This window comes from Streptomyces sp. NPDC101152 (assembly GCF_044768275.1).
GTDB lineage: Bacteria > Actinomycetota > Actinomycetes > Streptomycetales > Streptomycetaceae > Streptomyces.
In genome coordinates this window covers 1-53,112 of the sequence record NZ_JBIWPO010000046.1, presented here as the reverse complement: position 1 = coordinate 53,112, position 53,112 = coordinate 1, and the positions used below count along the sequence as shown (strand labels likewise).

At 68.2% G+C, this 53,112-nt stretch carries 46 protein-coding genes and 7 pseudogenes; 26 read left to right on the top strand and 27 right to left on the bottom strand.

Annotated elements, in window-relative coordinates:
- Positions 1-108: 108 nt before the first annotated feature.
- Positions 109-354, top strand: a pseudogene (locus tag ACIRVK_RS36465) (transposase); the annotation flags it as partial.
- Positions 355-598: 244 nt separating this feature from the next.
- Positions 599-853, top strand: a complete 255-nt coding sequence (locus ACIRVK_RS36460) for a transposase (protein ID WP_404254861.1) — start codon at positions 599-601, stop codon at positions 851-853.
- Between the two features lie 650 nt (positions 854-1,503).
- Here the strand turns inward: ACIRVK_RS36460 and ACIRVK_RS36455 are convergent.
- The 7 genes from ACIRVK_RS36455 to ACIRVK_RS36425 form a co-directional block, all read right to left on the bottom strand.
- A complete protein-coding gene (locus tag ACIRVK_RS36455; RefSeq protein WP_404254859.1) occupies positions 1,504-3,648 on the bottom strand; it encodes a discoidin domain-containing protein in 2,145 nt (714 codons plus the stop codon).
- Positions 3,649-3,723: 75 nt separating this feature from the next.
- Positions 3,724-5,310: an alpha-amylase family glycosyl hydrolase gene (locus ACIRVK_RS36450; RefSeq protein WP_404254857.1), complete on the bottom strand. Its 1,587-nt coding sequence runs from the start codon at positions 5,308-5,310 to the stop codon at positions 3,724-3,726.
- Positions 5,311-5,340: 30 nt separating this feature from the next.
- Positions 5,341-6,201: a carbohydrate ABC transporter permease gene (locus tag ACIRVK_RS36445; protein ID WP_404254855.1), complete on the bottom strand. Its 861-nt coding sequence runs from the start codon at positions 6,199-6,201 to the stop codon at positions 5,341-5,343.
- On the bottom strand, positions 6,198-7,154 hold the full coding sequence (locus ACIRVK_RS36440; protein WP_404254853.1) for a carbohydrate ABC transporter permease: 957 nt from the start codon (positions 7,152-7,154) through the stop codon (positions 6,198-6,200). Before ACIRVK_RS36440 ends, ACIRVK_RS36445 begins: the two co-directional genes overlap by 4 nt.
- 5 nt (positions 7,155-7,159) lie before the next feature.
- The gene (locus tag ACIRVK_RS36435; protein WP_404254851.1) at positions 7,160-8,512 is read right to left on the bottom strand and encodes an ABC transporter substrate-binding protein; all 1,353 of its coding nucleotides are present in this window, start codon (positions 8,510-8,512) and stop codon (positions 7,160-7,162) included.
- Between the two features lie 110 nt (positions 8,513-8,622).
- A complete protein-coding gene (locus ACIRVK_RS36430) occupies positions 8,623-9,618 on the bottom strand; it encodes a LacI family DNA-binding transcriptional regulator (protein ID WP_404254849.1) in 996 nt (331 codons plus the stop codon).
- A 79-nt stretch (positions 9,619-9,697) separates the two neighbouring features.
- Entirely contained in the window at positions 9,698-9,958 is a 261-nt protein-coding gene (locus ACIRVK_RS36425; RefSeq protein WP_404254847.1) for a hypothetical protein, read from the bottom strand.
- A gap of 16 nt (positions 9,959-9,974) precedes the next feature.
- Between ACIRVK_RS36425 and ACIRVK_RS36420 the strand changes: the two genes are divergently transcribed.
- Positions 9,975-10,271, top strand: coding sequence for a hypothetical protein (locus ACIRVK_RS36420; RefSeq protein ID WP_404254845.1), 297 nt, complete (start codon positions 9,975-9,977; stop codon positions 10,269-10,271).
- Here ACIRVK_RS36420 and ACIRVK_RS36415 read toward each other — a convergent pair.
- Positions 10,199-11,437: pseudogene (locus ACIRVK_RS36415) on the bottom strand (transposase). The gene ACIRVK_RS36420 and the pseudogene ACIRVK_RS36415 overlap by 73 nt on opposite strands.
- Positions 11,438-12,249: 812 nt before the next feature.
- On the opposite strand from ACIRVK_RS36415, the gene ACIRVK_RS36410 reads away from it, so the two are divergent.
- Both ACIRVK_RS36410 and ACIRVK_RS36405 read left to right on the top strand, forming a co-directional pair.
- On the top strand, positions 12,250-12,747 hold the full coding sequence (locus ACIRVK_RS36410; protein WP_404254843.1) for a peptidase inhibitor family I36 protein: 498 nt from the start codon (positions 12,250-12,252) through the stop codon (positions 12,745-12,747).
- A 33-nt stretch (positions 12,748-12,780) separates the two neighbouring features.
- Positions 12,781-13,719, top strand: coding sequence for a hypothetical protein (locus tag ACIRVK_RS36405; RefSeq protein ID WP_404254841.1), 939 nt, complete (start codon positions 12,781-12,783; stop codon positions 13,717-13,719).
- On the opposite strand, the gene ACIRVK_RS36400 is transcribed toward ACIRVK_RS36405, so the two are convergent.
- A complete protein-coding gene (locus ACIRVK_RS36400) occupies positions 13,698-14,498 on the bottom strand; it encodes a DUF2690 domain-containing protein (protein WP_404254839.1) in 801 nt (266 codons plus the stop codon). The two genes, ACIRVK_RS36405 and ACIRVK_RS36400, sit on opposite strands and share 22 nt — an antisense overlap.
- The gene (locus tag ACIRVK_RS36395; RefSeq protein ID WP_404254837.1) at positions 14,495-15,256 is read right to left on the bottom strand and encodes a peptidoglycan-binding protein; all 762 of its coding nucleotides are present in this window, start codon (positions 15,254-15,256) and stop codon (positions 14,495-14,497) included. Before ACIRVK_RS36395 ends, ACIRVK_RS36400 begins: the two co-directional genes overlap by 4 nt.
- Positions 15,257-15,575: 319 nt before the next feature.
- Here ACIRVK_RS36395 and ACIRVK_RS36390 point away from each other — a divergent pair.
- The 4 genes and pseudogenes from ACIRVK_RS36390 to ACIRVK_RS36375 form a co-directional block, all read left to right on the top strand.
- Positions 15,576-15,707 (top strand): annotated as a pseudogene (locus ACIRVK_RS36390) (IS5/IS1182 family transposase); the annotation flags it as partial.
- Positions 15,705-15,902: pseudogene (locus tag ACIRVK_RS36385) on the top strand (winged helix-turn-helix domain-containing protein); the annotation flags it as partial. The pseudogenes ACIRVK_RS36390 and ACIRVK_RS36385, both read left to right, overlap by 3 nt.
- 499 nt (positions 15,903-16,401) lie before the next feature.
- Positions 16,402-16,986, top strand: a pseudogene (locus ACIRVK_RS36380) (transposase); the annotation flags it as partial.
- A gap of 316 nt (positions 16,987-17,302) precedes the next feature.
- The gene (locus ACIRVK_RS36375; protein ID WP_404254835.1) at positions 17,303-17,584 is read left to right on the top strand and encodes a hypothetical protein; all 282 of its coding nucleotides are present in this window, start codon (positions 17,303-17,305) and stop codon (positions 17,582-17,584) included.
- 102 nt (positions 17,585-17,686) lie between these two features.
- Here the strand turns inward: ACIRVK_RS36375 and ACIRVK_RS36370 are convergent, their stop codons facing one another.
- On the bottom strand, positions 17,687-18,568 hold the full coding sequence (locus ACIRVK_RS36370) for an SDR family oxidoreductase (protein WP_404254833.1): 882 nt from the start codon (positions 18,566-18,568) through the stop codon (positions 17,687-17,689).
- A gap of 89 nt (positions 18,569-18,657) precedes the next feature.
- Here ACIRVK_RS36370 and ACIRVK_RS36365 point away from each other — a divergent pair, with 89 nt between their 5' ends.
- A complete protein-coding gene (locus tag ACIRVK_RS36365; protein ID WP_404254831.1) occupies positions 18,658-19,236 on the top strand; it encodes a TetR/AcrR family transcriptional regulator in 579 nt (192 codons plus the stop codon).
- A gap of 230 nt (positions 19,237-19,466) precedes the next feature.
- Here ACIRVK_RS36365 and ACIRVK_RS36360 read toward each other — a convergent pair whose 3' ends face one another.
- Positions 19,467-19,733: a hypothetical protein gene (locus ACIRVK_RS36360; protein WP_404254829.1), complete on the bottom strand. Its 267-nt coding sequence runs from the start codon at positions 19,731-19,733 to the stop codon at positions 19,467-19,469.
- A 38-nt stretch (positions 19,734-19,771) separates the two neighbouring features.
- Between ACIRVK_RS36360 and ACIRVK_RS36355 the strand changes: the two genes are divergently transcribed.
- Both ACIRVK_RS36355 and ACIRVK_RS36350 read left to right on the top strand, forming a co-directional pair.
- Positions 19,772-20,044: an aldehyde dehydrogenase family protein gene (locus tag ACIRVK_RS36355; protein WP_404254827.1), complete on the top strand. Its 273-nt coding sequence runs from the start codon at positions 19,772-19,774 to the stop codon at positions 20,042-20,044.
- A gap of 12 nt (positions 20,045-20,056) precedes the next feature.
- A complete protein-coding gene (locus ACIRVK_RS36350) occupies positions 20,057-20,461 on the top strand; it encodes a hypothetical protein (protein ID WP_404254825.1) in 405 nt (134 codons plus the stop codon).
- A 198-nt stretch (positions 20,462-20,659) separates the two neighbouring features.
- Here ACIRVK_RS36350 and ACIRVK_RS36345 read toward each other — a convergent pair whose 3' ends face one another.
- Positions 20,660-21,019 (bottom strand): DoxX family protein, encoded by a 360-nt coding sequence (locus tag ACIRVK_RS36345; RefSeq protein WP_404254823.1) that lies wholly within the window; start codon positions 21,017-21,019, stop codon positions 20,660-20,662.
- Between the two features lie 157 nt (positions 21,020-21,176).
- Entirely contained in the window at positions 21,177-21,671 is a 495-nt protein-coding gene (locus tag ACIRVK_RS36340; protein WP_404254821.1) for a cupin domain-containing protein, read from the bottom strand.
- An 81-nt stretch (positions 21,672-21,752) separates the two neighbouring features.
- Here ACIRVK_RS36340 and ACIRVK_RS36335 point away from each other — a divergent pair, with 81 nt between their 5' ends.
- Positions 21,753-22,604 (top strand): LysR substrate-binding domain-containing protein, encoded by an 852-nt coding sequence (locus ACIRVK_RS36335; RefSeq protein WP_404254819.1) that lies wholly within the window; start codon positions 21,753-21,755, stop codon positions 22,602-22,604.
- A gap of 141 nt (positions 22,605-22,745) precedes the next feature.
- Here ACIRVK_RS36335 and ACIRVK_RS36330 read toward each other — a convergent pair whose 3' ends face one another.
- Positions 22,746-22,874 (bottom strand): hypothetical protein, encoded by a 129-nt coding sequence (locus ACIRVK_RS36330; RefSeq protein WP_404254817.1) that lies wholly within the window; start codon positions 22,872-22,874, stop codon positions 22,746-22,748.
- A gap of 236 nt (positions 22,875-23,110) precedes the next feature.
- A complete protein-coding gene (locus ACIRVK_RS36325) occupies positions 23,111-23,662 on the bottom strand; it encodes a TetR/AcrR family transcriptional regulator (protein WP_404254883.1) in 552 nt (183 codons plus the stop codon).
- Between the two features lie 650 nt (positions 23,663-24,312).
- Between ACIRVK_RS36325 and ACIRVK_RS36320 the strand changes: the two genes are divergently transcribed.
- Together ACIRVK_RS36320 and ACIRVK_RS36315 are read left to right on the top strand one after the other, a co-directional pair.
- The gene (locus ACIRVK_RS36320) at positions 24,313-24,801 is read left to right on the top strand and encodes a hypothetical protein (RefSeq protein ID WP_404254815.1); all 489 of its coding nucleotides are present in this window, start codon (positions 24,313-24,315) and stop codon (positions 24,799-24,801) included.
- Positions 24,798-25,691, top strand: coding sequence for a reverse transcriptase domain-containing protein (locus tag ACIRVK_RS36315; protein WP_404254813.1), 894 nt, complete (start codon positions 24,798-24,800; stop codon positions 25,689-25,691). Before ACIRVK_RS36320 ends, ACIRVK_RS36315 begins: the two co-directional genes overlap by 4 nt.
- Before the next feature lie 252 nt (positions 25,692-25,943).
- On the opposite strand, the gene ACIRVK_RS36310 is transcribed toward ACIRVK_RS36315, so the two are convergent.
- The gene (locus ACIRVK_RS36310) at positions 25,944-27,320 is read right to left on the bottom strand and encodes an IS1380 family transposase (RefSeq protein WP_404254811.1); all 1,377 of its coding nucleotides are present in this window, start codon (positions 27,318-27,320) and stop codon (positions 25,944-25,946) included.
- 207 nt (positions 27,321-27,527) lie between these two features.
- Here ACIRVK_RS36310 and ACIRVK_RS36305 point away from each other — a divergent pair, with 207 nt between their 5' ends.
- Complete coding sequence (locus ACIRVK_RS36305; protein ID WP_404254809.1) at positions 27,528-27,881, top strand: transposase; 354 nt, start codon at positions 27,528-27,530, stop codon at positions 27,879-27,881.
- Here the strand turns inward: ACIRVK_RS36305 and ACIRVK_RS36300 are convergent.
- Complete coding sequence (locus ACIRVK_RS36300; RefSeq protein ID WP_404254881.1) at positions 27,775-27,996, bottom strand: type II toxin-antitoxin system VapB family antitoxin; 222 nt, start codon at positions 27,994-27,996, stop codon at positions 27,775-27,777. The genes ACIRVK_RS36305 and ACIRVK_RS36300 overlap by 107 nt on opposite strands.
- Before the next feature lie 373 nt (positions 27,997-28,369).
- On the opposite strand from ACIRVK_RS36300, the gene ACIRVK_RS36295 reads away from it, so the two are divergent.
- From ACIRVK_RS36295 to ACIRVK_RS36260, 8 genes are all read left to right on the top strand, one after another.
- Positions 28,370-28,828 (top strand): nitroreductase family deazaflavin-dependent oxidoreductase, encoded by a 459-nt coding sequence (locus ACIRVK_RS36295; RefSeq protein ID WP_404254807.1) that lies wholly within the window; start codon positions 28,370-28,372, stop codon positions 28,826-28,828.
- Positions 28,829-28,830: 2 nt separating this feature from the next.
- Positions 28,831-29,292, top strand: a complete 462-nt coding sequence (locus ACIRVK_RS36290; RefSeq protein WP_365835980.1) for a cupin domain-containing protein — start codon at positions 28,831-28,833, stop codon at positions 29,290-29,292.
- 55 nt (positions 29,293-29,347) lie between these two features.
- Entirely contained in the window at positions 29,348-30,301 is a 954-nt protein-coding gene (locus ACIRVK_RS36285; protein WP_404254805.1) for an alpha/beta hydrolase, read from the top strand.
- A 46-nt stretch (positions 30,302-30,347) separates the two neighbouring features.
- Complete coding sequence (locus tag ACIRVK_RS36280; RefSeq protein ID WP_404254803.1) at positions 30,348-31,976, top strand: CocE/NonD family hydrolase; 1,629 nt, start codon at positions 30,348-30,350, stop codon at positions 31,974-31,976.
- A gap of 105 nt (positions 31,977-32,081) precedes the next feature.
- A complete protein-coding gene (locus tag ACIRVK_RS36275; protein WP_404254801.1) occupies positions 32,082-32,927 on the top strand; it encodes a helix-turn-helix domain-containing protein in 846 nt (281 codons plus the stop codon).
- A gap of 612 nt (positions 32,928-33,539) precedes the next feature.
- Positions 33,540-34,523 (top strand): IS701 family transposase, encoded by a 984-nt coding sequence (locus ACIRVK_RS36270; RefSeq protein ID WP_404254799.1) that lies wholly within the window; start codon positions 33,540-33,542, stop codon positions 34,521-34,523.
- Complete coding sequence (locus tag ACIRVK_RS36265) at positions 34,436-35,131, top strand: Mu transposase domain-containing protein (RefSeq protein ID WP_404254797.1); 696 nt, start codon at positions 34,436-34,438, stop codon at positions 35,129-35,131. Before ACIRVK_RS36270 ends, ACIRVK_RS36265 begins: the two co-directional genes overlap by 88 nt.
- A gap of 124 nt (positions 35,132-35,255) precedes the next feature.
- Complete coding sequence (locus ACIRVK_RS36260) at positions 35,256-35,966, top strand: N-acyl homoserine lactonase family protein (protein WP_404254795.1); 711 nt, start codon at positions 35,256-35,258, stop codon at positions 35,964-35,966.
- A 183-nt stretch (positions 35,967-36,149) separates the two neighbouring features.
- On the opposite strand, the gene ACIRVK_RS36255 is transcribed toward ACIRVK_RS36260, so the two are convergent.
- The 4 genes and pseudogenes from ACIRVK_RS36255 to ACIRVK_RS36240 all read right to left on the bottom strand — a co-directional run.
- Positions 36,150-36,770: a dihydrofolate reductase family protein gene (locus ACIRVK_RS36255; RefSeq protein ID WP_404254793.1), complete on the bottom strand. Its 621-nt coding sequence runs from the start codon at positions 36,768-36,770 to the stop codon at positions 36,150-36,152.
- The gene (locus ACIRVK_RS36250) at positions 36,770-37,276 is read right to left on the bottom strand and encodes an SRPBCC family protein (RefSeq protein ID WP_404254791.1); all 507 of its coding nucleotides are present in this window, start codon (positions 37,274-37,276) and stop codon (positions 36,770-36,772) included. Before ACIRVK_RS36250 ends, ACIRVK_RS36255 begins: the two co-directional genes overlap by 1 nt.
- A gap of 3 nt (positions 37,277-37,279) precedes the next feature.
- Complete coding sequence (locus ACIRVK_RS36245; RefSeq protein WP_404254789.1) at positions 37,280-37,621, bottom strand: ArsR/SmtB family transcription factor; 342 nt, start codon at positions 37,619-37,621, stop codon at positions 37,280-37,282.
- 46 nt (positions 37,622-37,667) lie between these two features.
- Positions 37,668-38,543: pseudogene (locus ACIRVK_RS36240) on the bottom strand (IS256 family transposase); the annotation flags it as partial.
- Positions 38,544-38,972: 429 nt separating this feature from the next.
- Here ACIRVK_RS36240 and ccrA point away from each other — a divergent pair.
- Positions 38,973-40,295 (top strand): crotonyl-CoA carboxylase/reductase, encoded by a 1,323-nt coding sequence (gene ccrA, locus ACIRVK_RS36235; RefSeq protein ID WP_404254879.1) that lies wholly within the window; start codon positions 38,973-38,975, stop codon positions 40,293-40,295.
- Here the strand turns inward: ccrA and ACIRVK_RS36230 are convergent, their stop codons facing one another.
- The 3 genes and pseudogenes from ACIRVK_RS36230 to ACIRVK_RS36220 form a co-directional block, all read right to left on the bottom strand.
- Complete coding sequence (locus ACIRVK_RS36230; RefSeq protein WP_404254877.1) at positions 40,296-46,625, bottom strand: SDR family NAD(P)-dependent oxidoreductase; 6,330 nt, start codon at positions 46,623-46,625, stop codon at positions 40,296-40,298.
- Between the two features lie 156 nt (positions 46,626-46,781).
- Positions 46,782-47,036, bottom strand: a pseudogene (locus ACIRVK_RS36225) (acyl carrier protein); the annotation flags it as partial.
- Positions 47,037-47,081: 45 nt separating this feature from the next.
- On the bottom strand, positions 47,082-48,809 hold the full coding sequence (locus tag ACIRVK_RS36220) for a fatty acyl-AMP ligase (protein WP_404254875.1): 1,728 nt from the start codon (positions 48,807-48,809) through the stop codon (positions 47,082-47,084).
- Between the two features lie 272 nt (positions 48,810-49,081).
- Here ACIRVK_RS36220 and ACIRVK_RS36215 point away from each other — a divergent pair, with 272 nt between their 5' ends.
- The gene (locus ACIRVK_RS36215; RefSeq protein ID WP_404254787.1) at positions 49,082-50,509 is read left to right on the top strand and encodes an MFS transporter; all 1,428 of its coding nucleotides are present in this window, start codon (positions 49,082-49,084) and stop codon (positions 50,507-50,509) included.
- Positions 50,510-50,526: 17 nt separating this feature from the next.
- Here ACIRVK_RS36215 and ACIRVK_RS36210 read toward each other — a convergent pair whose 3' ends face one another.
- Positions 50,527-51,774: a glycosyltransferase gene (locus ACIRVK_RS36210; RefSeq protein ID WP_404254785.1), complete on the bottom strand. Its 1,248-nt coding sequence runs from the start codon at positions 51,772-51,774 to the stop codon at positions 50,527-50,529.
- A 45-nt stretch (positions 51,775-51,819) separates the two neighbouring features.
- Positions 51,820-52,839, bottom strand: coding sequence for an alpha/beta hydrolase (locus ACIRVK_RS36205; protein ID WP_404254783.1), 1,020 nt, complete (start codon positions 52,837-52,839; stop codon positions 51,820-51,822).
- Positions 52,840-53,112 lie beyond the last annotated feature (273 nt).

The following is a 53,112-nucleotide window of genomic DNA, read 5'->3' as shown; positions in this document are numbered from 1 at the left end:
CCCGCCCCCCCGGCCGACCCCAGGGGGCGCCCCCGGGGCGCCGCCGGGGGGCCGACCACGAGCGACGGATACCGCGCCCTGCTGGCCTGGCTGCTCTTCTTCGGGACCGTGCTCGCCGTCGGCGTCGAGGGCACCGGATCCTATGGCACCCAGCTCGCACGCGTCTTGTCCGCTTCCGGCCTGCAAGTGTTCGACATCAACCGGCCTGACCGGCGCATGCGCCGCCAGCTGGGCAAGTCCGATCCCATCGACGCCTACGCCGCCGCCGAGGCAGTCGTCTCCGGACGCGCAGGCGTCATCCCCAAGACCCACACCGGTGCCGCCGAGGGGGTGCGCCTCCTGCACAACGCCCGCACCTCGGCCATGAAGGCCCGCACGCAAGCCATCAACCAGATCCGCAGCCTCCTGGTCACCGTGCCCGACACCCTGCGCGGCCAACTGTGCGGTCTGGCAGCAGCAGACCTCATCAGTGTGTGCGCCAGGCTCCGGTCGACGCCGGACCTGGCCGACCCCACCGCCGCAGCCAAGTTCACCCTGCGTCGCCTTGCCCGCCGATACCAGGACCTCGGGCGTGGAAATCGGCGAGTAGGACGCCGAGTTGACCGCACTGGCGGCTCGTGCCGCGCTGGTGCTACTGGCCGTGAACGGCGTCGGGCCAGAGACCGCTGCCCGCCTCCTGGCGGCAGTCGGCGACAATCCCGAGCGCCTGCGCTCCGAGGCAGCCTTCGCCCACCTGTGCGGCGCCGCACCTCTGCCGGCTTGCTCCGGCCGCCGGGACCGCCACCGGCTGAATCGGGAAGGCAACCGGTCCGCCAACGCGGCCCTTTACCACATCACGGTCGTCCGCATGTAGCACGACCTCCGCACCCGCGAGTACGTGGCCCGACGCACTGCACAGGGACTGCAGAAGAAGGACATCATCCGCTGCCTCAAGCGCTACATAGCCCGCGAGGTCTTCAGAGCCTCGACCTGCACAAACATAGCGAAGGCCGACCTTGCACAGGCCACTTGACAGGAGATAGGAGCTTCTCCGGTTGGGCAGGGCGGCTTGGTAGGTCACCCGCTCCAACCGGAGCTTAGTTACGTACGAGACGGGACGGCCAGCAGGCGTCACACCACCGTGACCTGCAACTTTCCGCTACCACTGCGACTTTGAAATAGCCCTGGTGGCCGAGGTGTGCTTGACCCTCTGGGTGGTCGTCGTGCATGTCCTGACCATGTGCGGCCGGAGGGCGATCTCGGTCAGACGGGTGACATGGCGGATGTCGTCGCGGAGGCCCGAGACGGACTGTTGTGGTGAGAGCCGGTGACGCCGCAGGCGCTCACACTCGCGATCACGATGAGCGGCACTCCAGCCACAGCGTCCGCTGCTTGTTGATCACCGACCCTCTTTCCCCTTGCCTGTTTGCAGATCGAACCGTAAGACGGCTGTCCTGTGGACAGATTCCGCGAAGCATTGCGTCTCTTAAGACTTTACAAAGCGCGGGGGTGCGAGCGACGTGCTCACGACGTCAGATATGCCTCCACCTCACTGAACTGCCCTGCGGGCCAGCCGGTGTTGGCGCTCACCGACAGCCTGAGATAGCGCAGGTTCGTACCGGTCGGCAGGGCGACGGTCGCCGTGTTGCCGGTCACCGGGTCGAAGCGGTAGCCGGTGGCGCCGAGGACGGTCGAGTAGGCCGAACCGTCGGTGCTGCCGAGCACGGTGATGGTCTGGGTGCGGGCGCCCCAGGCGGAGGAGGGCGGCAGCCTCAGCACCAGCCGGCGGACCGCGTAGGTGGAGCCCAGGTCGACCGTCCAGGACTGCGGGAAGGCGTTGTTGGTCGACTCCCAGTAGCTGTTCGCGTCGCCGTCGACGGCCTTGCCGGGGGTGTAGCCGTCCTGTGAGCCGGTCGCGGTGGCCGGACGTCCCTTGGCGAGGTTGCGGTTCGGGTCGGGGTCGGGGTTGCCCTGACCGGGCTGCGGCCAGGTCGAGCAGTCCGCCCAGGTGCTGCTCCAGCCGGAGTTGCCGCCGCTGTCGGTGAGGACGAAGGTGCCGGAGTTCGCCGGATAGGGGCAGTTGTAGATTCCCGCGGCGCCGACACCCGTCGCCGTGACGTTGCGGAAGGTGGCTGCGCCCTGGGCCTCCGCCTGGACGGCGACGGTCCCGGTGCCCCGCACGGTCGCGCCGTCCACGGTGACGTTCCTGACCGGGTAGCCCTGTCCGCCGCCCGACACGAACTCGAAGGCGCTGTACGGGCTGTCGGTGACGGTGGTGTTGGTGATGTTCACCTTGGCGTTGACGGCGCTGTCGTAGGAGTCGACGCGCAACGCGCCCATGGGATGGTTCCAGTTGGGGTTCATGGCGCCGGTGCGGACGAGGGTGTTGCCGTCGACCGTGATCGTGCTGGCGAGCGGGGAGAAGGGGTCGAGGAACTTCTGGTTGGAGATCGCGATGCCGCTGCCGAGGGCGTTGGTGTCGGAGACCAGGTTGTTCCTGACGGCGATGTCGGTGCCGCCGTAGATCGCGATGCCGTTGGCGAGGTTCGGCTGCGAGACGGTGTTGTTCTCGAAGCTGGAGTCGGTGTCGGGCGAGTACAGCGACCACATGGCGAGCGCGTCGTCACCCTGGTTGCGCAGGAAGTTGTTCCGGACGCGGACGCTCTTAGCGGTGCCGTTGAGGTTGATGCCGTCGGCGGTGGTGTCGAGGATGCGGCTGTTCTCGATGACGAGGTTGTCGTTGTTCCCCGTCAGCCACAGGCCGACCTTCATGTGCTGGATCCACATCCCGGAGACCGAACTGTTCGGCCCCAGGGAGCCGTTGACGAAGTTGTCCGGGTTGGAGTCGACGCGCTCTGTGACCTCGCCGATGACGGCGAAGTCCTTGATACGAACGTTGCCGGAGGAGCTGGACTGGTCGATGAAGCGGGAGGTGTGGACCACGGAGTACCAGCTGCCGGCGCCCTGCAGGGTGACGTTCTGGACGCCGCTGAGCGAGGACGTCAGCCTGTAGTCGCCGGGCGGGATCCAGACCACTCCCCCCTGGGCGGCGGTGATCGCGTCCCGGAAGGCCTGGGTGGAGTCGCCGTTGCCGCTGGGGTCGGCACCCTTGGAGGTGACCGAGACGGAGCCCGCGGGCTGGGTGGCAGCGGCGCCGACCTGCTCGAAGTCGGCCACGTCCACGGTGACTTGTGTACCGGTCGACTGGAAGGCGACCTTGTCACCCGGCTGGAGGTTCTGGCCGAGCAGCAGTCGGGCGTTGTCGAAGAAGTGGTGCGTCTTGGCGCCCGGGATCCAACCCGTGTCGATGTACGAGTACTTGGAGGTCACCGGGAGGGTCTTGGCGAGCTTGGTGCCGTTGACGTACACGTCGAGCGAGCCGGACTGGCCGTCGGGGACGCTGTAGGCGAGGTTCACGGCGTTGGCCGCGCGCGGCACGGTGAACTCGACGCGCTGACCGGAGGTGAGCCGTACGGCCTGGCGCCCCGATGCCTCGGAGGCGAGGGTGCCCTGGGTGTAGTCGGGGCCGATCTTCGACCCCGTGGTCGTCGCGGACTCGGCCTCGACGGAGGTGAAGGGCAGGGTGGCGCCGGCGGCCGCGTGGGCGGCCGGAGTAAGGGTGACGAGCGTGCCGGCCGCGAGGGCGACGACCGCGCCGATCGCTGGCATGCGCCTGACAGATCTGGACCTGGACATGTGCCGATCCCTTCGGGGTGGGGGTGCGGGGGACAGCGGGGTGCGGTCTCAGCCGCGCAGCCAGACCGCCGTGTCCGTGGGCAGTCGGCCGTCCGCGTCCAACGGGCCGCTGCTCAACAGGAGTTCGGTGTGGGGCGGGAGGCCGGCGCTCTCGTCGGAGAGGTTCACGACGCACAGGGCGCCCTCCGCGCGGGCGAAGGCGAGAACGTCCTCGGGCGCGGGCAGCCAGGTAAGCGGACCGTCGCCGAACGCCGGCCGGAGCCCGATCGCGGCCCGGTACAGGTTCAGTATCGAGGCGGGGTCGGCGGCCTGGCGGTCGGCCGCGTACTCGGGCCAGTCGGCGGGCTGCGGCAGCCAGGGTTCCCCGCCGAATCCGGCGTACGGCGCCTCGGCTGCCCACGGCAGCGGCACCCGGCACCCGTCGCGCCCCGGGTCCGTGCCGCCGGAGCGGAAGTACATCGGGTCCTCGACGCGGTCGCGGGGGATGTCGGCCTCGGGCAGGCCCAGTTCCTCTCCCTGATAGAAGTAGACGGAGCCGGGGAGGGCGAGCGAGAGCAGGGCCGCGGCGCGGGCGCGCCGGGTGCCGAGGGCGAGGTCGGTCGGGGTGCCGAAGGCCTTCGTGGCGAAGTCGAAGCCGGTGTCCGCGCGGCCGTAGCGGGTGACCGTGCGGGTGACGTCGTGGTTGCAGAGCACCCAGGTGGCGGGGGCGCCGACGGGGGCGTGCTCGGCGAGGGTCGTGTCGATGGCCGTGCGCAGGCGGCCGGCGTGCCAAGGGCAGGACAGGAAGGAGAAGTTGAAGGCAGTGTGCAGTTCGTCGGGGCGGAGATAGCGGGCGAAGCGTTCGGGATCGGGGAGCCACACCTCGCCGACGAACATGCCGTCGTACTCGTCCGCGACCGCCCGCCAGGAGCGGTAGATGTCATGGAGTTCGTCGCGGTCGACGAAGGGGTGCGGCTCGGGGGCGTCGGCGAGGTCGGGGTCCTTGGCGAGCAGGGCGGCGGAGTCGATGCGGACGCCCGCGACACCTCGCTCGAACCAGAAGCGCAGGATGTCCTCATGCTCCTGGCGGACGGCCGGATGGGCCCAGTTGAGGTCGGGCTGCTCGGGTGTGAACAGGTGCAGGTACCAGTCGCCGTCGGGCAGCCGCCTCCACACCGGCTCGGTGGAGCCGACGAACTGCGACGGCCAGTCGTTGGGCGGCAGTTCGCCGTGCTCGCCGCGTCCGCGCCGGAAGTGGAACAGCTCGCGTTCGGGGCTGCCGGGTCCGGCGGCGAGCGCGGCTCGGAACCACGGGTGCTGGTCGGAGACATGGTTGGGCACGATGTCGACGATGGTGCGGATGCCGAGTTCCCGGGCCTCGGCGATCAGCTTCTCGGCCTCGGCGAGGGTGCCGAAGGCCGGGTCGACGGCGCGGTAGTCGGCGACGTCGTAGCCCCCGTCCTTCATCGGCGACTGATACCAGGGGTTGAACCACAGGGCGTCCACGCCGAGTTCGGTGAGGTAGGGCAGTCTGGCGCGGACGCCCGCGAGGTCGCCGGTGCCGTCGCCGTCGCCGTCGGCGAAGCTGCGGACGTAGACCTGGTAGATGACGGCGGAGCGCCACCACTCCTTGCGGGCATGGCGGGACGGTCCCACGGTGCGTGCCTTTCTGTCGGAGGGAGGGCGTCAGCCCTTGGTGCCGCCCGCGCTGATCCCGGCGATGATGTGCCGCTGGAAGACCAAGAAGAGCGCGACCATCGGGATGCTGGCGATGACCATCGCGGCGATGAGCACGGTGAGCTGGATGTTCTGCGACAGCTGGACGAGGGCCACGCTGATGGGCTGCTTGTCGGTGTCGGAGAAGACCATCAGCGGCCAGAGGAAGTCCTGCCAGACGGCGACGAGGGCGAAGATCGAGACCACCCCCAGCACCGGCCGCGACATGGGCAGCACGATCGACCAGAGCGTGCGCAGTTTTCCGGCGCCGTCTATCTCGGCGGCCTCCAGCACATCGCGCGGTAGCTGGTCGAAGAACCGCTTGAGCAGATAGAGGTTGAAGGCGTTGGCGACGGCCGGCAGCCAGATGGCGAGGGGTTTGTTGAGCAGTCCCAGGTCCGCCACGGTGAGGTACTTCGGTACGACCAGGGCCTGCGCCGGGACCATGAGGGTGGCGAGGATACCGCCGAGGATCAGCCTGCCGAAGGCGGGCCGGAGCCGGGAGAGGGCGTAGGCGGCCGCGGTGCAGAACACCAGCTGGCAGGCCCAGGCGCCGGCCGCCTGGACGACCGTGTTCCAAAGGTGCCGCGGGAGCTGCATCAGGTCCCAGGCGTCGGTGTAGCCGCCGAGGTGCCAGTGGTCGGGGACGAGGGTCGGTGGGGTCCGCGCGATCTCGTCCGGCGATTTCATCGCGCCGGTCACCATCCAGTACACGGGGAAAAGGAAGGCGAGGGCGAAGAGCAGGACGACGGCGGTGAAGACCGTCCAGTAGAGGGCCTTGCCGCGGGGGCGGGCCAGGGTTGCCGGGGAGATCAGGGTCCGGGTGCTCACGCGTCCTCCTCCCCGGAGCGGGTCAGGCGCAGATACACGGCGGAGAAGGCGCCGAGCAGCGCCAGGAGCATGACGCTGAGGGCGCAGGCACCGCCGAAGTCGTTGTAGAGGAAGGCGTACTTGTAGATCAGGTAGAGCACGGTGACGGTGGCGTTCTCGGGGCCGCCACCGGTGATCACGAACGGTTCGGTGAAGACCTGCATGGTGGCGATGACCTGAAGGAGCATCAGCATCAGGATCACGAAGCGCGTCTGAGGGATCGTCACGTGCCGTACGCGCTGCAGCAGGTTGGCGCCGTCCAGCTCGGCGGCCTCGTACAGCTCGCCGGGGACGGACTGCAGGGCGGCGAGGTAGATCAGCACCGTGCCGCCCATGTTGGCCCAGGTGGCGACGAGGACCAGGGAGACCAGCGCGGTGTCGGCGCCGTTGGACCAGTTCGAGGTGGGCAGGTGCAGGAAGCGCAGAGCCTCGTTGGCGAGGCCCGCCCCGGGGTCGTAGAACCACTTCCACAGCAGGGCGCTGACCACGGGCGGGATCATCACCGGCAGATAGACCACGATCCTGAAGAACGCCCTCGCGTGCCGGAGTTCGTTGAGGACGAGGGCCATCACGAAGGGGATCGCGAAGCCGATCAGCAGGGCGAGGACCGTGAAGGTCAGGGTGTTGCGCCAGGCCGCGGAGAACTCGGGGTCGTGCCAGACGCGGGTGAAGTTGGCGGTGCCGACCCACTGCGGCGAAGAGCCCGGTGTGTACTTCTGGAAGGCGATCACGACGGCACGGATTGCCGGGTACCAGGAGAACAGGGCGAAGCAGATCAGGCCGCCGAGGAGGAAGGCGTAGGCGCGGGCCTGGTCGGCGAGGCGGCGCAGTCCCCGGTCCCCTGCCCGGGACGGCGCCGGGACCGTGGGGGCGGCGGCCGTCCTGGCCCGCTGCCGCTCGGCCGTCTTCGTCATGGCCGTCAGCCCCGGGCCAGAATGCCGTCGATCTTGCCGGAGGCCTCCTTGAGGAGCTGGTCGATGTCGGCGTCCTTCTTGGTGAGGACGGCGGAGACGGCGGAGTCGAGGACGGAGTAGATCTGCTGGGCGTCCGGCGGCTCGATCTTCAGCTGGAGGCTGTGGTTGCCCTCGAGGAAGGCCTGGTAGTTCGCCACCGGGACATTGGCGTTGGCCTTCTTGACCTGCTGGTCCCTGGCGTCGGCGGAGCCGGTGAACAGGCGCGGCTCGGGCAGTCCGACCGGGGCGTTCGCCTTCTTGGCGCGGGCGTAGTCGCCGAGGAAGCCGGTGCCCGGGGTGAGGAACATGTGGTCGAGCCACTTCAGGCCTGCGCGGATCTGGGCGGGCGTGTCGTGCTTGTTGAACATGTAGCCGTCGCCGCCGATGAGCGTGCCCTTGCCGCCGGGCATCGGACCGAGCGCGAGGTCCTTGTAGTTGCCGCCCTTCTCCTTGACGAGGATCGGGATGTTGTCCGGGGCGGAGAGGTACATGCCGAGCTTGCCCGAACCCATCATCTGCTGCACGTCGTTGATGACCAGGAGCTGCTTGCTGCCCATCGAATCGTCGGTCCAGCGCATGTCGTGCAGGTTCTGCAGGACGGCGTGTCCCTCGGGGGTGTCGATGGTGGCCTTCTTGCCGTCGGCGCTGACGACGTCGCCACCCTGGGAGTAGAGCTCGGCGGTGAAGTGCCAGCCGCCCTGGTTCTGGGCGCTGTAGTCGGCGTATCCGAGGGTGCCGTCGCCGAGGGCCGCGATTCTCTTGGCGTCGGCGCGGACCTCGTCCCAGGTCGCGGGCGGCCGGTCGGGGTCCAGGCCGACCTTCTGGAAGAGCTTGCGGTTGTAGATCAGGCCCATCGAGTAGCCGGTGCGCGGGACGCCGTAGATCTTCCCGTCGGCGGTGTAGATGTCGCGCAGCTGCTTCTGGATGGAGTCGTAGCTCTTCAACTCCTTGATGTACGGCGTCAGATCGGCCGCCTGGCGGATGTCGACGACGCGCCTGGCGTCGGTGAAGTACGTGTAGAAGAGGTCCTCCATCTGCCCGCCGGCGAGCTTGGCGTCGAAGGTCTTGGGGTCCTGGCAGGGGAACGCGTCGTGCGCGACGACGTCGATGTCCGGGTGCTTCTTCTCGAAGGATGCGACGTCCTGCTCGAAGAAGCCGCGGTCGACCTTGGCGCTCCTGGGCGGCTCGCAGTTGACGGTGATGCGGGTCTTCCCGCTCGCCGTGCCGTCGCCGCCGGACCCGCAGGCGGTGGCGGCGAGGGCGAGGGAGGAACAGACGCTGAGCGCGACGAACGTACGGCGGAACCCGGTGCTTCTCATCGGTGGACCCCTCGTGGCAGGAGCGGTGGGCGCCGCACACTCAAGCACCGCCGATATCCGTCCGCAAGATGTCGCGCAGAATCTGTAATTATTCGACAGCTGATGGGATCTCAGGGGCGAGGAGCCTGCGCGGTCGAGCCGCGCACCACCAACTCCGGCTCGAACAACAGCTCTTCGGCGGGTACGGAGCCGCCGCCGACCTGCGCGTTCAGCAGTTCCACGGCAGCGCGCCCCATGGCCTCGATGGGCTGGCGGACGGTGGTCAGGGGCGGCTCGGTGCAGGTCATCAGCGCGGAGTCGTCGTAACCGACGACGGAGATGCGCCCCGGCACATCCAGCCCCTTGCGGCGAGCGGCCCGGATGACGCCGAGGGCGAGCGGGTCGCTGGCGCAGATGAAGCCGGTGACTCCGCGGTCGATCAGCCGGGAGGCGGCCGCGTGACCGCCCTCGATGGAGAACATGGCCCGTGCGACATGATCCTCGGGGAGGTCGCCGAGGGCCTGGGCGGCGGCCAGTTTGCGGGCCGACGGCACATGGTCGGCGGGCCCCAGCACCAGCCCGATCCGCTCGTGCCCGAGCGAGGCGAGATGCCGCCAGGCCTGTTCCACGGCCACGGCGTCGTCGCAGGAGACGCCCGGGAAGCCGAGGTCGTCGATGCACGCGTTGACCAGCACCACCGGGATGTTGCGCTCGGCGAGCCGGCGATAGTGGTCGTGCGGGGCGTCGGCCTGGGCGTACAGGCCGCCGGCGAAGACGACGCCGGAGACCTGCTGTTGCAGCAGCAGGTCCACGTAGTCGGCCTCGGAGACACCGCCCTTGGTCTGGGTGCACAGCACCGGCGTGAGGCCCAGCTGGGCGAGCGCCCCGCCGATCACCTCGGCGAAGGCCGGGAAGATGGGGTTCTGCAGCTCGGGCAGGACGAGACCGACGAGCCGGGCGCGCTCACCCCGCAGCTGGGTGGGCCGCTCGTAGCCGAGGACGTCGAGGGCGCTGAGCACCGCCTGCCTAGTGGTTTCGGAGACACCCGGTTTGCCGTTGAGCACCCGGCTGACCGTGGCCTCGCTGACCCCGACCTTCTTCGCCACCTCAGCAAGTCGTCGCGTCATGAGCGCAAGAATAGCGCAAGAATCGCAAACAGCTTGCGTTAACCGTGTCGGCTGTCGGGGGCGACAGCGGTCCAGTGGTTCAGTGGGCGGCCCACAGGCCCCGGACGTGCCCGAGGCGACGGGTCATCACCTCGCGGGTGCGCTCGGGGTCCCGCCCCAGCAGGGCGGCTTCCTGCTCGGGGTTCTCGCCGTCGGTTGTGCGCGTATGGCTGTACTCGTCCGGCTCGTCGCCGCCCGCCGACTCCCTCGCCGACGCCCGGTCCACCACCACACCCGGCCTCCCGCCCGCCCCCGAGCAGCCCGCGAGCGGAAACCGGCCCGCCGACACCCGGAACCTCACCCCAACTCCGGCCACCGTGCCGGGTGAGCTCGCGGCCGGCGCGACGACGCCGCCCCCGCCGGCCCCGGCCGACGACGACCGGGCGGTGGGGCTCCGCAAGGCCGCCGAACACCACCTGCCCGGCGTCACCCTGGCCGCGCTGCGCTTCGCCCGCGCCAACGACCCGGCATTCCCCGGCTCGATCGACAAGCGCGGCGCCGAACTTTTCTACCGCGTCGGCGACCTCAGCTTGTTCTTTATCTACCAAGATCTGCCGGGCTTGCCGATGGCCTTCAGGGTCTCGGGGCGTTTGACGGTCTTGCCGACGTCGTAGCGGGGTGCCCGGTGTTTGTTCTTGACGCCGGGTGGTCGTCCGGGTCCGGCGCCTCGAGGTTTGGGAACACGGGTCGGGCAGGCCAGGTGAGCGCGGATGTTCCTGAACCCTCGGCGGACCCGGGCGGGGGTGAGCCGGCCGGAGGCAGCTGGTTTCTCCCAGGGGCGGCGGAGGTCCTTGGCGAGGGGCCGGGCAAGCCGGAGCTGGGTGTGAGCGACGATCAGGATCCAGGTCCAGCGGTCCGCCGCCTGGGGACTACGGAGTTTCGGGGTGGTCCAACCGAGGGTCTGCTTCGCGAAGCGGAAGGTGTGCTCCAGGTCGAAGCGGCGGAGAAATGCCTGCCAGAAACGGTCCACGTCGTCCGGAGTGACGCCTGTCTTGGAGGACCATAACCACACCGGCGGGGCATCACGGTCCTTCGACAGATGCTCGACCTTCAACCGGATCAACGTGCCTTCAACCAGGGGAAGTTCACCGTCATGGTCGAGCCATGAGGAGCGGTGGGTGAGCCTTGGGTGGACCCGGTCCCATGCCTGCGTCTCGGCCTTGCCGTAGTTGGTGGTGTCGGTGACGGTGGTGATCGCGGGCTCGGGCCAGGTCTCCGGCTTGGCGAAGCGGAATTCCGGGCCGTGCTTAGGCGGCCGGCCGCCCTTCGGGTCGTAGACACGAGGCGGCTTAGGCAGTCGCATGACGCGGTCGGAGCGGACCCGGCCGACCAGCTCGACCGGCAGATCGCGCAGGACCCAGGCCAGGCGGGTGACGTCGTAGCCGGCATCGCTGACGATCACGATGTCCGGGTCCCCGGCCCGCCACTGACCCGCGGCGATGAGCCGTTCAACGACTTCCCGCAGCTGAGCGGCTGTGACCGCGGTGGCGTCATCCACCGGTCCGAGCCGGACCGCGTCCAGGATCGCGGTCCACGAGGTGGCGCCAGGCTCCAGGACGGCGACGAAGGAGTAGGGCCAGCCCGGGATGAACAGCCGCTACGACGGCGGAACGATGGGTGGTCTTTCACCCCCATCCGGTACATCAGCGCTTCGTGGCGCACCATCCATCAGCTCGAACAACTCATCGCGCCGAGCAGTCAGACACTCGTAGAACTCGCCCCGGAAGCGTGACGCTTCCGCGAACGCATCCCTCCGCACAGCATCAGGCAGCAGACTCACCCTCACGGCCTTCGTCGGTCACGTGCACCTTGGTCGGAGCACAGGATCAGACGAAGGCCGCCCCCATGTCCGGCAAACCCCCAGGTGAGCGACTCAGTACGAGACACCGTTCGAGGCCGGAAGAAAAAGAACAAGCTCAAGAAGTGAGCCCGCCACCGGACCCACGCCGCCACCGGCACCACCGACCTCGACTGACCAGCCGGACACGCCACGGGCCCCGGGGGAGAAGACATCCCCGAGGCCCGGCGTATGGAGTCGTGCTGTTCAACGACGACGCGACGTCGGCGTCACGCGGTGCATCCTCTGCCTCGCCCGACGCCGAGCCGGCGTCCTCTTCGCGATGCTCCGCGACGGCACCTTCTACCAACCACGAACCCCGATCACCTCTTGACCAAAGTCATAGGGGCGCCCCCCGCGTCGGCGGCGACGACGTAGCCGGCGTTCTCCGTGACTCCGGCGCAGCGCACTTCGGCATGGGACAAGGGCCGCCTCGGCGACGATGACGGCGCCCGGTGCGGCGCGGTGGATGGCCGTGCGCGGCACGAGGTTGTCGCCACCGCCACCAGCGCCGTCTCGTCCCGCCCAACCATCATACGAGGCTGTATCAGTGCAGGTCAGAAGGTTCATTGCCTCACTGATTGATCAAATCGGTTGGGCCGCTGGTCCGCCCTGGCAGGGCCGATCTAGCGTTCTCGCAGTGCTCAGGCTTCAGCCCGGCACAGCCGCCCGGAGCCCCCGCCCTCGGGTGCTCACCCGCTTTGAACCACTCGCTGCTGCCGCCCGGCCGGGCGGTGGAGAAAGAAGGACCACCCATGCGTAATCGCCTCTTCGTCGGCTTCGCGACGGCCGGCCTCATCCTGGTCTCCGGCGTCGGGACCGCGACCCAGGCCTCGGCCGCGACTCCGACCGGGTCGTCCGGCGCCGCTGTTCCCACGGCGGTCGGCAAGACCGCCAACGCCGCCGTGCAACCCGCCATCGTCTCCGGCTGCTCGGCCAGCTACTTCTGTTTCTGGAACAACGCGAACTACAACGACGGCCCCGGAAAGGTCTCCGGCAACAACCTGAACTGGGGCTATTTCCAGCACATCACCTGCCCCAACGGCAGCTGGGGTGGCTGTGCCTCCTCCCTGGACAACGCGGGCACCAGCGGCATGGGTGTGTACGTCTTCAGCGGCGCCGACTGGGGCGGCTATGACGCCTGCATCGCGGACAACGCGACCTACTCCAACCTCGCCGGCTGGAACTACGGAGCCAGCGGGGTCAACATGAACGACACCATCTGGAGCAACAAGTGGACCTGGGATTGCTGAAGTCGTCGGCAACGTGAGGAAGGGCGACTGACCATGGCAATCCGCTCGCGACGTGGAGCCCTCCGCGGCACGGCAAGGCTTCTGGCCGCGACGGTGTCGGCCGCCGTCCTGGCCACGGTGTCCGGGTGCGCGACGCACCCGGCGCCGAGGCCGCACGCCGAGGCCGCGGCGGCGCAGTTGCGCGACGCCGCCGCGGTGCTCACCAGCGACGCCACCACGATGCGTCGGAGCTGGGAACTCTTCGGCGAACAGCAAGTCCTGGTACAGCGGTGCATGGCGCAAGCCGGATACCACTATCTCATCACCAGCGCCGGTCCCGAACCCGCCATCGGCCTGACCACGGCCGATGTGAAAGGGGCCGCCTCGCCGCCCAGCTACGGGGTGACCGCCGACGCGGCGGGTCCCTCGACACCGGCGCAGGACCTGTATGTGCGCGGTCTGGCCCCGGCGCAGCAGGCCCGCTACGCGGGCGCGCTCGACGGTCCGACCGACCAGGCGGCCAACATGACGCTGCCCAGCGGCACGTCCGTCACCTACCGCACCGGCGGCTGCCTCGGAAAAGCACGGGCAACGCTCTACGGCAGCGTCCGAGCCGCCCTGGAGAACGCGTCCGTACCCCAGGATGTGGAGCAGCTGTTCGAACGCTTCCTCGGCCCGAACCGTCCGTACCAGACCGCTGTCAAGACCTGGCAGCGGTGCATGGCCGAGAGCCGCCGGAAGGCGAGGACCCCCGCCGATCTCATCGGCTCACTCCAGTCACTGGCCGCCTCGGGGGTGAGCGGGAAGACACTGACGGCCCGGGAGAGCGCCGATGCCACGGCTGACCTTGTCTGCGACGCCCGCTCCGGCCTCCGGCGGACGTTGGCCCAGCAGAAGACAGCCTTCCTGGCGAAGCAGCCCGTGCGGACACTGGCGCTGCTCGACCGTGTATGGAAGGTCCGCGAGCAGGCTCATGGGGCGGACGCGGAGTAACACAGCGGGGCAGGTCTCGGCGAAGTCACCAGGCAGGCGGTCAGCGTCGCATGCGGGCCGGGCACAGCGATCAGCGGCGTGTAGACGAAGGCGTCGCGCAGCGCCGGATCGTTGACAGTGACGCTCTGCTGCGGCTCGTCGTGCGCGCTCAGGGTGAGTCGGTCCCTAACGCGGGTGTTCCAGACCCGGGCCCAGGCCGCCCGGCACAAGGGGTTGTACCGGATCTCCAGGCCGGCACCGGTCGGGGTGACCAGATCGAGCAATGTCTGCGGTTCGACCCCGCACAACGCCACACCGGGGTCCCGGCCGTTGCAGGCGGCACCTCTGCAAGAGACGTGGAAGCCGCCGCCGCTGCCCTGGTCGGTGGTGGCCGCGACGGCCACCACTCCGCAAGCGGTGAGTAACCCGACGGCCGCTGCGACGAGCCAGACGCGGCGACCTGCCCGCCGATGGACAGGCGGCGCCGGTACCGTCTTCGTGTCCGCCGGGGCATCGTCCCGACTCCTCGTCTGCGGCGGCCGGATGGAGCTGCGGCGGCTCCACTCCGCTTCGGCCAGTTCCCACAGCGCGCGCATCCGCGGCTCCGGTTCGCCTGCCAGGCGGCACAATCCGCGCACAGCGAGCCAGGGCGGCAACGCCTTGCCACTGAGGTAGCGCTGCCAGGAGGACTTGCTGTACGCGGACTCCTCGGCCAGCGCAGCGAGGGTCAGCGCCGAGTGCTCCCGCAGTCGGCGCAGTTCGGCCGCGAGCCGCGCGCATTCCGGCGGTGTCTGGTTCATCGTCGCAGCGCCGCCCAGGTGCGCGGGCCCACTTGACCGTCGACATCCAGATGGTATTTCTTCTGGGCCCGGATCACCGCGGCCTCGGTCAGCGGCCCGAAGGAGCCGTCGATACCGCCCGGCGTGATGTCCACGCGCTGCAGCAGGCACTGCAGCTCGGCGACGTCGGAGCCGGTCATGTCGACGACGAGTTGCTGGGTGCGGGTGGTGCTGTTCCCGGCGTACCACAGACCGTCCCGGAGGGTGTACACGCAGGTGTAGACGACGCGCCTGCCGACGCCGGCCGCAGGACGAGCGGCGCCGGCGCTCGGGGCCATCACCAGTGCGGTCGTGACGGCCCCTACGACCGCTCCGGCGCCGGCGGCGAGCAGTGTCTGCCAGGTCCGCGACCGGCGCCGCTCCCCGGCGCTGTCCGTCCCGCCCGCGGCCGGCAACCCGTCCACGGGCTCGTCCAGTCGCGGCGGCGGCTCGACGCCCACGGCCTCGGCCCGCCGCCGCGAGGCGTCCTGCGCCATCTGGTGGACGGCCAGCAGCCGGACCACGTCCGCATCGACCACCTTCGCCAGCGCCTCGACCGCTTCGCGCGGCGGGAACGCCCGGCCGCTGAAGTAACGCTCCCAGGACGAGGTGCTGTACCCCGTCTCCTTGGCGAGTTCCAGCGTCGTCCGCCCGCTGGTGTCCTTCAGTTCCCGCAACTGCGACACAAGCTTGGCAACCGCCGGCTCCAGCTCCGCCGGCAACGCACGCCATCGCCCCACGACCGCCCCCGAGGAAGACGAAAGAGTTTTCTCCACACCCGTCAGAAAATGATCCTAACGGCCAACTTGGGCGGCGTGCCGCCGTCGAAGCCACGATTCGCGGATCCCAGTTCCGCTCCCGGAAGTTCGTCCGGGCGCTCGACTTCGGCTGACCCGACGACAGCGAGGCTGGACAGGGTCACCCTGCCTGGCCCCGCTGTCCACTGAGCTGTTTCAGACTGGCCACCGATGAGGTGACGGCGTTGAGGTCCCAACGCACGAGGCACCCGTGCCGTTGAGGGAGTGTTCGAAGTCTCAACTCGTCAGCGCAGGTGCCTCGTTGATTCGCCATCCTGCCGTACTCGACCTCCCGCATGCGCTGGTCGAGTGGGTCACCATGCTCACCGTCACCCGCGAGGGCGACCGCCGCTGCAAGCTCAACGCGAAACAACTGCGGGTTCTGCAGACGGTGTTGGATGCCGGGCCGGCCGCCTCCGGTTGGAGCGACCAGTGCTGGACGCTGGCCCGGATCGCCGAGATCGTGCGCCGCCGGTTCGGCGTCAGGTACACCCTGGCCGGGCTGGACCTGCTGCTGCACCGCATCGGCTGGAGCGTGCAGGTTCCCTCCCGCAAGGCCACCGAGCGGGACGAGGCGAAGATAGCCGCCTGGAAGGACGAGCAGTGGCCGTCATCAGGATTCCTCCGTGGATACCCCCGCCTTCAGGCGGGGGAGGAAACGGACTCCTGCGGAGCAGGGCAGGGAAAGCCGATGCGCCGCCAGGGCGGATCGGCGTTCACCGCCAACCACCCGCAGGTAAGTGGTAGTTTGTATGGCGCCCGGTCGGCGATAACCAAGCTGGCCGGGCCTACCGCCGGGCTGGCGGGATGTCAGGTCTGTGGAGCTGGCGTAAGACTGCTGGGCGTACCAACGTCCCTTGCCGTTAGTTCGGGGCAGCTGCTGTCTGAGAAGCAGAAAGCTCGACCCGCGAGGGAAGAATCTCTCTGCTTCAGCTGGGGGAGAAGTCAAAAAAAGAGGGCGGCGGACTTGGGCGCCTGGCTCTGCTTCGAGGACGAAGCCGGCCAGGGCCTGAGGCCGCCCAAGGGCCGCACCTGGGGCCGCCGGGGCCACACCCCGGTCGTGCGGGTCACCGCCCAGGGCACCATACGCGGTCACCGAGCCCATCTGTGGCGCTATCCGCTCACTGCCCGAAGTTCTCTGGAATCCTGCCTTGGACCAGAACGGGACTCTACGAGACGGCGCCGAGGTCGCCGAACTGACCGGCATGGTCGATCTCGCCGGTTACCCGGTCGGCACCCGCATCACCGTGCGGCGGGAACGACCGCACCCCGGCGCCCAACTATCCCTGTTCGACCACGACGAGGGCTTGCGGCACCAGGTATTCCTTACCGATACCCCATACTCCGGCGGCGGCTCCGCACAGTTCTTTGAGGTCCGCCACCGCGGACACGCCAACGCCACCTGGCTTGAACTCAGTCTCACGGCGATCGATCTCCTCGCCTGGGCCCGCGTCCTCCTGCTGGATGGGGAACTCGCCGCAGCCGAGCCGAAGAAACTTCGCTACCGGCTGCTACACGTTGCCGCCCGTCTCACCCGCGGTGGACGCCGCCTCCGCTTGCGGATCTCGGCGACCTGGCCCTGGAGACACGAACTGGCCGCGGCTTTCCACTTGCCGCACTGCCCCGACCGGTTGACTGACCTGCGGCCCCCCGCCCACCCACGACCCGAAGGACCCGGAGAACCCGACCAATGCGCCGGGGCTCCACTATGCCCGGGAAGCGGAATCGCCTCGACCACCCAACAGTTGATGATCAACGCAGCCGCCTCATCTCAACCGAAACGGCGAGGCTAGATCACCGACAGGCACGGAAAGTGACGAACTGTGACCGCTGCTGTTGTGGCCCCCGCGAAGGTCTCGGACTTCGCGGTGTTCGTCGAGATCGTCTTTGCTGGTCTGCCCATTGACCGAGACGAGGTCGAGGAAGCGCTGGACGCCGCGTTCCAAATCACCGGAGCTGGACGAGGACAGACTGCCTCCGCACCGGGTGATGTCGGTACCCGATCTGCTGGACCGGATGCGCGAGGGGAAGGAGGTGCTGTGCCTCAGCTCCTCGGCCCCGGTCGCACAACTCGTATCGCCGAGCGTCCTGCGGGAGAGCAAGGCTGACCTGGACTGGTACGAAGCGGAGGGCCGCGCCGACGAGTGGGCCGAGCCCGACCCGAACCTCACCTGGCCCGTGTCCGCGACGGACGCCGACCCGGCCGGCCTCTTCACCGACCTGCCGGACACCGAGGCCCCCACGGGTGCCAACCGTGAGGGAAGAGCCTGATGCCATGACGGTGGCCCCGGCGGAAACGGCCAGGGCCACCGGGGCAGGGGTGGGAAGGGGATCGCTGAGGCAGGGTGCCCGCCCCAATGTCCCGGTCGCCGGTCAGGGCTGGATGTTCTCCAGGTCCTCCAGAAGGCCGGGGTGCTTGGGTTCCCAGCCGAGCGTCTGCCGGGTGTGGACGCTGGACGAGGGCTGGTCGCTCGCGAAGAACTGGCCGAGGGGGCCGAAGGTCTCCGCCGGTACCGACTCGACCGGCAGGCCCAGCCGTCGGCCGATGACGGTGACGATATCGCGGACCTTGTCGCCCTCGTCGGCCACGGCATGCCAGGAGGTGCCGGCTTCCGCCTGTTCCAGGACGAGCCGGAAGAGGACCGCGGCGTCGAGCGCGTGCACGGCCGGCCAGCGCTGCTCGCCGTCGCCCGGGTAACCGGCCACTCCGGTACGGCGCGCGATGTCGGTCAGCATGCCCGCGAATCCGCCGTGGCCCTGGTTGTGCACCGTGCGCGGCAGGCGTATGGCACTGCTGCGGACCCCGCGCGAGGTCAGGCCCAGGATCGACTTGACCGTACGACCGCGACCGCCGATCGGCCCCTCGGTCGCCACCGGGTCGGCCTCGGTGGAAGCGCGGCCGGACACCAGGGGCGTACCCGCGACGGTGACGAGGGGGCGGTCACTGCCGACGAGTTCCTCGCCGAGGGCCGCGAGTGCGGCACCCTCCTGCGCGACCGCCCTGGCGACGGCGTCGGCGCTGCTGAAGTCGTGGTCGAACGCGAGGTGGATCACGCCGTCGGCCTGGGCGGCTCCGGCGCGAAGGACGTCCAGGTCGGAGAGGCCTCCTCGGAGGGGCTCGGCCCCGGCCGCCTCTATGGCCTGCGCGGATGCGTCGGAGCGGGCGAGGGCGAGGACGGTGTGGCCGTTGGCGAGCAGTTCGGCGACGACAGCGGAACCGATCAGACCGGTGCCACCGGTGACGAAAACGCGCATGGGAAGCTCCCTCGGAAAGTGATGGGACTCTTGTCCCATCACTCTACCGCAGTGATGGGACAAGAGTCCCATCACTTAGGATGGTGGCCATGGGTAGATGGGAACCAGGCGCACGCGAACGTCTCGTCCTGGCTGCCGTCGACCTGTTCACCGAGCAGGGGTACGACGCCACGACAGTCGCGCAGATCGCCGAGCGGGCAGGAGTCACCAAGAGCACCTTCTTCCGGCATTTCCCCGACAAGCGCGAGCTGCTGGTGGCCGGACAGGAGACGCTGAGCCGACTGCTGACCGAGGGGATCGCCGGTGCCCCCGCTGACGCCGGCCCGCTGGCGGCGGTCGCCGCCGGTCTGGAGCGCGCGTCGAGCGCGCTGGGCCCCATGAGCCGCGAGCTCGCACCCCGCCTCAAGGCGGCCGTCGCCGCCAGCGCCGAACTCCAGGAGCGTGACGCCCTCAAGAGCGTCAGCCTTGCGGCCGCGATGACGAACGCTCTGATCGCCCGCGGCACACCCGACCCGACCGCGGCCCTGGCGGGCGAGATGGGCCTCCTCGCCTTCAAACGGGGCTACGCCCAATGGTCCGAGGGCGACCGTGACGGCAAGGACGACCTCGCCGGGTACGCCCTGGCGGCCCTGGAGGAACTGCGCGCGGCGAGCGCCTCGCTGGGCTGACCGGCATCCCACCGGCATCGCGTCGTCTTGCCGTGCGGGACACGGGGACGTGCCCGGCGGCCCGGGGAAGGCACCGAACGCGGTCGGTGCGGATCACTCGTGGGGGCAGGGTTCGGGCGTGGCATGCTCTGTCCGCCCCGGCGGTTGCCCTCGACTTCGCGGGGCAACGGGAGGCGCACCCTGTCGCCGTGCGAGATCACCTCATCGACGACCTGGGGCAGCTGCTCCGATCACCTGCTGGTTCTGGTCTGCATGCCTTGCCATAGCAAATCGACGAGTTTCACGCTCTCTGCCCGTCGGTCGCCGTCCGACTTCATTATGATCAACCCGCTCAGAGCTCGGAGCACGGTTCGGGCTTCGACGTCGGCGCGGACGGCTCCCGCCGTCACGTTGGCTTCTATCAGGTCGGCGACAGCCCGAGCGATCTCATCGAACACCCCGGCGTGATCGTCGCTGCCGGCCGCCTGAAGCGCCCTCGAGCGCAGTGCCGAAGACATTGCCACGATGATCGCGCAAGAGAACGGCAAGCTTCGAGGTGTTCGAGGACGAAGCCGATGCGATCCGCCGTTCCAACGCAACGGAACACGGGCTCTCGGCGGCCGTCTTCTCCCGCGACGACTTCCGCGCCCGGCGCGTCGGGCAGGCGCTGCGTGTGGGCCACGTCTGGCTGAACACCTGGGGCCTCGGCACGCAGCTCATGGCCGGCGATCCGGTCAAGCAGAGCGGCTACGGCAGCACCGCCGGCGCGGCCGCTGTCCAGGCATACCAGCACGTCAAGCGGTACGGAACCACGCAGCCGCGCCACTGACCGGGAGCCGCCATGAACATCATCTCGCTGGAAGGGCCCTGGTGGACACAGAGCCTGAACCGGGCCCTCCGGGCGAACCCGGCCGACCAACCGGTCGACCTCTTCTCCTTGGACCGCTACGCCGGTCTGAAGATCGAAGAACGTCTCGAAGGCCGTGCGGAGGGGCGCCTCGCCGCGATGGACGCGATGGGCGTGGACATGCGAGTCCTCTCGGTCCGCCGGCGACACAGAGCCTGTCGGCGAGCGATGCCAAGCCGATCGCCCGCGAACTCAACGACCAGGCGTTCTCCACGGCACTCCCCGACCGACCTCGGTGGTGCCCGTCGATGGCTTGAGGAGGCGAACCTGAGTAACGACGACAAACGCCTCATCGCGCACCGGAACGCGGAAAGGATCCTGCGCCTGCGCGCTCGCTGAGACACTTGCCGCGAGCCGCTTCCCAAGGGCTCGATCGTCCATTTTGCGACGGCGGGCACCGCGTACTCGGTATGCAGATGTCGGCTTCGGCACCTCGCATCCAAACGGAACACGATGCCCGCTTCACATGAGAAGTGACAGCGGCGGTGAGGCGGCTGCCGGAGCAGTCGCCTCCGCCGGTCGAGGACTGAGCCACGATCATGGCCTGGTGGCCAACCAGACGGTCACGGCCGCGACGGCGGTGAGTCCGACGTTGAGTGTGATCCGGCGGTCCTCTCCGGTCAGGTGAACGGCGATCGCACCGGTCTGCAGAAGTAGGAAGCCGATGGCTGCGGCCGACGCCAGCCACGGAGCGGTACCGGTCAGCGGTGGCAGGACCAGACCGGCCGCGCCGAGTATTTCGACCGCCCCCAGCGCCCTGAGGGCGGGCAGGGGAATACGGTCGACCCAAGCCATCATCGGTCGGAGTTGATCGCGGCTGCGGATCACCTTCAGCGTGCCTGCGTAGACGTAGAAGAGCGCGAGCAGTCCCGCGACGATCCAGTAGGCGATGTTCATGGTTCCCGTTTATGGGGCCCCGTTTCGCGGGGTCCTGTCGATTGCGTCGAGTGCCAGGGAAGCGTCGTCCGAGGGGTTCGGACGCGAAAGGCGGGAGCGGCACGGTCCCAGAGGCCGAAAGGAGGGCGGCCGGGCCGTTTCCCCCGTCCCTTCGGCCTCAGGCGAGGTCGGTGGCGGGCTGGGTCGCGTAGCGGCTCATTGTGTCGATGTTGGCCTGTGGCGTCAGCGGCTGGCCGGATGCGAGCACCTCCTGAAGGTCTCGGAAGTACTGCACATACAGGTCGGGTGTGAAGGTGCTGAGCATGACGGCGGGTTGGTCGGTAAGGTTGGCGAAGGTGTGCGGGGTGCCGGGCGGAACCATGACGAGCGTGCCCGCGGTGGCGTCGTAGTCCTTGTCCCCGACGGTGAACCGCACGGTGCCGGAGAGGATGTAGAAGCCCTCGTCGTGTTGGCGATGGCGGTGCTGCGGCGGACCCTGCGTGTGCGGGGCGAGGACGGACTCGGCGATCGCGAGGCGGTGCCCGGTGTGGCTGCCGTCCTCCAAAACGCGCATGCGCGTGGTACCCAGAACGATCGTCTCGCCGTCGTTGGGGCCCACCACCGATACGGCGGGGTCGGCCTGCGGCTGGCTGGTCTTCGTTTCATCGGTCATGGTCAAGAGTCCACCGCCGGGACCTCGCCGGTGTCCAAGACCCCTTCCGCAGAGCCGATACCTCATGGGTATCGTTGCAGTGTGGAGCTACGGATCTTGCGCTACTTCGTGGCCGTCGCTGAGGAACTCCACTTCGGCCGGGCCGCCACCCGACTACATATGAGTCAGCCGCCGCTGAGCCGGGCGATCAAGCAGTTGGAGGCCGAGGTCGGGGCTCTGCTCTTCGCCCGCTCGACCACCGGCGTCACGCTCACTCCGGTGGGCGCGGTGCTGTTCGACGAGGCGCGGGCCCTTCTGGACCATGCCGACCGCGTCCGGGTGCGCGTGAGCGCAGCAGCCGGTGTCGCGACCATCACCGTCGGCATCCTGGGCGACGGCACCGATCCGGGAGTGGCCAGGCTGGCCGCGGCCTACCGCCGAAACCACCCCGGAGTCGACATCTGTATCCGCGACACCGATCTGACCGACCCGACGTGCGGACTGCGCGCTGGGCTGGTTGACGTCGCTCTCACCCGGGCGCCGTTCGACGAGACCGCCCTGACGGTGCGTGCGCTGCGGAGCGACCCGGTCGGCGTGGTCCTGCGGGCCGACGATCCACTGGCCCGCCGCGGTGAGCTGCGGCTGGCCGAGCTGCGCGACCGCCGCTGGTTCCAGTTCCCGCAGGGCACCGACCCCGTCTGGCAGTCGTACTGGAACGGTGGCAGGCCGCGCGAGGGACCAGTGGTGCGCGCCGTCCAGGAATGCCTACAGGCTGTGCTCTGGAACGGCACGGTCGGCCTGGCCCCGCTCGGACACGACCTGCCAGTCGAGTTCACCGTGGTGCCGCTGATCGACATGGCGCCCAGCCGAGTGGTGGCGGTGTGCAACGAAGGAGACACCAACCCGTTGACCCGATCATTCATCGAGATCGCGACAGCCGCGTACCGCCACTGAGGATCGGCGATGGCGTGAATATCCGCTGTCGCTTCTCGTGATCCAAGCCACGAGACTCATGCTCGGGCAACGGCACTCACTCACACATGGCTACGCTCACTCACTCGACGTCGAAGAGCAGCAGTCGAAGACCCCGCCTCCTCAGCCCCTCACCCCGGCCAGAAGCTTCGCCGTGGCTTCGGGGGACTCCACCGGGAAGTGGCGGCTGCCCAGGTCGACCAGCACGATGTCGAGGCGGTCCCCGTAGCGGTCGATCGCCTCCTGCGTCACCAGGTCGTGGATGGCGAACGAGCGGCAGTCCCGGGCGAGGACACCGAACCCGATGACCCCGAGGAGCCGGAGGAATCGGAGGAGGCCGTCAGGACCCTGCTCTGGGAGGCCTGGACGGCAGGGGGACCGGCGGAAGGGACGGACAGGAAGCGGGACCCCGTCGCGTCCTCCGCCCCGGGGCGTCGCGGGCTCTCGACCCAGGAGGACCGGGCCCCGGCGCCGACGCGTGGCCGGGCTCAGGCGAACGCCGTCTCGATCTGCCGGCCGAGCGCGGCGAAATCGGCCGGCGCGTCGACGGCGGCGAGGGTGGCGTAGCCGATGAGCGCGGCCAAGGCCGCCTCGGCCCGGGTGCTGTCCGCGGCGGTCGGCTCCCCGGCCCCGGCAACGCCCTCGCGGTTCCTCGCGTACAGACCCGCCAAGTGGTCGCGCAGCGCGGCGTGCCGGGACACGGCGACGGCCGCCAGTTCCCCGGAGGTCGACGCCTCGGCCCAGATCTGGACGATCAGGCGTGCGTGGTCCGCGGACGCGCCGGGCGGCGTCACATAGGACATCAACCGGCGCAGCAGGTCTCCCGGCGTCTCGTCGGCGGGGAAACCGCCGTCCTCTGTGCCGTCCCGGCCGCTCACGATCTCGGCCACCAGCGCGGCCTTGCTGGGGAAGTACCGGTAGAACGTGCCGGTCGACAGTCCCGACGCCTGGCGCGCGCCGCCTCCACGATGCCTCTTCGGCGGGCCCGCAGGTACTCCTGGCTGACCCTGGGCACAACTCCTCCTCGTACGACGGGATATGACGAGCGGTCAGCGGCAGGCGCGACTGCTAAATTAAAGTGAGTGTTCATTCATCTAGCCTCGATCTTGCGCGCGCCCAGCAGACTCGGAGGTCTTCGTGACGTAGTAGATCTTGAGTCGTAAGCTCGTTGTCGCCTGCCGGTGGAAGTCCGGTCCGGGTAGCTGCCAGGAGGCCCGGTAGCAGACTGGCGGCGTCGGGGGGAAACGCCCGGCGTCGAAGCCCAGTGTCGAAAGCCCTGTAAGGGGGAGCAAAGCAGCGGTCCGTAGCATCACGCGAAGCCTGCGGCGTCGTTAGAGGCCCGCCTCTCGGGGCGGGGACAGGGAGTGCCGAGCTCCCGAAATCAGGGCGAAGGCCATGGAAGCGGCGAAGATCCTGGAGATGCAGCCGTGAAGGACTCCCCGGCGTATGGGGCATGGAACGTTGCGACGGTGACAGCGGGAACTGGGGAGGCCCTCCCCGGCCCGGCGGCCTGCGGACAGACGCCGCCGGAAGCTGCGCGTCCTATAACCGGGTGCACCTCGGGAAGGGGACGTGAGTCGGGTGGGCGTCGGAGGCGGCCGTAGTACCGCGACGAGCCGGCGGACAACACAACCGCCGGCCAGGGAAGGGCCGCTGCTTCGTCGATGCGCAGGTTGCCTGGAGGGGCTTGGTGAGTGCCGTTTTGGCTGGTTCCGCCACGTCGGGATCCCTGAAGCTGGATCCGGTCCGAGCCTTGCAGCATGCGCTCTACCGGGCGGCCAAGGCCGATCCCGGACGACGGTTCCACGCGCTGGAAGACAAGATCCACCGCAGGGACGTCCTGCGGCGCGCGTGGGCAACGGTGCGTCGAAACAATGGCGCTCCGGGCATTGACGCCACCACTCTCGCTCAGGTCGAGGAGTACGGCATCGACCGGTTCCTTGACGAACTGGCCGTGGAACTCAAGGAAGGCCGCTGGCGGCCGCTGCCCGCTCGCCGGGTGTTCATCCCGAAACCCGGCACGACCGCGGAACAGAGACCGCTGTCGATCCCTTCCGTCCGCGACCGGATCGTGCAGGCGGCGCTGAAGATCGTGCTCGAGCCGGTCTTCGAGGCCGACATGCTCCCGTGCTCGTTCGGGTTCAGGCCCAGGCGCGGGGCGCTGCCCTCCAAGTCTTGATCGACGAGGCTTGGCGGGGCAGGCGCTGGGTGGTGGAGACGGATATCGCCAACTGTTTCGAGGCGATTGACCATGAGAAGTTGATGCAGGCGGTCGAGGAACGCGTCTGCGACCGGTCGGTCCTCAAACTCCTGCGCGTAATGCTGCGGGCCGGGGTGATGGAGGACGGGCAGGTCCGGCGGCCGGTGACCGGCACCCCACAAGGCGGTGTGGTTTCACCGTTGATGGCGAACGTCTATCTGCACCGGCTGGACCGGGCATGGGACGTGCGTGGTCATGGGGTCCTGGTCCGTTATGCCGACGATGCCGTGGTGATGTGCACTACCCGCGAGCAGGCCGAGGCTGCCCTTGGGCAGCTGAAGGTCCTGCTGGCCGAACTCGGCCTGGAGCCGAAGGCGGCCAAGACCAGGATTGTGCACCTGCAGGTCGGAGGCGAGGGAGTGGACTTCCTCGGTTTCCACCACCGCTGGGTCACGTCCCGGCCTCGCGGCGGGCGGCATCCGATCGTCTTCCTCGCTCGCTGGCCCTCGGACAGGGCGGTGCAGCATGCTCGTGACCGGATCCGTGAACTCACGGAGCGGCGCAGGATGTTGCGGCCGGTCAAAGTGATCGTGGAGGACGTGAACGCGTTCCTACGCGGATGGGCCGCGTATTTCCGGTTCGGGAACTCGGCCCATCGCTTTGACCAGATCAGCTCGTACGCACGGATGCGGATCGGCGGGTTCATCGCCAAGAAGCACCGGCGCAGCCGGAGGTTCGGCTGGTCGGTGGTCGCTTACGCGGCCTCCGACTCGTTGGGGCTGGTCGCCCTGCACGGGACCGTCGTTGCACCCAGACCCTTTCGGGACTGGCGGGGCAGGCCGCATGCCGGTGGTGAACGGCGTCGGTGAGCCGTGTGCGGGAAAACCGCACGCACGGTTCGATGCGGCGGGGGCTGGAAACGGAGCAGACGTACTCTGCCACCGCGCCAGCCCCCGACCCTACATGAGGGGCCGTCAGCTCGCTGACGGTCCCTTTCGGCTCGTTCGGGGCGGAGATTTCTGCAGGTAGGCAGGCTGGTGGCCCGGCTGTCGCGTCGGGTGGGCGCCGGGTTCCACGGCTCCGGTGGGGTGGTACTGCTCGTAGGGACGGGAAGTTGCTGGTCAGCCAGGGTCTGGCAGGGCCGCGAGCCGTTGCAGGGCATCGGTGATCACGCTGGTCCAGGGCCAGTGCTTAGCGAAGCGGAGGATGCGGCGGCGTCCGGTAGTGACGAGCTGAGCAGCTGCGGAGAACAGCCGCAGCCGTAGGCGGCGGGGCTCCCACCGGCGGGCCTGGCCGGTGAGGGCGAGCAAGGGCATCCAGGCCAGCAGCTCCAGGGCGATCTGCACGATCTCCAGCCAGATCTGGTTCTGCGCGGCGTCGTGGAGGGGGAGGTTGCGCAGGCCGGTGGCGCGGGCGGCGCGGATGCGGTCCTCGGCGCGGGCCCGCTGGCGGTGCCGCAGCTCCAGCTCGGCGATCGGAGCGTTCTTGGTGTTGGTGGCGAAGCAGGTCAGGCGCATGCCGTCGGCGTCGGTGAAGCGCAACTGGGCGCCGGGGTGCGGCCGTTCCTTCCGCACGATCAGCCGCAGCCCCTTGGGCCAGCCCTTGAGGCAGTCGCCGGCGAGTTCGGCCACCCAGGCGCCGTCGCGGATCTCGCCATCGGGCTCGACGGCCGGCGTCCAGGCCGACGCCGGGACTTTCAGGACAGCGGCGTGGATGGCATCGGAAATGGTCATGCCGACGGAGTAGGACAGCCACCGGCCGCGGGCCGAAAGCCAGCCGACGAACTCGTGGGTGCCCCCGCCCGAGTCGGTGCGGATCAGCGTCCGCCGTCCGCGCCGGTACTTCTTCGGCAGCTGCGCCAGCGCGAGCCGGGCGGCTTCGATGTGGTCTGCGGCAGTGTTGCTGCCCGCGTTCCCGGGCCGCAGCAGAGCTGCTACCGGCTCCCCGGACCCGCCTCGGCCGTGGTCGACGAACCCCATCAGCGGGTGGTGCCCGAAAGACTTCTTCCAGGTCGCGGCCGCATCCTGCTTCTCGGAATGCGCGACGACGAGCACGCCGTCCAGGTCCACGACCACCTGCCCGGCCGCATTCGGCGCAGCATCACCGGCCAAAGCCCATACGTATTCACGGACTTGAGCGCGGGCCTGCCGCAGTGCAGTCAGCGCACGCTTCCCGCTTGCTGCCAGCGCGTCGATCAGCCGGGACACCGTGGGATCAGAGGCCACCGGCCCGAACACCGCCGGCTCGGCCCGCAGCATGCCCACGTCTGCCAGGCAGTCCCCACCCAGCGCGACCGCGATCGCCACGTCCAGCAGCACCTTGCCCGGATCATGGACCGCCCGTGCTTTGCGCCACGGCCCCAGGGCCGCCGATATCGCCTGATCCAGGCCGGTCTTGCGGACCGTTTCCGCGAGCAGCACACCACCGGCCTGGGAGACCACCCCGCGACTACCGCCTTCGGTACGGACACGCGGGTAGGACCCGATACGCTTCTTCACCTGGAGAGTGCTTCTTTCATGCGACGACCTGGACCCTAGACAAGTCCCATCGTTGCAGGTCAGGAGCACTCTTCACGTTTCTGATCATCCACCGGACACCCTGCCACGTGAAAGCGCGAGGCTAGTACTACAGCCGGTCGTTCACGTGACGTGACGGCGGTCGGCTCGTTGGGTCATTCGTGGGACTGATGCTGCCGCCGGAGTCGGTTGGAGCTGGCGATCGTCGAGTTTGCGGGGCACCCCAACCCCGACCGGCTGCAGGGCTTCCTGGCCAAGGCCGCGTGGGACGCCGCCGAGTTGCGTGACCGGGTCCGGGCCTACGCCGTCGCCGCCCTGGCCGATCAGGATGCGGTGCTGATCGCGGACGAGACCGGCGACATCAAGAAGGGCGCCAAGAGCGCCGGCGTGCAGCGGCAGTACACCGGAACTGCGGGCAGGATCGAGAACGCCCAGGTCAGCGTGCACCTGTCCTACGGCTCGAGCCGGGGCCGCACCCTGATCGACCGCGAGATTTACCTCGGCCGGGCCGTAAAACCACCGGCTGTAGTACTAACCTCTTGACCCGTGCCACGTAGTTCCGAAGAGCCGCGTCCATGGTCTCCTTCTTCGTCGTGGCACCCATGAGCCGCATGGCCTCGGCCAGCGCACGCCGTACCGCGGGTTTTCCCTGTCCCATCGGTTTCTCTCCGCCCGCGTCCGATCTCACGAAGTATTCGGCCAGTTCCCGCAGCGCGGTGTCGAGCCTGGGCAGTCCCACGGAGAGCCGCCGCTCTCCACTCTCCGCTCTCGCATTCACGCCAGCCCTGCATGCAGGTCTCCTCAATTTCCAGCACCCGTTCGGCGACAGGGCCAGGACCGTCCTGGTCCGGCCGCCGGCCTCGAGGCTCTGAAACCGCCAGGTGGTACTGCTGGTCTCAGCCTCACGTCTGGAAGCATGACGGCCTCGAAGAGGACCATAGAGATCCAGGCCCGGAGCCCAGGCGTGGGCACGGCGCACCGCGCCCTGCCCAGCTCACAGACCGTCCACCCCCTCCCCCACCGGAGAGACAATGGCTGGCACAGCCGGATTCAACGAACGCAATATCGAGGAGTTCCGCGCGAACCACGGACAGTTGGGTGGGGGGTTCGCCGGGGCCCCGGTGCTGTTGTTGCACACCATAGGGGCGCGCTCAGGCGCGGCCCGGGTGAATCCGATGATGTACCTGGCCGATCAGGGCCGTTATCTGGTCTTCGACTCCAAGGCGGGCTCCGACCGTAATCCGGACTGGTACCACAACCTCCTCGCGCATCCCGAGGTCCGGATCGAGTTGGGTGACGACGAAATCGCCGTACGGGCAGAGGAGTTGCGCGGCGCCGAGCGCGACACCGCGTTCGCGGAGCAGGCCCGCCGTTACCCGGGCTTTGCCGCTTACCAGCGCAAGACGCGACGAGTGATCCCCGTCGTCGCGCTCATTCCCACCGGCGAGGGCACAGCGCCCGCCGATCGCACAGGACGGACGTCGTCGTGAGCATGCCCTATCTCGCTCAGCCCGATCAGCAGCAGAAACTCGAATGGCTCGACGGAGGCCAGTTCGCCGTACTCCTGGACAGCGCGGCCACCGAGGGCCAGCTGACCGTCGGGCGGTTCAGCGTCGCCAAGGGCGAGGCACCGCCATACCACATGCACACCCGCGAGGACGAGATCTTCATGCTCATCAAGGGCACCGCGCTGCTGTGGTCGGACGACCAGGAGATGGAACTGTCGGAGGGCGGCATCGTCTACCTGCCCAGGAACGTCCCGCACGGCTACCGGATCACCTCGGACACCGCGGACCTGTTGATGATTTGCACTCCGGGCGGTATCGAGGGCATGTTCCGGCACGCCGGACGCGACCTGTCGGCCCCCCGGCCCGAAGGATTCGAGATCTCCAAGGACCGGATGGCCGAGGCCGCCGACCTGTACGGACAGATCGTCCTCGGCCCGCCGCGCTGAGCGCCGGCACCCCCACGCTCCACCCGCGCATCCACCCCGTACGAAAGGCACCGCCATGTCCGGGCAACAACGCCGCGCCCTCGACGAGATGCTCCGCCACGCACCGCTCGACGTCGGAGGCGACGTGGCCGAAGCGCGCGCCGTCTTCCACGAGGTGATGACCTCGATACCGCTGCCTGCGGATGTCACCACCGCCCCCGGGCACCTCGGCGGCGTGCCCGTCATCACCGTCGACACACCCGGCAGCGATCCGTCCCGCGTGCTGCTGTACTTCCACGGCGGTGCGTACGCCATCGGTTCCGCGGCCGACGCGGCGGGCCTGGCCGCGGACGTGTCCCGGCGCTGCGGTGCCCGTGCCGTCTGCGTCGACTACCGGCTGGCCCCCGAGCACCCGTTCCCCGCGGCCGTCGAGGACGCGGTGGCCGCGTACCGCGCGCTGCTCGACCAGGCGATCCCCGCCGACCGGATCGCCTTCGTCGGCGAGTCCGCGGGCGGCGGCCTGACCGTCGCAACGCTGGTCGCGGCCAGGGAGGCGGGCCTGCCCCAGCCTGCGTCGGCCACGGTGTTCTCGCCCTGGGCCGACCTCACCGTGTCCGGCGCCAGTGCGACGGGCAAGGCCCGTCTGGACCCCGCGCTGACCCCGCAGGCCCTGCGTACCCGCGCCCGCGACTACCTCGCTCGGACGCCCGGCACCGAACCGCTGGCCAGCCCCGTCTTCGCCGACCTCGCGGGCCTGCCTCCACTGCTCATCCAAGTGGGCTCGCACGAGATCCTGCTGGACGACGCCGTACGACTGGCTGGACGCGCCGCAGACCACGACGTACCCGTCGCACTCCAGGTCTGGCCCCAAGTTCCCCACGTCTTCCAGGCGTTCGCCGCCCTGCTCGACGAAGCCGACGAGGCACTGGACTCCGCCGCCGCCTTCACCCGGACCCACTGGGCCCGTCCCGCGAAAGCCGCCGAAGGCACCGCACCCGACGCCACGCCGGACGCCGCGCTCCAGCCGTGACCGCGATCGCCCCGCACACCTCGGAGGAGTCTGGAGCACAACCGTCATGGTCGATGTGAACGTGGAGCCCTTCGAGACCGAGGTCCGCACCCGCGCCGGAGATCTCGTCCGCGCCGACGTCTACCTTCCCGCCGACAGCGAGGGACCGTTCCCGGTCGTCCTCGGCGCCTCCCCCTACCAGAAGGCGCTGCGGCACCTGCCGCAGCACCCCGTGTTCCCGTTCATCGAGTACGGCCCCATCCAGCTCTACCTCGACCACGGCTACGCCTACGTCGCCATGGACGTGCCCGGCACCGGCCGCTCCGAGGGCACCTGGGACCCGGTGTCGCGCGGTGAGGGCGAGGCCATCCACGACATGATCGAGCACCTCGCGGCCGAGGCATGGTCCACCGGCGCGATCGGCATGATCGGCATGTCCCACTACTGCTGGAGCCAGTGGAACGCCGCCCGCACCCGCCCGCCGCACTTGCGGACGATCGTCGCGTACGACGGCGCCACCGACATGTACCGCGACTGGATGTACCAAGGCGGCATACCGGTCCAGGGCTTCCTGAGCACCTGGCTCTTCGGCTCGGTGCTGGTCCAGCACCAGATCGACGGCATCGACTTCCACATCGGCGACAAGCAGGACTTCGTCTACGACGTCCTCTCCCATCCCCTGGACGACGAGTGGCAGCGTCGCCGCTCACCGTTCTGGGAACTGCCAAAGATCGAGATACCCGTGTTCTCCATCGGCGTGTGGGGCAAGGCCGCGCTGCACCTGCGCGGCAACTTCTACGGCTTCGAACGCGTGCGAGGTCCCAGGAAACTGCTGGTGACCCACCCCGACAGCTTCGCCGCCGCGCAGCGGTACTACTTCGACGAGGACTTCCACCGCACCGAACTGCTGCCCTGGTACGACCACCATCTCAAGAGCGCCGACAACGGCGCGATGGACAAGCCCGACGTCCGCTTCTACGTCAACGGCGAGGACACCTACCGCTCGGCGTCCTCCTGGCCGCCCCCGGACGTGCGGACCAGCACCTTCCACCTCGCGGGCGAGCAGAGCGGTGCCGTCCACTCCCTCAACGACGGGACGCTCACCGAGACCGGGCCGGCCTCGGACCGGGCGTCCACCTCCTGGTCGTACCCGGACCCGGAATGGATGGCCGGCGTCACGGTCTTCGACAAGAACGGCGTCCCCGACCACGTCGCACGCGTCAACACCTTCACCACCGCGCCCATGACCGAGGACCGTGAGTTCACCGGCCACGCCACGCTGACGCTGTACGGCTCCACGGACCAGGCCGACATGGACGTCATCGTCAAGCTCTCCCTCGTACCCGGCGACCCCGGAACCGGGTCGCCGATCAAGGTCAGCCAGGGCTGGCTGCGAGCCTCCCACCGTGCCGAGGACCCGGAACTCACCAGCGACATGCGCCCGTTCCACCTGCACAACGCCCTGGAGCCGGTGGAACCCGGGACGGTCTACGAACTCCACATCGAGATGCTGCCGCTGTCGTTCCTCGCCCGTGCGGGCGACCGCATCCGACTGGAGATCACCAACCAGGACTCACTGATCACCGACGCCCCCATGACCCACTTCTACGGCCAGAAAGCCGGGACCGACACCTACCACCACGACAGGTCGCACCCCTCGGCGCTGCACCTGCACGAACGCCCGCGCCCCCGGTAGGGCCGTACCGGGGGCGCCGCCAGACCTCCCCGGCCCTCCCCGGCTTTACCCAGAAGTGAGAAAGGCGGTCCTGTCCGGACAGGGAATTCGAACGATGATGATCGCATGGCATCGACGAACCACTTCGGCGTCGCCCTGCGAGGCTGGCGGGAGCGCCTTTCGCCCCTGGCGAGCGGACTGGAGACCGACGCCGCCCGGCGCATTCCCGGTCTGCGTCGCGAGGAACTGGCCCGGCTTGCCGGTCTGTCGGTCGACTACGTGGTGCGGCTCGAACAGGGCCGCGCCCGCAATCCCTCCGCCCAGGTCGTCACCGCCCTGGCCAGGGCCCTGCGGCTGGACGCGTCCGAGCGCGACCACCTGTTCCGCTGCGCCAGTCTCGCGCCGCCCGCCGGCGGCGGCGTACCGCTGCACGTGCCGCCGAGAGTGCATCGGCTCGTCCGGCAGCTGAGCGATGCGCCGGTCGCGGTCTACGCCGCCGACTGGACGCTGGTCAGCTGGAACCGGATGTGGACCACCACCGTCGGCGACCCCCGTACCTACGGCTGGGACCAGGGCAATCTCGTCGCCGGGATGTTCCGTTCCAGCGGCGGTCACCGGGTCGATTCCATCGCCGCCTGGCCGATACGCTCCTGGGCGGGCGACGAGGCCGAGGAGGAGTCCCTCGTCGCCGACCTGCGGGTCACGGCAGCGGTCTACCCCCACGACGCCCGTCTCACCGCACTCGTCGACCGGCTGCTGCACACCAGCTCCCGCTTCGCCCACCTGTGGTCCAACGGCACCGCGGGCCTCCACGGCGGCGACCGCAAGACCATCGAGCACCCCCTGGTCGGTGACCTGGCCCTCGACCTCGACGTCCTCATGGTCCCCGGCTCCGACCTCCGTATCGTCACCTACTCGGCCGACAACGGAACCGACAACGCCGAGAAACTGGACGCCCTCCGCGATCGGTGAACCGGTGCGGCTCTCGCCGGGACGCCCGAGCAGGCCGGACGGACGGCACACTGTCCTCCTTTCGGCCGTCACGCGACACGGGCGGCGCGTCCGGTCACGCGGGGCGCCGGCGGCCGAGGGCGACGACGACCTCACCGACCCGTTCTCGTTCGGCCTCGGGCTGGATCTGTTCCAGGCCGCGCACGCGCGGCTGGACGCGCTCGGCGTCCGCGTTCCGGCGATCCGTCTCGTCGACTGCGATGGCGCTTACTGCCCGGCCGACCTTGCGATCGTCGAGGATCTGCCGGGAGAGACTCTGGAGGAACTGCTCGCGCGCGACCCGGGCGCGGCTGCTCTGGGCATGGCCCGGCTCGCGGAGTCGCTGGTGACCGTGCGTGATCCCCGGAGGCGTACCGGCTCCAGGTTCCTCCGGTCTCGTTGCGGAGCCGGGTGGTGGTCTTGTCGTGGTAACCGAGGGCGTCCGCGACGACGGGGGCGTGCAGGCCGAGGAGTTGCTGCCGGATGGCGGCGCCGCGGGCCGCGGCGGTCGGGGTCCCCTGACGTGACGGCGGTCGGCTCGTTGGGCCATTCGTGGGACTGATGCTGCCGCCGGAGGCGGTTGGAGATGGCGAGTTGAGTGAAGCCGAAATCCGGTCGCTGGACGGGGAGTTGGAGGCGCTTTGCGTCTCGGTCGACGACGTGTTCGCCCGTCCGGCCTCGCGAGAAAACTTGCGGGCGATGGTGCGCGGGCTGCTGAGCGAGGTGCCGCGGAAGAACATGTGGCAGCTCGCCGAGTTTGCGGGGCACCCCAACCCCGACCGGCTGCAGGGCTTCCTGGCCAAGGCCGCGTGGGACGCCGACGAGTTGCGTGACCGGGTCCGGGCCTACGCCGTCGCCGCCCTGGCCGATCAGGACGCGGTGCTGATCGCGGACGAGACCGGCGACATCAAGAAGGGCGCCAAGAGCGCCGGCGTGCAGCGGCAGTACACCGGAACTGCGGGCAGGATCGAGAACGCCCAGGTCAGCGTGCACCTGTCCTACGGCTCGAGCCGGGGCCGCACCCTGATCGACCGCGAGATTTACCTCGGCCGGGCCTGGGCCGGCACCACCGCCGGCCATGAACAGCGCTGTGCCGAGCAGGGCATCCCGCCCGAACGCGCCCACGCAGTGGCCACCAAGCCGGAGCTCGCCCGGCGCATGCTGGAGCGCGCCGATAAGGCCGGGGTGCCGTTCTCCTACTTCCTGGCCGACGAGGTCTACGGGCAGTCCCGCGCCCTGCGCGCCTGGCTGGAAGAGCACCGCATCCGCTACGTACTGGCGATCCCGAAGGACGAGGCCCTGCCCCTGCCGGACGGCCGCACCCGCCAATATGAGAAGGCCTGGCCGGACTGGTGGAAGTTGGCCGACGAGGTTCAGGCTGCCGTGTCGCCGGGCAGCGGCAGTGCCGGCCGCTGGGCGGGGCATCTCCACTGTCGGTGTTCGAGGCCGTCGAGGCCGAGACGCTGCTGCCGCTGCCGAAGACGCCATTCGTGCTGGCCCGCTGGAGTGCAGCGACGGTCGGCCCGGACATCCACATCAAGGTGGGCCGCACCCTCTACTCGGTGCCCTGGAAACTGATCGGCCAGCGCGTCGACGTCCGCTCCACCCAAGCCTTCGTGCAGGTCTTCCACGACGGCGAACTGGTCAAGACCCACGCGGCACTTGAGCAGGGCAAACGCACCCACAGCAGCGACTACCCGCCGGAGAAGATCGCCTTCCATATGCGGACTCCCACCTGGTGCCGCACCCAGTCCACGCAGGTCGGCGCCGCCTGCCGTGAGGTGATCGACCAGCTGCTGGAGATCAACGCGCTCTACCGGCTCCGCGCCGCCCAGGGCGTGATCGGTCTGCGCAAGAAGTACGGCGACGAGCGGCTGGAGGCCGCCTGCGCCAATGCCACCACGGTCGGCGACCCGTCCTACCGCACCATCAAGGGCATCCTGGTCGCCGGCACCGAGACCGAACCCGCCCCCGAGAGCGCCGGCGACGGCGGAGCCGCCGCCTTCCTGCACGGCCCCACGCGGCTCTTCGCGACCGTCGGCATGACGAACGACGACCGTGTTGACTTCCTCCCCCTCCTGGAGGGAGGGGGATTCCTACGGCTCGCGCCGTGGGGTTTTCTGCTGTATCGCCGACTGCCCGCCCGGAGTACTCCGTTGAGGTCTTACACCAGGGTGCCTGGGTAGTCCCGTTCACCACTCATCCGAAGCCCGACCGGCACTCGCGCGGCTTGCGGTCGATGACGTCGGTCGAGGTTCTGCTGTCGGCAGACTGGCCGAGCGGAACACCAGAACCTGCCAGGCTGGCGGCATGGGGATGAACATGGCGGTGCGCCGGCTCGATCTGGGGTATTTCATCCGGCCCGTGTCAGAGACCGGCGGCCCGCAGCCGCGCGTCGAACCTGTGCTTGCCTACCTGGTGCAACACGATCACGGCCTGATCCTTTTTGACACCGGCATCGGCAAGGCGGACCCCGAGACCGAAGCCCATTACCGGCCCCGGCGCCGGGCCCTGCAGGATGCCCTGTCCGCGGCCGGAGTCGCTCTTGACGACGTCTCCCTCGTCGCGAACTGCCACCTCCATTTCGACCACTGCGGCGGGAACCCTCTCCTGGACGGCAAGCCCATCCTGGTCCAGGACGTCGAGCTGGCCACGGCCCGCAACGGCGACTACACCTTCGACGAACTGATCGATTTTCCCGCTGCGTCCTATCAGGAACTCGACGGTGAAACCGAGGTCTGGCCTGGCGTCTGGATCATTCCGACGCCAGGGCACACCCAAGGGCATCAGTCGCTGGTCCTTCGGCAAGGCGACGGCACGATAGTCCTCGCCGGCCAGGCACACGACTTCGCCTCCCACTTCGCATCCGACCAGCTTGCCCGCCAAGCGGCACTTCACGGCGTGGAGCAGCCACTTCCCGCCTACCAGCACTGGCTGGACCGACTCGCCGACTTCGACCCACGACGCGTTCTCTTCGCGCACGACTGCTCAGTCTGGGAACCGTCGCAGAGCACCTTCTAGATTCAGGCCGCGATTCTGTGAATCCCCGGCTCATGCTCGGAGCAGGATTCGGGTGCGGGGGAGGAGCAACAGTCAATAGTTGTGGATCAGGTAATGCGACTATTGGCAGTTGGCGTGGTGGCCTGCTGATTCAAGGGTGTGCGCCGCGGGTCCTCGGGTCGCTGGGGTGGAGTGGTGGCGCGGCTACCGTGGGTGCACGGCGTAGGTCAGGTGCGTCACCCGCGACGACGGCTCCGAACGGACCAGCTCCAGCGCGACCCTGGATGCGTCCACGCCCTCGAACAGGCGGATTCCCGAGCCGAACAGCACGGGCGACAGTGCGATCGAGAACTCGTCGATCAGGCCGGCGTTCACGTACTCCAGGATCGTCGCGCCGCCGCCCGCGATGCGCACGTCGCGGGCGCCAGCGGCCTCGCGGGCCTGGTCGAGCGCGGTCTCGATGCTGTCGTTGACGAAGTGGAAGGTGGTCCCGCCCGTCCGCTCCCAGGGGTCACGTTTGGTGTGCGTCACGACGAAGACCGGCGTGTGGAACGGCGCCTCCTCCGGCCACATCTGCTCGCCGGCGTCGAACATGCGCTTGCCCATGACGTTCGCGCCGGTGCGCTCGAACGTCTCCCGCACGATGTCGTTGTTGCGCCCCTCCTCGCCGCCCTCGCCCAGCTTCAGGTTCTCCCGGAAGAAGCGCAGCGGGAAGATCCACTGCTGCAGCTCCATCCACTGCTGCCCCATCAAGTCCCCGAGGGACTCGGGCGCGATGAACCCGTCCAGCGACATCGACACGCTGAAGAACACCTTCCCGGCCATCAGCCCTCCGCCCTCTTCCGAAGGATCTCGGTGACGTAGGCCGCCAGGTTGCCCAGGGTCTGCCGACCGCCCTCGATCGCGTGGTACTTCTCGACCGCCTCGTCACGCAGTTCCTTGGTGGGGAACACCGTGCGCATCACGATCCGGGTTGCCGCGCCGTCCGGTGCGAAGGTCAGGACCGACTCGAAGGCATTCGGGTCGTCGCGGGACTCACCGTGCAGCAGCGTGATTCGCTCCGGCGGGGTGATCCGCAGCCAGCGGATCCACTCGGAGTAGTCGGTCCCGTCCGGCCCGTGCAGCACGAAGTCCCACTCCCCGCCCTCGCGGAACTCGAAGGACCGCGTGGTGGTGGTGAACCCGTCCGGACCCCACCACTGCGACAGGTGTCGGACCTCGGTGAACGCCTCGAACACCAGCTCCCGTGGGGCGTCGATGACCCGGGAGATCACGATCTCCCGGTCGGCCGTCGCCTGCTCCGCCCGCGCATCTTGCCTTGTCCCTGCCATCGGTCATTCCTCCTGCCGTGTCTGCTTGAGGTCCTGCACGTAGGTGTCCAGCCGGTCGAAACTCCCGTTCCAGAACCGCTCGAATCCGCCGACCCACTCGTGGACCGGCCGCAACCCGCGGGCGTCCAGGCCGTAGAGGCGCTGCTTGCCTGCCTTGCGGTCCCGCACCAGCCCGACCTCCCGGAGCACCCGCAGGTGTTTGGACGCCCGCGGCTGGCTCATCCCCAACTCCTGGGCCAGGTCGGTCACCGGCCGCTCACCCGCCCGCAGCAGCGCCAGGATGTCCCTGCGCTGCGGCTCGGCGATCGCGTTGAAGACATCTGATGTCGTCGCTGCTCGTGCCATGACCTCGATCATATGCCTATATCGGCATGCGTCAAGCCGAGAGGAATCAAGCGGGGCTCGTCGGATGACGATTGCATGCCTGATCAGACTGCAGTGGCCTTCTTCCGCTCGACAGGACGCCGTTTTCGAACCGGGCGCCGGAGCGGACCAGGGTCACGAGGTGCGCCCCGGTGATGGCCCGCCAGCGTCCCTGAGCGGACTCGACGAGCTTGAACACCATCGCGAGGGCGGCGGCCGGGCTACCGGCGCCGCGGGTGACCTTGGTCCGGAGCTTGACCGTCGAGAAGGTTGATTCGATGGGGTTTGTCGTTCGCAGATGGATCCAGTGTTCGGCGGGGAAGTCGTAGAAGGCCAGCAGTTCCTCGCGGTCGTCTGTGATCTTCGCGACGGCCTTGGGGAACTTTGCGCCGTAGGTCTTGGCGAACGCCTCGACCGCCTGCTCGGCGTGTCGGCGGTCTTCGACGTTGTAGATCTCCTGCATCGCCTTCGTCGCGCCTGGCCGTGCGGACTTCGGCAGCGCGTTCGTGACATTCCGGGCCTTATGAACCCAGCACCTTTGATGGTGGGCGGCGGGGAAGACCTCGGCAAGAGATCTCCACAGACCCATCGCGCCGTCGCCGACGACCAGTTCGGGGTCGCGCATGCCGCGGCGGCGACAGTCGCGCAGCAGATCGGCCCAAGACTCGGCCGACTCGCGCAGCCCCTCGGCCAGGGCGATCAGCTCCTTGGTGCCGTCCAGCCGCACTCCCATCAGCACCAGCACGCAGCTGTGGGCCTGGCCGAGACGGACCTTGGGGTGCACGCCGTCGGCCCACACGTACACGTAGTCGGCCTGCGACAGGTCGCGGGCCTGGAACGCAGCGTGATCGTCGCTCCACTGTTGGGTCAGCCGGGTGACGGTGGCCGGGCAGGCACCACCGCCAAGGTGGTCCAGGGAGCCGCCGGTGACGCCTGGCAGGCGGCCGCCAACCTGCCGGTGAAGCTGATGGACAACGTTGTCGCGACCAGCGACGGGAAGGTCTACTCCGCCTTCGGCTTCAACGGCGGCGCCGACACCAAGGACATGTACGCTCTCGATCCGGTCACCGGCACCTGGAAAGCGGGCCGTGCGGCAGACACCCGGGAGGATCCCGCCCACGGCTTCATCGACGGCAAGTTCTCCCCTGTGTGCGCTGCTCCCATAGAGGTAGGGACGGGAATGGAAGCAGCAGGAAGAGGATGCTCCTGATCTGCACTTTTCCATGGGTAGTGGGGTCGTGTCCCCTTTTCTGCGGTTGCGCCGCCGGCGAAGTAAATGCTTGCTGGAGAACAGCCGATGTACAGGTCTCAGCATCCAGTAGAAGGAGTCATGATGCAGTCCTCCATGTCCGACGCAGTCCTCGTCGGCGCCGACGCTGCGGTCCTGGAGTCCCTTCCCCTGCCGGACCACTTCCCCGCAGCCGTGGTCCGACGGGAGGACGTCGACATCTTCCGGTCAATGGAGGACAAGGACGTACGCAAGTCCCTCTTGGTTGATCAGGTACCCATGCCGGAGTTGGCCCCCGACGAGGCGCTAATCGCCGTTATGGCAAGTTCCATCAACTACAACACGGTATGGACCGCTATGTTCGAGCCGGTTCCCACCTTTCAGTTCCTCCGGCAAATGGGCAAGAACGGCGGCTGGGAGGCGCGTCACGACCTGCCCTATCACATCGTTGGTTCTGACGCTTCGGGAGTCATCGTCCGAACGGGATCGTCGGTACGGAGGTGGAAGGCAGGTGATCACGTCGTGGTCTCGCCGGCCTACGTCGACGAGCAGGACCATGACACCCATCGGGACGGGATGCTCGGTGAGGGGCAGAAGGCCTGGGGCTTCGAGACCAACTTCGGCGGGCTGGCACACTATGCCGTCGTACGGGCCAGCCAACTGATGCCGAAACCCGCTGCCCTCAGCTGGGAGGAGGCGGCGGTCAACCCGCTGTGCGCGAGCACCGCGTACCGCATGCTGGTCAGCGAACGCGGCGCGCGGATGAAGCAGGGGGACGTCGTACTGGTATGGGGGGCGACTGGTGGTCTGGGCGCCTACGCCGTCCAGCTTGTCCTCAACGGCGGGGGCATCCCCGTCGGCGTCGTCAATTCCGCAGCGAAGGCGAGCGTACTGAGATCGCTGGGATGTGAAGCGGTCATCGACCGCACCGAAATCGATGAGGGAGATCCCACACTTCTGGAGCGGCCGGAGGGGTGGAGGAAGATGGGCAAGGCTATCCGTGCTGTTGCCGGAGAGGACCCGCACATCGTCTTCGAGCATGTCGGTCAGAAGACATTCGCCGCATCCGTCTTTCTCGCCAGGCGCGGAGGCATCATCATCACCTGCGGGTCGAGCACAGGATACGAACACCTTTACGACAACAGGTACCTCTGGATGCGCCTGAAGCGGATCATCGGAAGCCATGGCGCAAACCTCCACGAGCAGTGGGAGGTCAACCGGCTCCTCGCGCTGGGCCACGTGGTGCCCACGCTGTCCAGGACCTACCCCCTGAATGACGTCGCCTCCGCGGCGCGAAGCGTTCAGACCAACCAGCACATCGGCAAGGTGGGAGTGCTGTGCCTCGCGCCCGAGCCCGGGCTGGGTGTCACCGATCCAAGCGCCCGGGCCCGGATCGATGACAAGCGGCTCCACGCGTTCCGCAGCTGACTACTCCGCTCGGTCGACGGCCGCCTCTTTGAGTGCTTTCACCAGATGCCGCGCGATGGCGGCGACATGCGGGGGATCGATGAGGGAAAGGTGGTCGCCCTCAACGGGGACGATCTCGAGGGAGGCACACAGTGGCGCCCAGCCGAGGTCCGCCTCCGACCTCAGATACCGCGGGTCGAGAGCGGTGTTCAGGGGCTGCGCCTGCTGGGCCCGGTATAGAACCACGTGCCCATCGGTGGGCTGCGGCACGTAGCGCTCCCCAACGCGCGCGTCCACGTACGACGTCCGCTGATGCTCCATGATGCCGGGGCTCATGTCGAGACCAGCCTCGGCCACCCGGCGCATGACGACCTCGATCTGCCGCTCGTCGGGGGTTGCCGCAAGCTCGGCATAGGGGAGGTCCAGCTTCTTCCCGTACGTCTTCTCGATGTACTCAGCGAATCGTCCGAACCGTTCGAGAAGCATGTCCTGCGAATCGAGATCGGGGAGTGCGGCTGGCAGAATCGTGTCAATGAGGCCGAGGAAGCCGACCTGTTCGCCCGCCTGCGCCAGTTGCTGGGCCGCCTCATAGGCGAGACAACCGCCGAACGACCAGCCGAGGAGCCGGTAGGGCCCCTTGGGCTGAAGATCCCTGACGAGACGGACGTAGTGGGCCGCCTTCTCTTCCATCGTGTTCAGGTCGTCGAGTCGTTCCAGGCCGTACACGGCCTGGTCGGACGGCAGGAGCTGGGTGAGAGGTCGGTAGACAGAAGTGGGCCCCCCAGCCGGGTGGAAAGTGAACAGCGGGAGTGTCACAGCGCCCGGGGTGGAGGGCCTCAGGACGGTGACCGTGGACTTCCCGGCCGGGTTGACCGATGGCCGGATCAGCTCCGCGATGTCGGCCACCGTACGTGCTTCGAGCAGGGACTCCACCGTGAGATCCGGGGGAACTCCTCCCAGCCGCCCGCGAATCGCATCGACGAGGCGCTGCGCCGCGCGATCGTCTCCGCCGCCTGAAGCGAAGTCACTGAAGACGTCAACGGGGCGATGCTGCAGCACTTCGGCCCAGGCTCCGGCCACCAGGCGTTCGGCGGCGTCCCGGGGTTGGATCGAGGCCGGCAACGCGGGCAGCGGGGGCGAACTCGAAGCTTCCGTCGTCTCCTTCGGCGGTGATGTGGCAGTCCGCACGACGTCACATTCCAGCCCGAGACTTTCGAGGAGGGCCTTGCCGATCTCCTGAAGCGTCGCACCGCGCAGCATGAGGTCCGGCGCCAGGTCGATGCCGAAGTCCTGCCGCGCAGCGTTGCGGATTCGCACCGCCATCAGTGAGTCGAGGCCCAGGTCGGGAAGCGGCACCGTCTGGTCGATGTTCGGCACCCCGAAGCCCATGAGAGCGGCGGTGCGCTCGACCAGGCGTTCGTAGACCTTGTCGGCGGCGCCTTCAGCGAGTGATTCAATGCCGCCGGGCCCCACCCAGTCGTCCATGGAGGCGATGTCGTCCTGGAAGCACTCCGCGAAGAAGGGAATGTTCGATACGCCAGGAAATGCGCTGAGTACTCGTTCGGTGTCGAAGTGGGCCACACCTGTGTGTGTCCGGTTGTGGACGACAAGTGTCTGCAGAGCGTCCAGCCCCTCGCTCATGGTCAGTGACCGCAGAGCCATGGCCCGGTCCGTGGGAACGCCACCGGTGTCGCTCCAGGGGCCCCACGCGATGGACGCGGCCGGTCTTCCTTTGGCCCTGCGCCGCTGCGCCACGGCGTCCAGCCACGCGTTGGCGGCGGCGTAGGCCGCCTGGCCGGGGGAGCCGAGCAGGGCGGCCGCTGAACTGTAGAACACCCACCAGTCGATGTCATGGGGGGCAAGAGCCTCCTCCAGGCGTAGGGCGCCGAGCACCTTCGGACGCAGCACGGTGTCGATGTCGGCGGCCTCGATGTCGGTGATCATCCGGTCGTAGAGAAGGCCTGCGCAATGGGCGACTCCGCGTAGTTCGTGACCCTCGTCGAGCGCTGCCTCCACTAGGCGCGGCGCCACGCCTGGGTCTGCGATGTCCCCTTGCACCACGGTGGCCGAGGTCCCGTGAGCGAGCAGCTCATTGATGACCTCCTGGGCTTCCGGCGTGGGAGACCGCCGTCCGTTGAGGACGAGGCGGCCTGCCCCTTGCTCGGCGAGGCGACGAGCCGTCGCCAGACCGAGTCCTGTGAGGCCACCGGTGATGATGTAGGCGCCCTTCCGGCGGATGAAGGGGGTCTCGTACTGTTGCGCGGTCAGGTCGGCGGGGGCCAGGCGGGCTACGAGCCGGGTCCCCGTTCTCCAGACGACTTCATCCTCGGGACTGTTGCCGAGCAGTTCCTGAAGGAGTTCTTGGCCTGATCCGGGCGAGTCGTCGAGGTCCACCAGGCTTGCCCGCAGGGTGGGCTGCTCGAGGGCCAGGGCGCGTACGAGGCCGCGCAGACAGGCCAGGTTCGGCTCGCCCGTCTCTCCCGGGTTCACAGCTCTTGCCCGCCCGGTGACCATCCAGAGCCGGGGCTGGCGCCCTCCCGGCACGTTGGAGGCGAGCCGGCGCGCGATTCTGGAGGCCGTGTGCAGAGCGCCGGCCTCGCCAGCGTCGGTTGGTGGGCGGGTCAGGAGCAGCACCACGGCCCGGTGGTCGTCCTGTTGGGTGCTCTCCAGCCAGTCGCCGAGCAGTTGTTCCGTGTCCGGAGAGGAGCCCGCACCGATCGTGGTCTCAACGCCCTTTCCTCGCAGCGCTGCGTCGAGGGTGGTCAGCCCACCGTCGTCGTCGTCGGATGGAAGCTTGTCCGACAGGAGGAGGACGCTGTTGAGCTCTTCCGGGAGCGGAGCGGGCGACTTCCGCCACTGGATGTCGTAACTGAGCGCTTCGAGCGGCTTGCGGATCTCGCATTGGTCGGGGGAACGGAGTTCCACTCCTCGAGCGGTGATGAGGGTCCGCGTTCCGCGCGCCACGACGTTCCACGGCGGTTCCGCGTCGGGGAAGATGCCGGGCTGCGCCGTCCCGGGCGTCGTCGGGGAGGCCTGAATGGTGACCGGTTCGTCCGCGGTGAGCTGCTGGATGTGCAGGTATCGCACGGCAGCGGGGACAGCGTGGGGGGACGGAGCGCTAAGAGACGCCTCGGCTTCCGCATTTGCCCTTCCGTGGGTCGGCGCGTAAAGGAGCGCCGTGAGGAGGGCGTCGTGCCCCGGCACTGTCCGTTCGCCGGGCGTCGCCTCGTCTCCGGCGGGTTCCCACTGGCTGACGAGGGCCGTCGGTGAGCCCGTGTCGGAGGTGCCTTCAGGCGGCATGGAGGTGTCGGTGGTGACCTGTGCCGACGCGTAACAATGCCAACTACCGTTCGCTGCACGGGCGTTGATCGTGACGGTCGCACGGTCACCGGCAGGCTCCCACATGATAGTGACGGGCGTGCTCGTGCCGAGGGGGAGCCACCGGTCGATAACGAGGTCTTCGAGGGAGAGATCCGTGACGGTGTCGTGCTCATGAACCTCCCGGGCGGCCGCAAGCATGAGGGCGGCGGCAGCGGGCAAGTTGAGCACCGGCTGTCCGTGGAGGGGACGTTCGAAGGCGTGCGTGCCGGACGTGCCGAGGTCGGTCTGCCACAGAACGGCGTTCGTGCGAGGATCGTCGGTGCGCAGTCCGAGCAGGCCTCGGCCGAAGACGCCAGAGGGACCACCTGTGGCTCTCCGGCGGTCGAACCAATACCGTCCATGGCGCCAGACCGGACTGGGAAGGGCAACCCGACGGCCTGCGGGCCACAAGTGGCTCTCGCTCACACTCACCCCCGCGAAGTGCAGTCGGGTGAGCGCAGTGCGCAGGTCGATCGATTCGTCTCCCCGCTTGTCCAGCGTGGGGATCACCAACGCGTGCGAGGCGCTCCCGGCCGCTTGGACGGTCTCACTCACGGGCACGAGAGCGATGGGGTGGGGGGAGATCTCCACGAAGAGCTCCAGGCCGTCGATGACGGCGGCCTCGACGGCCTGGTGCAGACGTACGGGGCGCCGCACGTTGGCACACCAGTAGTCGGCATCGGCGTGCACAGCGGCTCGCGGATCGTCGAGGACCGTGGTGTACCAGGCGACCTCGGCCTGGCCCGGGGCAAGCGTGCTCAGGGCGTCACGCAGTTTTGGCACGATGACGTCCACTGACGGCGAGTGTCCCGCGCCACCGACGTCCAAAAGCCGGGCGAGACGACCCTCGGCGGCCAGTTCGTCCACCAGCCGGCGCACACCCTGGGCCGGCCCGGTCACCGTGCATCTCTGGGGAGAGGAGTGCACGGCGATCTCAACACCGGGGAAGCGGGCCAGCACCGACGCCCGTTCCCCATCCTCCAGTTCGACTGCGGCCATGGCGCCGGTGCCCTCGGTGTCGATGGCGGCCAGCTGTTCCGATCGCAGGAGGACGACGCGCAGGCCGTCGGCCGGGCTGAGTGCTCCGGCGACGACCGCGGCGCTCACCTCTCCCACTGAGTGGCCGATCACGGCGGAGGGCCGCACACCGTAGGCCTCCACGGTCCGTGCCAGCGCGACGTGCATACCGAACAGCAGGGGCTGGACATGGTCTACGCCCGCGCCTGCCGACGCCTCGAGCAGACTCCGCAGCGAGTGTCCAGTAGCCTCCGCGTAGACCGGATCGAGGTCACGCACTGCGGCGTCGAACAGCGCGTCCTGCTGGAGGAGGCGCCACCCCATCCCCGGCCACTGGGAGCCGTGCCCCGAGAAGACGAAGACGGGCCGACGGCCTTCGGGCGCCCGCACCGATGACTGGTCGGCGCAGGGTGTGACAAGGCCTGGGCCCTCTTCTCCACGTGCGAGAGCCGCCAGCAGGTGGGCCGCTTCCTCGTGGGTGCGTGCGATGACGGCGGCACACGTCTGCCCCCTCCGGTGGCGGGCAAGGGTGTGGGCGAGGTCCTTCATGGGCGGCGTGTCGTCGGATGCGGCCAGCCGTGCGAGCCCGGCAGCGACATCACCGATGCGCTGTTTCGATCGGGATGACACGACCAGTACGTGGGGGCTTTGAGACGCGGCAGCGAGGTCTTCGGTCCCGATAGCTGCGGTGCCGGAGGCGGCGACGGGCGCCTGCTCGAGCACGATGTGTGCGTTGGTGCCGCCGAAACCGAAGGCCGATACGCCGGCCCTCGGAGGGTGCCCCTCCCGCCTGGGCCAGACCATGGGGGCTGAGACCACGCGCAGTCGGAGGTCCGTGAAGTCGATGTGCGGGTTGGGCGTGTGAAAATGCAAATTCTGCGGGATCTGGAGGTGGTGCAGAGCCAGCACGGTCTTGATCAGACCAACGATTCCCGCCGCGCCCTCGAGGTGCCCTAGGTTGCTCTTCACGGAGCCGATGAGTAGCGGTCGGTCGGCGGGCCTGCCGCGGCCGAGGACAGCGCCAAGTGCGCCGGCTTCCATGGGGTCTCCGAGGAGGGTGCCCGTCCCGTGCGTCTCCACGTAGTCGATGCTGTCGGCTTCAACCTGAGCGTTGTCCATCGCCCTGCGCAGGAGGATCTCCTGAGCTGCCGGATTGGGGGCCATCAGGCCGGCTGATCGGCCGTCACTGTTGACCGCGGTGCCCTTGATGACGGCCAGGATCCGGTCACCGTCGCGTTGTGCGTCGGCCAGCCGCTTCAGGACGACAACTCCGCACCCCTCTCCGCGGGTGATGCCGTCCGCCATTGCGTCGAACGGTTTGCATCGTCTGTCCGCCGCCAGCGCCCCGGCCTGGTCGAAGGATGCCGTGATGGCCGGCAGCAACAGGACGTTGGCTCCCGCCGCCACAGCGGTGTCGCACTCGCTGCGGCTCAGGCTCACGCAGGCCTGGTGGACCGCTACCAGCGAGGATGAGCAGGCCGTGTCGACGGTGACACTGGGGCCGTGGAGGTCGAGCAGATACGACAGCCGGTTTGCGGCGATGCTTCCCGCCGCGCCGGTGCTGGTCCACGGAGTGAGGCGGTCGGGATCCGACGTGGTGAGGTGGCCGTACTCGAGGGCACTGAGGCCGACAAACACACCGGTGTCGCTGCCCTCGATGGAGTGGGCCGGGCGACCTGCATGGTCCAGGGCTTCGCAGGCGACCTCCAGGAGCAGGCGCTGCTGGGGGTCCATCACTTCGGCCTCACGCGGGGTGATGCCGAAGTAGTCCGCGTCGAAGGCCTCGACGTCGTCGAGGAAGGAGCCCTGCCCGATGATGTCTTCGACGGGTGTCCCAAAGGAGGAACTGCTCGCGAGGGCCCGTCGGCGTGCGGCTGGCAGGTTCCCGACGAAGTCCCTTCCCGCCAGAAGCTGCTTCCAGAACGCCTCAGGGCCGCTGACGCCTCCTGGCAACCGGCAGCCCAGCCCGATCACAGCGATGGGGTGTGGTGCCGGGGAGCTTTCGCCGAGAGAGTTGCTGGAGCTGGGGACGGCAGCCGCAGGGGCGTGGTCCCCTCGCCCCTGCGGCTGCCGTTCGTCTTCCTTCTGCTGCTCCCGTGTGGAGTCCTTGATTGTGCCCAGACGCTGAACGAGCTGTTCGATCGTCGGGGTCTCCCACATCAGGGTGGCGGGCAGTGACAGGTTCAGTGCTTGTTCCAGCCGACCTGCCAATCCGACAGCGGCACGCGAAGTCAGCCCGTAGTCCACGAGAGGACGGAGGTCGTCGATCTCGTCCTCTGGTACCCCGCAGGCACCAGCGATGAGCTGGCGCAGAACTGTCCGCAGTTCACCGGACGAGATCGATTGCCGCCCGGTTGTCGCAGTTGCTTCCTCGTCCGCTTCCATCTGTCTCTCCTTGCCTGCCCTCTTGCAGTGCCCCGCCGTGTATGACTACGCGTCAGCGGCGGTGGTCCATACCCCCGTCAGGTACTGGTCTCGGCATGCGCTACGGGCCACCTTGCCGCTGGTAGTGTGCGGAACGGTGCCCGGCGGCACCAGTACGAAGTCATGCATGGCTGCACCGTGCCGAGAGGCGACCGCGCTGCGCACCGCGCGCGTCACTTCTTCCAGGGCGATCTGGCGACGGTCCAGGTCTCGCCCGTGTTCGGCCACCACGACGAGTCGTTCGCCTTCGGGAGCAGACACGGCGAAGGCGGCGACGTGGTGGGGGCGAATGGCGAGGTGCGCCTTCTGGACCGTCTCCTCGATATCGTGCGGATAGTGGTTGGTCCCGTCGATAATCACGAGGTCTTTCAGACGTCCTGTGACATAGAGCTGCTTGTCGTGCCACACGCCCAGGTCCCCGGTGCGCAGCCACGTGGTGTTGCTGTCCTCGCCCTGCACCACTGCGCGGAACGTAGCGTCGTTCTCCTGCTCACGGCCCCAGTAGCCGCGGCCGATGTTGGGGCCGCGGAGCCAGATCTCGCCGATCAGGCCGTCCTCCTGACGCTGGCACGTCATTGGATCGACGATCACCAAGTCCTGTCCGGTGGGGCGACCACAGGACACCACTTCGACGGCGGTTCGCTTCTCGGCAGTGTCGACGGTCCGGGCGATTCCCTGTCCCAGGGCCACTCTGTCGAAGGACGTGACGGTCGGCTCTTCCCCCACGGGCGAAGCGCAGACGAATACAGTCGCCTCGGCCAGTCCGTACGAGGGACGCATGATCACGCGCCTCATGCCTGCGGACGCGAATGCCGCCTGGAAGCCCTCGAGAGTGCGGGCCGCGATGGGTTCGCTGCCGTTGACCATCGCCGCGACCGATCCCAGCGAGAGCTCGGCGCGGTCCTTGTCGTCCAGGCTGTGAAGACAGTAGTCGTACGCGAAATTGGGCGCGGCGGTCAGCGCACCGGGGTACCGGGTGAGCAACTGCAGCCAGCGTGCTGGCCGCTGGATGAACGCCAGAGGGTCCATGAGGACGGAGGGAAGGTGGCCGAGGATCGGCAGGGCGATGGCCAGGACGAGTCCCATGTCGTGGTAGAGCGGCAGCCATCCCACGGTGCAGTTGCGGCCTCGGCCAAGGTCGTACGCCTCCAGCGCCTGGCGGGCGTTGGCACACACATTGGCATGGGTGATCTCCACGCCTGACGGAATGCGGGTGGAACCCGATGTGTATTGCAGATACGCCACGTCCTGCGGATCACTGTCGTGGAGCAGAGAACCGCATCCCGGTGCGACGTTCCGCAGCTCAGACTCGGTGACGATCCGGCACGCCGGGGAAATTCCCTGTTCCGCGCAGTACTCCAGGAGAGGACGGCGCTGCTCTTCGACGGTCAGTAGAAGTGTGGGAGCAGCGTCTTTGAGCACTGCCGCGAGCTTCTCCGAGTGCCCTGGCAAAGAGGGCATGAACATGGGAACGGCGATCGCACCGGAACACGCGGCCGCAAGGAAGCCGACCACATATTCGAGGCTTTGCGGTGCGACGACTGCCACTCTCTCACCACTTGCACAGAATTGCCGAATTCCTGATCCGGCGGTACGCACCCGTTCCTCGAGTTGATTCCACGTCAGTGAGGTAGCCTCGCCGGCGCCAGAGCTGTAGTCCACAAAGCTTACGGCTGTTTCCTCCGGGGTGAGAGTCGCCACATGGGCGAGATTGTGGCCGAGTGTCTCTGTCACCAGTGATGCCACGTGGTCACCAAACCTTCATTCCGCAGGCAAGAGTGGCGCCGCTCCGCTCTGCCGTCGTGGGGGCATCTGGACTCCAACTGGGCTATGCGCACGCCGCACCTTGCCAGGTCATCGAGGGCACAGCGAAACACGGAGCTATCGGAATATGCCAGTGACACGCCGGTACCGCGTGCGAAGGCGAGGTCCCCCGGTTGGGCTGGCCTACAGTCCCGACACAGGTTCTTTCCCCAAGCCGGGGTATCGCACCTCGGGAGGAAACCATGAGCCGACTCCATGCCCTCAGCGTCGTGTCGCCTGCAGTTCTCTCCACTTTCTTGACAGCTCTCGACGGCTCCATCGTGAACGTGGCCCTGCCGCAGATACGCCGCGAACTATCGCTGTCGGAAACAGATCTGAAATGGGTCGCAACCGCGTATCCGCTGACACTGGCAAGCCTGCTGCTGATGGCCGGGCAACTGACGGACACCAAGGGCCGGCGCTGGGCGCTGCTCACCGGGGTGGCAACCTTCACGGTTGCCTCGGTCTGCTGCGCTCTGTCGGCAACGGGCATGATGCTCGTCTGCTCCCGCGCCCTGCAGGGCGCCGGTGCGGCGTTCATCCTGCCGTCCTCGTTGGCCATCATGTCGAGAGACGTGCCACGTCGAGCGCGCACCGCTGCGTTCGGCGCGACGTCGGCCACCATGGCGTCCGCACTCGCCTTCGGGCCCGTGATCTCCGGCGTGGTGACGCAACACCTCGGATGGGAGTGGCTCTTCGCCCTGAACATTCCCCTCGGGTTGGCTGGTTTCGTCATCGGTGCCGCGGTGATTCCCGGGGCGCGACGTCGTAGCAGGGACGAACGCCGTCAGTCAGCCGCCGTAGTGCCGCACTACATGATCACATTGGCATGCCTGTCCCTGGCCGCCCTCGCCTATTTCCTGATCCAGGGGCCCAGCTACGGATTCACAAAGCCGTCGGTCATGCTCTCTGGGATCGCTGGCGGAACAGGCCTGCTCACGCTCTACGGCGTCAGGAGACCGGAGCGCAGCCCAGCCTTGGTCATGCTGCTCCGCCAACGCGCTTTCGCAGGGGGAGTAGTCACCCAACTCCTGTGGGGCCTGGGAGTGAGCGGGGTCTACTTTTACACATCGCAGTTTCTGCAGAACAGCCTTCAGCTCAGCCCCACGGAAGCCGGACTGACGTTCACTCCAGTCGTCTGCGCACTGTTCGTCACCGTGCCGTTCGTCGGCGCCCTCGCCAGGCGATGGGGAGATGCGCGCATCGCTTCCTCGGGTCTGGTCCTGGTTGCCGCAGGACTGCTCCTCGTCGCACTGGGCAGCCACAAAGGCGGTCTCGTCGACCTCCTTCCCGGACTGGCAGCCGTGGGAGCTGGATCAGCGCTGGCCTTGCCGCTGACCACACGAGCGTTGGGCGCGTCTCCCGACAACTTGTCGGGTTTCGCCGCAGGTCTCTTCAGCGCCGCGCGGGAGTTGTCTGGGGTGTTCGGCATCGTGCTGGTGGGCGCGGTGGTCACCTTCGTCCAGAATTCCATCGCGACCAGAGGGACCACGGACGCCCAGGCGTTCGCGACGGGTTATCAGGCAGGGCTGTGCGTCGCGGCCGCGCTGGTGGGGGCCGGCGTACCAGTGGCCTTGTGGGCTCTGCGCTGCTCTCCCCAAGTGATGAGGAATACCCCCATCGACTCGTGAGGCCTGCCGTGCGGGCCCTACTGGCAATGGAGGGTCCGCCTCAGGACGCGGCAGGCTCTGTCGGCTCCGTCCTCTGCCTGCAGGGCGTCGTGGAGCCGCCGCGCGGATTCCCGGTAGGCGGCATTTCCGGTGAGCGCTGTCAGCCGTCGAACGAGATTTCGAGCTGTCAGGTGCCGGGCCGGGAGCGGACGTGGGCCCGCCCCCAGCTCATGGATGCGAGCACCCCAGTACGGTTGGTCGCCGAAGAACGGGCAGGCCACGGAAGGCACGCCTGCCCGAAGCGCCGCGAAGGTGGTTCCTGCGCCCCCGTGATGGACGACCGCGGCCATCCTGGGGAACAGCCACTCATGAGGAGTGTCGGAGACGACCAGCATGTCGCCTTCGCTCGTCGCCGGATCTCCGGCGAGCAGGCCACGCAGTCCCGCACGTCTGAGAGCTGCCCGGACCATGCGGTCCGTACGGCGCGGGTCTGGGGTTCTCATGCTGCCGAACCCCACGTACACCGGTGGCGGTCCGGCGTCGAGGAAGTCCTGCAGCCGGTCCGGGGGAGTCCACAGTGGGCGCTCGAGATTCCAGAAACCAGTGAGGTGCACGTTCGGCCCCCAGTCGGTCGGCCGCTGGACCACTGCCGGGCTGAAGGCGCAGAGCACTGGGGCGCGGCGGATCATGCGGAGGGGGGACAACAGGGGCATGGGCGCCAGTCCCATCTCCCGAACGCGCCAGCGGTTGAGGAAACGGCGGGACAAGAGCCAGGTGCCCATGTCCACCGCGTCGTAGCTGATCCGGTTTCCGAAGCTGCCCAGGGTTTTGGCGGGTACGAAGGGGTGGGGAAAAGCGACGGTGGGCTGGCTCGGCTGAAAGTGAAGCACCGCATGCGGGACGCCCAGACACTGGCTCAGATGAACACCGAACAGGCCCAGGGTCGGGGCCAGGACGAGGTCCACCCCCTGAGCGCACGCCTGGGCCTGTTCCAGGATCGTCTCGATACACGGCCGAAGTACTCGGTTCATCTTGCGGATGAATGCAAGCGGGCCTGCCCGGCCTGAAAGAAGTTCCTGGCCCGCAACAGATTCGATGATCTCTGTAGGGTCGACCAACAGCGGATGGAAGTTAACTCCGGATTCTGCGATCAGCTGCTCGTAACGCATGCTGGCGAGCACACGCACGGCGATGCCCTGACGTACCAGTGCCTGCCCCAGAGCCAGGCAAGGTTGAACATCTCCACGAGACCCGCCGGCGAAAATCATCACCGTTGGCTGACCCATCCCGATGAACCTTTCTGAGAGAAGCGGTCCCGCCCGCGAAGTGAGTTACTGTCCGAGAACTCCCACCATTGTGGGCCAGATGTCGTGCAGTTCTTGTTGCCAGTAGGGCCAGGAGTGGGTACCAGGCCGGTAAATGTGTGTCGTGGTCGTGACGCCCGCCGATCGCAGAGATGAGGCGAATCGCTTAATCTGGTTCGGGAGTACCGTCTCGGCCAGGGAACCGACGAGTAGGGCGTCCAGCGGGCGCCCCTTGTCCAGCGGACCTACTGTTCCGTCGCCCGAGGAGAGGTGAACTCGCGTCCCACGAAACGATCGGGGCATCGCGGCCGGGTTGTGATCCTGCCAGACATTGAAGTTTCTTACCGGATCGCCCCACACATCACTGATGTCGATGCCGTCCCTCTGCGCACCCAGTTGCAGGGTAAAACGCACTGACGGCTCGTTGAGGTCCACGTACGAGCTCATTGCAGCCACGTACCGGAACATCCCCGGGTGATGGGCCGCGTAATTGAGAGCTCCGAACCCTCCCATGGAGAGTCCGGCGATCGCTCGAGAGGAGCTCGCACGGTAGGACTTCTCCATGAGGCGGATGAGCTCACTGGTGTGGAATGTCTCCCACAGGCGCGTTCCGGAGTACCAGTCGCTGTAATAGCCGAATTTCCCGCCGTCGGGCATTACGACCAGCACGTCCGCGCTCTTGGCGAGTTCTTCGATATCCGTCTCACGGGTCCATGACGTATAGTCGTCATTCCCGCCATGCAGCATGTAAAGAGCAGGGAATTTTCGCTCCTTCTCCGTTGTCCAACTTTTCGGAAGGATGACTCGTACGGGAATGTTCGATTGCATTGCAGGTGAATGAATCATGACATCCTGGGTGCGCTCGTCGATGCTTGTAACTGAAATAATGCTGGCATCTTTGGCCGAATTTTTCCCTGCACCGCCCGAACTCTGAGCATGGGCTGGAATTGCTGCAGTCAATAGCAATGCGGCAAGGGTCAGGGCGGCACAGAAGGATCTTCTGGCACTGGAGGGCAGGAACCTTGGCCGAGTAGGAATGAACGACATTGCTTGAGGACTCCTTGAGAGAGTGGGTCGACAGGACGAAGCTCTTACTTTTGCCTGATGTGAGCTCGCGCACGGACGGACTCACCATGCCGAAATCGGGAATCGGCTACCACATGACACACCGCTGGCTGCTGAGAAGCTGTTCAACGCCGTGACTCTGTTGGTGATGTTGGGCAGGTCATGCGGTCCTACCTTCTTCCTTGGGTCGGACGGGCCAGTCGTAAGGTCCAGAGATCCAGGGACACCGGGTATGGCTTTCATGCGGTTGCACCC

Coding starts and splice junctions, on each gene's coding strand:
- ACIRVK_RS36435 (WP_404254851.1), bottom strand. CDS start 8,512: ATGAGAAGCACCGGGTTCCGCCGTACGTTCGTCGCGCTCAGCGTCTGT.
- ACIRVK_RS36360 (WP_404254829.1), bottom strand. CDS start 19,733: ATGTCTTCGGCACTGCGCTCGAGGGCGCTTCAGGCGGCCGGCAGCGAC.
- ACIRVK_RS36410 (WP_404254843.1), top strand. CDS start 12,250: ATGCGTAATCGCCTCTTCGTCGGCTTCGCGACGGCCGGCCTCATCCTG.
- ACIRVK_RS36350 (WP_404254825.1), top strand. CDS start 20,057: ATGAACATCATCTCGCTGGAAGGGCCCTGGTGGACACAGAGCCTGAAC.
- ACIRVK_RS36275 (WP_404254801.1), top strand. CDS start 32,082: ATGGCATCGACGAACCACTTCGGCGTCGCCCTGCGAGGCTGGCGGGAG.
- ACIRVK_RS36280 (WP_404254803.1), top strand. CDS start 30,348: ATGGTCGATGTGAACGTGGAGCCCTTCGAGACCGAGGTCCGCACCCGC.
- ACIRVK_RS36285 (WP_404254805.1), top strand. CDS start 29,348: ATGTCCGGGCAACAACGCCGCGCCCTCGACGAGATGCTCCGCCACGCA.
- ACIRVK_RS36370 (WP_404254833.1), bottom strand. CDS start 18,568: ATGCGCGTTTTCGTCACCGGTGGCACCGGTCTGATCGGTTCCGCTGTC.
- ACIRVK_RS36405 (WP_404254841.1), top strand. CDS start 12,781: ATGGCAATCCGCTCGCGACGTGGAGCCCTCCGCGGCACGGCAAGGCTT.
- ACIRVK_RS36375 (WP_404254835.1), top strand. CDS start 17,303: ATGTCGGTACCCGATCTGCTGGACCGGATGCGCGAGGGGAAGGAGGTG.
- ACIRVK_RS36365 (WP_404254831.1), top strand. CDS start 18,658: ATGGGTAGATGGGAACCAGGCGCACGCGAACGTCTCGTCCTGGCTGCC.
- ACIRVK_RS36245 (WP_404254789.1), bottom strand. CDS start 37,621: ATGGCACGAGCAGCGACGACATCAGATGTCTTCAACGCGATCGCCGAG.
- ACIRVK_RS36250 (WP_404254791.1), bottom strand. CDS start 37,276: ATGGCAGGGACAAGGCAAGATGCGCGGGCGGAGCAGGCGACGGCCGAC.
- ccrA (WP_404254879.1), top strand. CDS start 38,973: ATGCAGTCCTCCATGTCCGACGCAGTCCTCGTCGGCGCCGACGCTGCG.
- ACIRVK_RS36290 (WP_365835980.1), top strand. CDS start 28,831: ATGCCCTATCTCGCTCAGCCCGATCAGCAGCAGAAACTCGAATGGCTC.
- ACIRVK_RS36255 (WP_404254793.1), bottom strand. CDS start 36,770: ATGGCCGGGAAGGTGTTCTTCAGCGTGTCGATGTCGCTGGACGGGTTC.
- ACIRVK_RS36205 (WP_404254783.1), bottom strand. CDS start 52,839: ATGTCGTTCATTCCTACTCGGCCAAGGTTCCTGCCCTCCAGTGCCAGA.
- ACIRVK_RS36430 (WP_404254849.1), bottom strand. CDS start 9,618: ATGACGCGACGACTTGCTGAGGTGGCGAAGAAGGTCGGGGTCAGCGAG.
- ACIRVK_RS36345 (WP_404254823.1), bottom strand. CDS start 21,019: ATGAACATCGCCTACTGGATCGTCGCGGGACTGCTCGCGCTCTTCTAC.
- ACIRVK_RS36440 (WP_404254853.1), bottom strand. CDS start 7,154: ATGACGAAGACGGCCGAGCGGCAGCGGGCCAGGACGGCCGCCGCCCCC.
- ACIRVK_RS36400 (WP_404254839.1), bottom strand. CDS start 14,498: ATGAACCAGACACCGCCGGAATGCGCGCGGCTCGCGGCCGAACTGCGC.
- ACIRVK_RS36210 (WP_404254785.1), bottom strand. CDS start 51,774: ATGGGTCAGCCAACGGTGATGATTTTCGCCGGCGGGTCTCGTGGAGAT.
- ACIRVK_RS36260 (WP_404254795.1), top strand. CDS start 35,256: ATGGGGATGAACATGGCGGTGCGCCGGCTCGATCTGGGGTATTTCATC.
- ACIRVK_RS36295 (WP_404254807.1), top strand. CDS start 28,370: ATGGCTGGCACAGCCGGATTCAACGAACGCAATATCGAGGAGTTCCGC.
- ACIRVK_RS36455 (WP_404254859.1), bottom strand. CDS start 3,648: ATGCCAGCGATCGGCGCGGTCGTCGCCCTCGCGGCCGGCACGCTCGTC.
- ACIRVK_RS36300 (WP_404254881.1), bottom strand. CDS start 27,996: ATGGGACAGGGAAAACCCGCGGTACGGCGTGCGCTGGCCGAGGCCATG.
- ACIRVK_RS36340 (WP_404254821.1), bottom strand. CDS start 21,671: ATGACCGATGAAACGAAGACCAGCCAGCCGCAGGCCGACCCCGCCGTA.
- ACIRVK_RS36215 (WP_404254787.1), top strand. CDS start 49,082: ATGAGCCGACTCCATGCCCTCAGCGTCGTGTCGCCTGCAGTTCTCTCC.